At 67.1% G+C, this 54,391-nt stretch carries 39 protein-coding genes (1 of these 39 running past the window's edge); 16 read left to right on the top strand and 23 right to left on the bottom strand.

The features are described 5' to 3' along the window. Positions 1-84: 84 nt before the first annotated feature. From fusA to rpsL, 3 genes are all read right to left on the bottom strand, one after another. The gene (fusA, locus tag ACQ7JA_RS23240) at positions 85-2,190 is read right to left on the bottom strand and encodes an elongation factor G (RefSeq protein ID WP_430902076.1); all 2,106 of its coding nucleotides are present in this window, start codon (positions 2,188-2,190) and stop codon (positions 85-87) included. Positions 2,191-2,307: 117 nt separating this feature from the next. Then, a complete protein-coding gene (rpsG, locus tag ACQ7JA_RS23235; protein ID WP_231058255.1) occupies positions 2,308-2,778 on the bottom strand; it encodes a 30S ribosomal protein S7 in 471 nt (156 codons plus the stop codon). Between the two features lie 132 nt (positions 2,779-2,910). After that, positions 2,911-3,297, bottom strand: a complete 387-nt coding sequence (rpsL, locus tag ACQ7JA_RS23230) for a 30S ribosomal protein S12 (RefSeq protein WP_027867278.1) — start codon at positions 3,295-3,297, stop codon at positions 2,911-2,913. 384 nt (positions 3,298-3,681) lie between these two features. On the opposite strand from rpsL, the gene ACQ7JA_RS23225 reads away from it, so the two are divergent. Further along, positions 3,682-5,409, top strand: coding sequence for a phosphoethanolamine transferase (locus ACQ7JA_RS23225; RefSeq protein ID WP_430902075.1), 1,728 nt, complete (start codon positions 3,682-3,684; stop codon positions 5,407-5,409). On the opposite strand, the gene ACQ7JA_RS23220 is transcribed toward ACQ7JA_RS23225, so the two are convergent. Beyond that, a complete protein-coding gene (locus ACQ7JA_RS23220) occupies positions 5,406-6,326 on the bottom strand; it encodes a LysR family transcriptional regulator (RefSeq protein ID WP_430902074.1) in 921 nt (306 codons plus the stop codon). The two genes, ACQ7JA_RS23225 and ACQ7JA_RS23220, sit on opposite strands and share 4 nt — an antisense overlap. A gap of 100 nt (positions 6,327-6,426) precedes the next feature. On the opposite strand from ACQ7JA_RS23220, the gene wrbA reads away from it, so the two are divergent. Both wrbA and ACQ7JA_RS23210 read left to right on the top strand, forming a co-directional pair. Further along, positions 6,427-7,053 (top strand): NAD(P)H:quinone oxidoreductase, encoded by a 627-nt coding sequence (gene wrbA, locus ACQ7JA_RS23215; protein ID WP_430902073.1) that lies wholly within the window; start codon positions 6,427-6,429, stop codon positions 7,051-7,053. Further along, positions 7,050-8,252, top strand: coding sequence for a CynX/NimT family MFS transporter (locus ACQ7JA_RS23210; protein ID WP_430902072.1), 1,203 nt, complete (start codon positions 7,050-7,052; stop codon positions 8,250-8,252). Before wrbA ends, ACQ7JA_RS23210 begins: the two co-directional genes overlap by 4 nt. Here the strand turns inward: ACQ7JA_RS23210 and ACQ7JA_RS23205 are convergent. Next, the gene (locus ACQ7JA_RS23205) at positions 8,246-9,814 is read right to left on the bottom strand and encodes a MutS-related protein (protein ID WP_430902071.1); all 1,569 of its coding nucleotides are present in this window, start codon (positions 9,812-9,814) and stop codon (positions 8,246-8,248) included. The two genes, ACQ7JA_RS23210 and ACQ7JA_RS23205, sit on opposite strands and share 7 nt — an antisense overlap. Positions 9,815-9,849: 35 nt before the next feature. Beyond that, positions 9,850-10,743 carry a LysR family transcriptional regulator gene (locus tag ACQ7JA_RS23200; protein WP_430902077.1) on the bottom strand — a complete coding sequence of 298 codons (894 nt, stop codon included), beginning with the start codon at positions 10,741-10,743 and terminating at the stop codon, positions 9,850-9,852. A gap of 96 nt (positions 10,744-10,839) precedes the next feature. Between ACQ7JA_RS23200 and metE the strand changes: the two genes are divergently transcribed. Both metE and ACQ7JA_RS23190 read left to right on the top strand, forming a co-directional pair. Beyond that, positions 10,840-13,116, top strand: coding sequence for a 5-methyltetrahydropteroyltriglutamate--homocysteine S-methyltransferase (metE, locus tag ACQ7JA_RS23195; RefSeq protein ID WP_430902070.1), 2,277 nt, complete (start codon positions 10,840-10,842; stop codon positions 13,114-13,116). A 129-nt stretch (positions 13,117-13,245) separates the two neighbouring features. Beyond that, on the top strand, positions 13,246-15,021 hold the full coding sequence (locus ACQ7JA_RS23190) for a YbhB/YbcL family Raf kinase inhibitor-like protein (protein ID WP_430902069.1): 1,776 nt from the start codon (positions 13,246-13,248) through the stop codon (positions 15,019-15,021). Between the two features lie 18 nt (positions 15,022-15,039). On the opposite strand, the gene ACQ7JA_RS23185 is transcribed toward ACQ7JA_RS23190, so the two are convergent. Next, on the bottom strand, positions 15,040-16,149 hold the full coding sequence (locus ACQ7JA_RS23185; protein WP_430902068.1) for an alpha/beta fold hydrolase: 1,110 nt from the start codon (positions 16,147-16,149) through the stop codon (positions 15,040-15,042). Positions 16,150-16,371: 222 nt separating this feature from the next. On the opposite strand from ACQ7JA_RS23185, the gene ACQ7JA_RS23180 reads away from it, so the two are divergent. The 9 genes from ACQ7JA_RS23180 (at position 16,372) to ACQ7JA_RS23140 (ending at position 27,793) form a co-directional block, all read left to right on the top strand. Continuing rightward, complete coding sequence (locus ACQ7JA_RS23180) at positions 16,372-17,640, top strand: efflux RND transporter periplasmic adaptor subunit (RefSeq protein WP_430902067.1); 1,269 nt, start codon at positions 16,372-16,374, stop codon at positions 17,638-17,640. A 31-nt stretch (positions 17,641-17,671) separates the two neighbouring features. After that, complete coding sequence (locus ACQ7JA_RS23175) at positions 17,672-18,376, top strand: ABC transporter ATP-binding protein (RefSeq protein ID WP_258826471.1); 705 nt, start codon at positions 17,672-17,674, stop codon at positions 18,374-18,376. Between the two features lie 13 nt (positions 18,377-18,389). Next, on the top strand, positions 18,390-19,700 hold the full coding sequence (locus ACQ7JA_RS23170) for an ABC transporter permease (RefSeq protein ID WP_430902066.1): 1,311 nt from the start codon (positions 18,390-18,392) through the stop codon (positions 19,698-19,700). A 29-nt stretch (positions 19,701-19,729) separates the two neighbouring features. Next, complete coding sequence (locus tag ACQ7JA_RS23165; protein WP_430902065.1) at positions 19,730-20,965, top strand: ABC transporter permease; 1,236 nt, start codon at positions 19,730-19,732, stop codon at positions 20,963-20,965. 30 nt (positions 20,966-20,995) lie between these two features. Beyond that, positions 20,996-22,327: a sigma-54-dependent transcriptional regulator gene (locus ACQ7JA_RS23160; RefSeq protein WP_430902064.1), complete on the top strand. Its 1,332-nt coding sequence runs from the start codon at positions 20,996-20,998 to the stop codon at positions 22,325-22,327. Beyond that, positions 22,324-23,679 (top strand): sensor histidine kinase, encoded by a 1,356-nt coding sequence (locus ACQ7JA_RS23155; protein WP_430902063.1) that lies wholly within the window; start codon positions 22,324-22,326, stop codon positions 23,677-23,679. Before ACQ7JA_RS23160 ends, ACQ7JA_RS23155 begins: the two co-directional genes overlap by 4 nt. After that, positions 23,676-24,269: a glutathione S-transferase family protein gene (locus tag ACQ7JA_RS23150; protein ID WP_430902062.1), complete on the top strand. Its 594-nt coding sequence runs from the start codon at positions 23,676-23,678 to the stop codon at positions 24,267-24,269. The genes ACQ7JA_RS23155 and ACQ7JA_RS23150 overlap by 4 nt, the downstream gene beginning before the upstream one ends. Before the next feature lie 111 nt (positions 24,270-24,380). Beyond that, positions 24,381-25,157 carry a spermidine synthase gene (locus ACQ7JA_RS23145; RefSeq protein WP_430902061.1) on the top strand — a complete coding sequence of 259 codons (777 nt, stop codon included), beginning with the start codon at positions 24,381-24,383 and terminating at the stop codon, positions 25,155-25,157. A gap of 257 nt (positions 25,158-25,414) precedes the next feature. Beyond that, positions 25,415-27,793, top strand: a complete 2,379-nt coding sequence (locus ACQ7JA_RS23140) for a TonB-dependent receptor plug domain-containing protein (protein ID WP_430902060.1) — start codon at positions 25,415-25,417, stop codon at positions 27,791-27,793. Positions 27,794-27,823: 30 nt separating this feature from the next. Here ACQ7JA_RS23140 and ACQ7JA_RS23135 read toward each other — a convergent pair whose 3' ends face one another. The 11 genes from ACQ7JA_RS23135 to ACQ7JA_RS23085 form a co-directional block, all read right to left on the bottom strand. Continuing rightward, positions 27,824-28,171, bottom strand: a complete 348-nt coding sequence (locus tag ACQ7JA_RS23135) for a TfoX/Sxy family protein (RefSeq protein ID WP_430902059.1) — start codon at positions 28,169-28,171, stop codon at positions 27,824-27,826. Between the two features lie 11 nt (positions 28,172-28,182). Beyond that, positions 28,183-29,709, bottom strand: coding sequence for a hypothetical protein (locus tag ACQ7JA_RS23130; protein WP_430902058.1), 1,527 nt, complete (start codon positions 29,707-29,709; stop codon positions 28,183-28,185). Beyond that, a complete protein-coding gene (locus ACQ7JA_RS23125; RefSeq protein WP_430902057.1) occupies positions 29,706-31,697 on the bottom strand; it encodes a DUF4175 family protein in 1,992 nt (663 codons plus the stop codon). The genes ACQ7JA_RS23130 and ACQ7JA_RS23125 overlap by 4 nt, the downstream gene beginning before the upstream one ends. Beyond that, on the bottom strand, positions 31,681-32,652 hold the full coding sequence (locus ACQ7JA_RS23120) for a BatA domain-containing protein (protein WP_430902056.1): 972 nt from the start codon (positions 32,650-32,652) through the stop codon (positions 31,681-31,683). The genes ACQ7JA_RS23125 and ACQ7JA_RS23120 overlap by 17 nt, the downstream gene beginning before the upstream one ends. After that, positions 32,649-33,539 (bottom strand): DUF58 domain-containing protein, encoded by an 891-nt coding sequence (locus ACQ7JA_RS23115; RefSeq protein WP_430902055.1) that lies wholly within the window; start codon positions 33,537-33,539, stop codon positions 32,649-32,651. The genes ACQ7JA_RS23120 and ACQ7JA_RS23115 overlap by 4 nt, the downstream gene beginning before the upstream one ends. Before the next feature lie 2 nt (positions 33,540-33,541). Further along, positions 33,542-34,498, bottom strand: coding sequence for an AAA family ATPase (locus ACQ7JA_RS23110; protein WP_430902054.1), 957 nt, complete (start codon positions 34,496-34,498; stop codon positions 33,542-33,544). A gap of 40 nt (positions 34,499-34,538) precedes the next feature. Then, a complete protein-coding gene (locus tag ACQ7JA_RS23105) occupies positions 34,539-35,159 on the bottom strand; it encodes a DUF4159 domain-containing protein (protein WP_430902053.1) in 621 nt (206 codons plus the stop codon). A gap of 15 nt (positions 35,160-35,174) precedes the next feature. Beyond that, positions 35,175-36,512: a TldD/PmbA family protein gene (locus ACQ7JA_RS23100; RefSeq protein WP_430902052.1), complete on the bottom strand. Its 1,338-nt coding sequence runs from the start codon at positions 36,510-36,512 to the stop codon at positions 35,175-35,177. 12 nt (positions 36,513-36,524) lie between these two features. Next, the gene (locus ACQ7JA_RS23095) at positions 36,525-38,162 is read right to left on the bottom strand and encodes a TldD/PmbA family protein (RefSeq protein ID WP_430902051.1); all 1,638 of its coding nucleotides are present in this window, start codon (positions 38,160-38,162) and stop codon (positions 36,525-36,527) included. A 63-nt stretch (positions 38,163-38,225) separates the two neighbouring features. Continuing rightward, entirely contained in the window at positions 38,226-39,560 is a 1,335-nt protein-coding gene (locus tag ACQ7JA_RS23090) for a TldD/PmbA family protein (RefSeq protein WP_430902050.1), read from the bottom strand. Between the two features lie 13 nt (positions 39,561-39,573). Then, positions 39,574-41,208: a TldD/PmbA family protein gene (locus tag ACQ7JA_RS23085; protein WP_430902049.1), complete on the bottom strand. Its 1,635-nt coding sequence runs from the start codon at positions 41,206-41,208 to the stop codon at positions 39,574-39,576. 391 nt (positions 41,209-41,599) lie between these two features. On the opposite strand from ACQ7JA_RS23085, the gene ACQ7JA_RS23080 reads away from it, so the two are divergent. Beyond that, positions 41,600-42,394, top strand: a complete 795-nt coding sequence (locus tag ACQ7JA_RS23080; protein ID WP_430902048.1) for a class I SAM-dependent methyltransferase — start codon at positions 41,600-41,602, stop codon at positions 42,392-42,394. Positions 42,395-42,502: 108 nt separating this feature from the next. Next, positions 42,503-44,074, top strand: coding sequence for a trypsin-like peptidase domain-containing protein (locus ACQ7JA_RS23075; RefSeq protein ID WP_430902047.1), 1,572 nt, complete (start codon positions 42,503-42,505; stop codon positions 44,072-44,074). A 113-nt stretch (positions 44,075-44,187) separates the two neighbouring features. On the opposite strand, the gene ACQ7JA_RS23070 is transcribed toward ACQ7JA_RS23075, so the two are convergent. The 5 genes from ACQ7JA_RS23070 to ACQ7JA_RS23050 form a co-directional block, all read right to left on the bottom strand. Next, complete coding sequence (locus tag ACQ7JA_RS23070; protein WP_430902046.1) at positions 44,188-45,780, bottom strand: serine hydrolase; 1,593 nt, start codon at positions 45,778-45,780, stop codon at positions 44,188-44,190. 29 nt (positions 45,781-45,809) lie between these two features. Then, positions 45,810-47,666, bottom strand: coding sequence for a M1 family metallopeptidase (locus ACQ7JA_RS23065; RefSeq protein WP_430902045.1), 1,857 nt, complete (start codon positions 47,664-47,666; stop codon positions 45,810-45,812). 127 nt (positions 47,667-47,793) lie between these two features. Next, positions 47,794-49,419, bottom strand: coding sequence for a CehA/McbA family metallohydrolase (locus tag ACQ7JA_RS23060; RefSeq protein ID WP_430902044.1), 1,626 nt, complete (start codon positions 49,417-49,419; stop codon positions 47,794-47,796). A 107-nt stretch (positions 49,420-49,526) separates the two neighbouring features. After that, entirely contained in the window at positions 49,527-50,393 is an 867-nt protein-coding gene (locus tag ACQ7JA_RS23055; RefSeq protein WP_430902043.1) for an outer envelope protein, read from the bottom strand. Continuing rightward, a protein-coding gene (locus tag ACQ7JA_RS23050; protein WP_430902042.1) for a glucoamylase family protein crosses the window boundary here: on the bottom strand, positions 50,390-54,391 show its 3' portion. It continues 4,038 nt past the right edge of the window; the window shows 4,002 of its 8,040 coding nt (coding positions 4,039-8,040); the start codon falls outside the window, past its right edge; it ends in the stop codon at positions 50,390-50,392. Before ACQ7JA_RS23050 ends, ACQ7JA_RS23055 begins: the two co-directional genes overlap by 4 nt.

Raw genomic sequence — 54,391 nt, 5'->3', positions numbered from 1 at the left:
CTATCTTCCTTTAAAAGAAACGTTTATTTGTTTTTTAGCTTGCTTGGAGACGGGATCCACATGAACCCCGTCTCCGGTTTTGTATTACTTGGCTTTCGCGGTGACGATAGCGTCGATCACGTGCTTCGGAGCTTCCGAATAGTGCTTGAACTCCATCGTGTAGGTCGCACGGCCCTGGGTCGCCGAACGCAGCGAGGTCGAGTAACCGAACATTTCCGACAGCGGGACTTCGGCCTTGATGATCTTGCCGCCGCCGCCCGGGATTTCGTCCATGCCCTGCACCATACCGCGGCGGGACGACAGGTCGCCCATCACGGTACCGGCGTAGTCTTCCGGCGTTTCCACTTCCACGGCCATCATCGGCTCGAGGATGACCGGATTCGCTTTACGGCAGCCGTCCTTGAACGCCATCGAGCCCGCCATGCGGAACGCGTTTTCGTTCGAGTCGACGTCGTGGTACGAACCGAAGGTCAGGGTGACTTTGACGTCAACCACCGGGTAGCCAGCCAGCACGCCGCTGGTCAGGGTTTCGCGCACACCCTTCTCGACTGCCGGGATGTATTCGCGAGGAACCACACCGCCCTTGATGGCGTCGACGAATTCGAAGCCCTTGCCCGGCTCTTGCGGCTCGATCGACAGGACAGCGTGACCGTACTGGCCGCGACCGCCCGACTGCTTGACGAACTTGCCTTCGACGTCGGTGACTGCCTTGCGGATGGTTTCGCGGTATGCAACCTGCGGCTTGCCGACGGTCGCTTCCACGTTGAACTCACGCTTCATGCGGTCAACGATAATTTCCAGGTGCAGCTCGCCCATACCACCGATGATGGTCTGGCCCGACTCTTCGTCGGTACGCACGCGGAACGACGGGTCTTCCTGAGCCAGACGGTTCAGTGCCAGGCCCATCTTTTCCTGGTCAGCCTTGGTCTTCGGCTCGACTGCCTGCTGGATGACCGGCTCCGGGAACACCATCTTTTCGAGGATGATCGGTGCCGACGGATCGCACAGGGTTTCGCCGGTGGTTGCTTCTTTCAGGCCGACTGCTGCGGCGATGTCGCCTGCGCGGACTTCCTTGATTTCTTCGCGCTGGTTCGCGTGCATCTGCAGAATACGGCCGACGCGTTCCTTCTTGCCCTTGATCGGGTTGTAGACGGTATCGCCCGAGTTGATGACGCCCGAGTACACGCGGAAGAAGATCAGCTGGCCGACGAACGGGTCGGTCATGATCTTGAATGCCAGCGCAGCGAACTTCTCGCTGTCGTCGGCCTTGCGGCTGACCGGCTGGTCGTCTTCATCGGTACCCGAGACCGGCGGGATGTCCACTGGCGACGGCAGGTATTCGATGACCGCGTCCAGCATTGCCTGCACGCCCTTGTTCTTGAATGCGGTGCCGCACATCATCGGGACGATTTCGCCCGCGATGGTACGCTGGCGCAGCGCCTTCTTGATCTCGGCTTCCGACAGCTCGCCCTCTTCGAGGTACTTGTTCATCAGCTCTTCCGACGCTTCGGCGGCGGTTTCGACCAGCTTTTCGCGCCACTCGTTGCAGGTGTCGACCAGTTCGGCCGGCACGTCGACGTAGTCGAACTTCATGCCCTGCGATGCGTCATCCCACAGGATGGCCTTCATCTTGACCAGGTCGACCACGCCCTTGAAGTTGTCTTCGGCGCCGATAGGCACTTGCAGCGGGATCGGGTTGGCCTTCAGGCGGGCGCGCATCTGCTCGTACACCTTGAAGAAGTTCGCACCGGTACGGTCCATCTTGTTGACGAATGCCAGACGCGGGACTTTGTACTTGTTAGCCTGACGCCACACGGTTTCCGACTGCGGCTGCACGCCGCCGACTGCGCAGTAGACCATGCAGGCGCCGTCCAGCACGCGCATCGAACGTTCCACCTCGATGGTGAAGTCGACGTGGCCCGGGGTATCGATGATGTTGAAGCGGTGCGGCTCGAAGTTGTTGGCCATACCCTTCCAGAAGCAGGTCGTCGCTGCCGAGGTAATGGTAATGCCGCGCTCTTGCTCCTGCTCCATCCAGTCCATGGTGGCGGCGCCGTCGTGCACTTCACCGATCTTGTGGTTCACACCCGTGTAGAACAGGATGCGCTCGGTGGTGGTCGTTTTACCGGCGTCGATGTGAGCGGAAATACCGATGTTGCGGTAGCGCTCAATGGGGGTAGTGCGTGCCATAATTTTTCCTAAATCTTTGAATGGACAAAACCGGGCAACATTTTGAGGATCAAAACGCGCCCGGCCTGAACAACGGATACTGCAGGCCGCACCACCCGAAGGGGTTTGGCCATGTGCTTAGAAGCGGAAGTGCGAGAACGCCTTGTTCGCTTCTGCCATGCGGTGGACTTCGTCACGACGCTTCATCGCGCCGCCGCGCATTTCTGCGGCTTCCATCAGTTCACCACCCAGGCGTTGCGGCATGGATTTTTCGCTGCGCTTGTTTGCGGCTTCGCGCAACCAACGCATGGACAGCGCCATACGACGAACCGGACGAACTTCCACTGGCACCTGGTAGTTGGCGCCACCGACACGGCGGGACTTGACTTCCACCAGCGGCTTGGCGTTGTTGATCGCGGTCGTGAACACTTCCAGCGGGTCTTTGCCCGATTTGGACTGGATGTATTCGAACGCACCGTAGATGATGTTTTCAGCGACCGATTTTTTACCGGACAGCATCAGAACGTTGACGAACTTGGCGACATCGGTGTTGCCGAATTTTGGATCCGGCAGGATTTCGCGCTTGGGTACTTCACGACGACGTGGCATTTCAATTCCTTCCTATCTTCAGTTGAGTGCGGGATCCACACTCGCGAAAGACCCTCATGATCTTTCACTTACTCGGCCTTCCGGCCGGCTCAACTTAACTTTTTAATGTGACCTGTCTGTGACAGGGCAGAATTACTTCTTGGCGCCAGCTTTAGCGCGCTTCGCACCGTACTTCGAGCGAGCCTGCTTACGGTCTTTCACGCCCTGGGTATCCAGCGCGCCGCGGACCATGTGGTAACGCACACCCGGCAAGTCTTTCACACGGCCGCCGCGGATCAGGACGACGCTGTGCTCTTGCAGGTTGTGGCCTTCACCGCCGATGTACGAAATGACTTCGAAACCGTTGGTCAGGCGAACCTTGGCGACCTTACGCAGTGCCGAGTTCGGCTTCTTCGGGGTCGTGGTGTAGACACGGGTGCAAACACCGCGCTTTTGCGGGCAGTTTTCCAGTGCCGGCGACTTGCTCTTCACAACCGCGGCTTCACGCGGCTTGCGAATCAGTTGATTGATGGTTGGCATCGTTCAAAAATCCAACAAAGTTACTACGTTGATGACCCGGGACGGTGATGGCATGGCCCGGGGACTGAAACCTTGTCTCTATTCACCACTCACAGCGGAGGCGACGAAAGCCACTCAACAATGGAGCGGCTGCGAATGCGTATACCATGTGCAGAATAAATCGAGAACTCGCGAGTATAGACTTGATACGGCAGTGGGTCAACCGCTTTGCCGCCTCGTCAAGCCCTTATTCGGGGTCGGCGGCGGTAAACCGGCGGTTTACCGTGGTGGATGTGGCAAGCTTGCTACAAACCCGGGGCGGGGAAGTCTTGGTAAGCTCTGCAAAACTTCGCATTTCCGGCGATAAAGACGGGATAATAGCCGATTTCCCGCTTACACCGCTCCATGCCCCGACTGCCGCATCCGCTGCTGCGCCCCGCGAACCTGTACCTGCTGCTGAGCTATGCCCTGCTCTCCTGCATGCCGCTGGCCGCGCCGCTGATGGGCGTACAGGGAGGCGACCCGTGGCAGCTGCTGGGCGCCGGCGTGTTCGCCTGGATCGCCGTCTGGGCCCTGTTCAAGCGTCCGGCCTGGTTCCACTGGGCCCTGCTGCCGGCCTTCCTCGCCCTGCCGACCGAACTCTATCTCCTGACGTATTACGGGCAGGGCATCTCGACCCACCACCTGGGCATCATCGCCGAGACCAGCCCCAGCGAGGCGCTGGAATTCCTCGGTGCGAAAGCCTGGCTGCTGGGCGTCGTGCTCATCGGCGTGCTGCTGTGGTTCGGCTCGACCTGGGCGGTGGCCTGGCGCACCCGCGCGCTGGACTGGAACGACCGCTCGCGCTGGCTCGTGCTGGCCGTGCTCGGACTGGCGCTGGCGGTGCTGGGCGCCCAGCGCTTCATGCCCTCCCTGCCCGCCTGGGCCAGGCTGCCGGTCGAGACCGGCGTGTTCGCGCGCTCCTGGCCCTTCGGCCTCACGGCGCGCGGCATCGACTTCTATAAAGAGCGCGTGTATCTCGCGGAACTGAACCGGCGCAGCGCCGCCTTCCGCTTCGGCGCTACCCAGGCGGGCCCGGAGCACGGCCCGCAGCTCGTGGTGGTGGTCATCGGCGAATCCTCGCGCTACGACCGCTGGAGCCTGAACGGCTATGCGCGCGAGACCAATCCCCTGCTGGCGAAGGAGGAGAACCTGGTCATGCTGAAGGACGTGATCACGCCGGTGTCGGCCACCCGCCTGTCGGTGCCGGTCATCATTTCGAGGAAGCCCGCGATGCAAAGCCTGAAGGACGGCTTCTCCGAAAAATCCTTCCTGTCGGCCTTCAAGGAAGCCGGCTTCAAGACCTTCTGGATCTCGAACCAGGTCTCCTTCGGCAAGTTCGACACGCCGGTGTCGGTGTTCGCCAAGGAGGCGGACGACGTGCAGTTCCTGAACCTGGGCGGCTTTTCGGACGCCTCCAACCATGACAGCGTGCTGCTCGCGCCCCTGCGGCGCGCGATCGCCGACCCGGCGCAGAAGGTGCTGGTGGTGCTGCATACATTAGGGAGCCACTGGAACTACGGCCACCGCTATCCGAAGGAGTTCGACCGCTGGCAGCCTTCCCTGCAGTCGATCGCGAAACCGGATTACACCGACACCCGGATCGAGCCGCAGATGAACAACAGCTACGACAGCGCCATTTTGTACACGGACTGGTTCCTGTCGAACGTGATCGGCCTCTTGAAGGAGAGCAGCCTGCCGTCCTCGCTGTTATATGTCGCCGACCACGGCCAGACCCTGTACGACAAGTCCTGCAGGATCGCCTTCCACGGCCATAACACGCAGTACGAATTCCACGTGCCGGCCTTCGTCTGGTATTCGGACGCCTATCGCGAACGTTTTCCGGCCAAGGTCGAGCAGCTGCGCAAGCACCGCAAGGCCAGGCTCTCGACCGAGAACATGTTCCACACCGTGCTGGACATGGCCGACATCCGCTATCCCGGCGAGCGCCTTGAATGGAGCTTCGTGAACCCGGCCCTCAAGCGCCACAAGCGCTACGTGGACAGCTGGGGCTGGACGGATTATGACGATGCGACCATGAAGGGCGATTGCCGCGAGGTGATCGCGAAAGGCAAGCCGCTGCCGCGCCGCTAGGTCGTCCCTTCCACGCTGGACGCCTGGCGCAGCAGGGCCGCGCGCAGCGCCCGTCCCGCCGGTCCGAGCGGCGCGTCGAGCCGGTGCGCGATGTAGGCCTCCGAACGCAGTCCACCGGCGCGGCCGAGTCCCTGCGCCTTGATGCGCACCAGGCGCCCGGCAAGCAGGTCCTGCTCGACCAGCCAGGCCGGCAGCCTTCCCCATCCCAGGCCGGCGACGATCATGGCGTGCTTGGCGTCCTGGGTATTCACACGGCAGGTCTGGGGCGAGAGCACACCGAAACTGCGACCTTCCGACAACGGCGTCGGATCGGCCAGCACGATTTGTAGATGGTCGGCCAGCTCCGGCGGGCCGATGGCTGCCTGCGCACGCGCGGCCAGCGGATGATGCGGCGCGACCACGGCCAGCTGTTCGACGGTGCGGATGCCCTCCAGCGCGATGCGCGGGTCGCGGAAGTCTTCGCCGACCAGGATCGCCAGCGTGCTGCGCTCCTCCAGCAGGGCGCGCAGCGGCCCGCCCAGTGCTTCGATGGCCAGCCCGATGCCGACTGTCGGAAAAGCGGCGCGCACCTCGGCCAGGGCGGCGCCCACCTGGGCGATGGGAAAAAGGGTATCGACGGTGAGCGACAGCGCGAGTTCGACACCCTCGCCCATGCCGCGCGCGCGTGCCCGCATGGCATCCACCCTGAGCAGGATATCGCGCGCGTTCGCGAGCAGCGCCTCGCCCTCGGACGTCAGCACCGGCCGGTGCCCGGAGCGATCGAACAGGCTGACACCGAGTTCGCCCTCCAGGTTGGCGATCGCATGGCTGATGGCGGATTGCACGCGCAGCAGGCGCGCGGCGCCGGCGCGGAAGCTTCCGCTGTCGGCGACCGTCACGAAAGTACGCAGCTGGTCAAGGGTCAGGACATCCAACATGATCAATCCAATCGATCAAACTCATCGACTTTATATCACTCCCGCTGAATGAATGCTTGCCTTAGCCTTGCCTCACAAGCAAGCAAGGAAAGGAGCAGCGATGACGAAGCTATTGGTTCTGTATTACTCCTCATACGGCCACATTGAAGCCATGGCCAATGCGGTCGCCGCGGGCGCGCGTGAAGGCGGCGCCAGTGTCCATATCAAACGGGTGCCGGAACTGGTCCCGGAACGGGTCGCGCAGAAGGCGGGCTACAAGCGCGCGCAGGAGGCACCGGTCGCGACGGTAGCCGAACTGGCCGACTATGACGCGATCGTGATCGGCACGCCCACCCGCTTCGGCAATATGGCGGCGCAGATGAAGAACTTCCTCGACCAGTGCGGCGGCCTGTGGGCCAGGGATGCCCTGGTCGGCAGGGTCGGCAGCGTGTTCGCATCGACAGGCAGCCAGCACGGCGGCCAGGAAAGCACGATCCTGTCGGTCCATACCGTGATGCTGCACCTCGGCATGGTCATCGTCGGCCTGCCCTACACCTTCAAGGGCCAGAACCGGATGGACGAGATCACGGGCTGCTCGCCCTATGGCGCCTCGACCCTGGCGGAAGACGGCGAGGGCGGCGACCGCCAGCCGAGCGCCAACGAGCTCGCAGGCGCGCGCTTCCAGGGCCGCCACGTGGCCGGCATCGCGCGCGCCCTGGCGGCATCGCGCCATCGGGACCCGGCATGAGGGCGGATATGGCGCGCACGGATGCGCAGTCCGGCGTGGGATGGGGGGCCGTGGCGCTGGTGGTCGCCGCCGGCATCGTCACGGCCTTCCAGGCCGGCAAGGCGGCGATCGCGACCCCCTGGCTGCTGGCGGACATGGGCCTGGACCTGTCGGCCGCGGGTTGGCTGACGGGCATCTTCGCGCTGCTCGGCATCCTCGGCGGCATCCCCGCCGGGGCGCTCGTGGCGCGCGTCGGCGACCGCCCGGTCCTGCTGGCCGGCCTGGCGACAGCGCTGCTGGGCGCGGTGCTCGGCGCGCTCGCGCCCGACTATACGGTGCTGCTCGCCGCGCGCATCCTGGAAGGCCTCGGTTTTCTCTTCATCACGGTCGCCGGCCCCGCCATCCTTGAGCGGGCCGTGCTGCCGGCACGGCGCGAATTCGCCTTCGGCCTATGGAGCTGCTTCATGCCGGCCGGACTGGCCCTGGCCATGGGCGTGGGCCCGCAGTACGGCGACTGGCGCGATCTGTGGTGGGCCAGCGCCGGGCTCGCGGCGGCAGTGCTGGCCGCTGCCGCCCTGCTGCCGCCGGCGCCGGCGCGCGCATCGCCCCCCATGCGCAGCATCGCCGGCGACGCCCTTTCCGTGCTGGGGAGCCGGCCGGCAGTGCTGCTGGCGCTCTGCTTTGCCCTGTACAGCCTGATGTTTTTCGCGCTGTTCGGTTTCCTGCCGGTCCTGCTGGTCGAGCGCATGGGTGTCGACGGGAACGCGGCCGGCCTGATGGCAAGCCTGGCCGCCGCCGCCAACATCATCGGCAACCTGGCGGCGGGCCGGCTCCTGGCGCGCGGCGCGCGGCGCTTCGTCCTGCTGGCCGCGGCCTGCCTGGCCATGGGGCTGACCGCGCCCGGCATCTACCTGCAATGGTTCGGCGCACTGCCCACGCTCCTGCTGTGCATCCTGTTCTCGGCCGTGGGCGGCCTGGTCCCGGCCACCCTGATCTCGTCGGCGCCCCTGCTGGCGCGCGAGGCCGGCCTGGTGCCTGTCATGCTGGGACTGCTCATGCAGGGGAGTGCTCTGGGCCAGGTGCTCGGCCCGGTATTCGTGGGCGGCGCCATCCAGGCCCATGGCTGGCAGGCGGCCGCCTGGATCGTCCTGGTGTCGGCCCTGGCGGCAGCCGGCGCCGCATCGGCCGTGCGTGCCGGCGGCGCGCGCGCTGGTCAATGAACTTCCGGTGCAGGCTCGGCGAGGTGACCATGCAGCCAGCGCGCCACCTCCGCCGCCCTGCCCTCGATTTCCGGACCGAAGCCCTGGGTGGCCAGCAGCGCGATGCCGTTCGGCTCGCGCAGCACGCCCGGTTGCAAGGCTGGCGCGCCGCCGCTCGTATCGATGCGGAAGGGTTCGAGCTTGCCGGCCAGGATGCGCGCCAGCACCAGGTTGTGCGAGGACACCAGCACCAGGTCGCGTGACGCCAGGCTTTCCAGCACCGCCGCGGCGCTGGACACCGATTCCAGGTGATTGGTGCCGCGGAAGACTTCATCGATCAGGCAGATGCCGCCTGGTGCGCCGCTGGCGTCCAGCAGTTCGCGCGCGCGGCGCAGTTCGGACATGTACAGGCTCTCGCCGCCCAGCAGCGAATCCTCGTTCTGCATGCTGGCGCGTACCGGCACCGCCGGCAGCACCGCGCGCTTCGCGTAGCAGAAGCCGAAGGCGCGCGCCGCCACCAGGTTCAGGCCCACCATGCGCAGGAAGGTGCTTTTTCCCGAGGCGTTCTGGCCCGAGATGAAGGCGCCGCGTCCGTCCAGCGCCACCGACAGCGCGGCCGGCCTGTCCATCAGCGGATGCACGCCCTCTTCCAGCTCCAGTACGCGCGGTGCGCTGCGCCCGGCCCAGCACCAGTGATCCAGGCCACGCAGGTGGCGCGCCAGGGTGACGTCGGCTTCCAGCGTGGCGGCCTCCAGGTAGCGCTCGCGCAGGAAGTCGCGCGCCGCGTGCACCGCCTCCATCGTGCGCCAGAAACGGCGCACATTGCAGGCGGCGAACCAGTTGAAATAGGACTCGGCGGGCGGGAAGGCGCGAAACAGCAGCGGCCGCGCGAGGCGCTGGTGCAGGCGCGCGTTCTGCGCGCGCGCCGCAACGAAGGGCTCGAGGAGCGGCCCGCCGAGCGCCGCCAGCCTGGTGCTCGCCGCCAGCAGGGCCTGCAGGCTGTTCAGGACCTGGTTCCAGGCTTCGACGCGGCGGTGCCAGGCGATCTGCAGTCCCATCAGGGGCGCCACGGCGGCCAGGGTCGCCATCCAGCCCAGCGGCTGCGTGAGGAGCAAACCCAGGGACAGGAGCAGGAGCAGCGGCAGCACCCAGGTGAAGCGCGCCCAGGCCGGCGGGCTTGGCGCCTCGCCTTCGAACAGCAGGCCGGCGACTTCGGTCTCGGCGTGGCGCAGGGGACGCAGGGCCTTCATGAGCGCGTCGACACGGGGCGCATCGTCGAGCAGGCCGCGCAGGCGTTCGCCGAGGGCGGCGGTTTCACGGTCGTCCAGGCCCGCGCGCAGGCGGCGGTGCAGGAGCTGGCGGCCGAAGATGCTGGTCTGCCGCGTCAGCGTTTCCTCATAGGGTTCGAGCAGCAGGTCCTGCCAGGTCTGGGCATCGAGCGCGGCGCGGCTGTCCGGCGTGACGCAATGCAGGCGGCTGATCTCTTCCGGCGTGAAGAATGGCGTGGGTGGCTCGCGTTCGGCCTCGGGCTTGAAGAAATCGGTGACAGGGCGAAGCAGGTCGGACAGGAGAGATCGGATCATGCCGCGATCCTAGCAGCGCGGCCGCTCTCCAAATCTCAAGCATTGTCACCGATGCCGGCCGCCAGGCGGATGAAGGCGTCCTGGTACTCGACCGCGGCGTCGTCCGCGCGCCTGCCGAGGAAGATGCTCTTCGGGATGCCGTTCTGGCCCAGGCGCACCGGCACCACCGGCATCTTCACCGCGTACTCCTCGACCAGCCAGCGCGGCAGTGCCGCCACGCCGCGTCCGCTGGCGACCATCTGCAGCAGGATGTCGGTGGTCTCGATGGTCTTGCGCTGGCGCGGCGCGCAGCCGGCAGGCAGGAAGAAGGCGTTGTAGATGTCGAGGCGGTCGATGTCGACCGGGTAGGTGATCAGGACTTCCTCCACCAGGTCGCAGGGCTCGACGTACTCCCGCCCCGCGAGCGGATGGCGCTTCGCGACCACCAGCACCTGTTCGTAGTCGAACACCGGCACCCAGGCCAGGCCCGCCTTGTGCACCGGGTCGGGCGTCACCAGCACGTCGATCTCCCACTCCTCCAGCGCCTTGATGCCGCCGAACTGGAAGCGCTGCTTGACGTCCACGTCGACGTCCGGCCAGGCGGCGAGATAGGGCGCCACCACCTTCAGCAGCCACTGGTAGCAGGGCGCACACTCCATCCCGATGCGCAGGGTGCCGCGCTGCCCCTGCGCATACTGCGCCATCAGGCGTTCGGCGTGCTCGAGCTGGGGCAGCAGGCGCCCGCCCAAAGCCAGCAGATAGAGGCCGGCCGGGGTCGGACGCAAGCTGCGGCCGTCGCGGATCCAGACGTCGACGCCAAGCTGCCCTTCCAGCTTGCGGATCGCGTGGCTCAGTGCGGACTGGGTCAGGTGCAGCGCCTCGGCGGCAGCCGTCAGCGAGCCGCGCTGCGCGACCTCGCGCAGGATCAGGAGATGGAAACGCTCGATCATATGCATGAAGAAAATCGATGGATATATGAAATCATATCAATTTTATTCATGAGTTGTCCGTCCTATCATGGCTTCGACATCAACAGGACCACTGCCATGACCACCACACACAACCTCGGCTTTCCCCGCATCGGCGCCCGGCGCGAACTGAAATTCGCCCTGGAACGCTATTGGCAAGGCGCCGCCACCGCCGGCGAACTGGAAGCGCAGGCCGCCGAGCTGCGCACCCGCCACTGGGCGCAGCAATCCGCGCTCGACTACGCTCCCGTGGGCGACTTCTCCCTCTACGACCAGGTGCTCGACATGAGCTTCACCCTGGGACACATCCCGGCCCGCGCCCACGGCCATGGCGGCACGCTGCTCGACCAGTACTTCCGCGTCGCACGCGGCCGTGCGCCGGGCGACGCCGATTGCGGCTGCGTGCATGCCGGCGAGATGACCAAGTGGTTCGACACCAACTACCACTACATCGTCCCCGAGTTCGACGCCACCACCACCTTCGCCCTCGACACCAGCCGCCTGCAGGCGCAGCTGCGCGAGGCGCAGGACGCCGGTGTGCACGCCAAGCCGGTGATCCTCGGGCCCCTCACCTATCTCTGGCTCGGCAAGTCGAAGGACGGCAGCGAGCGCCTGGCGTTGCTGCCTGCCCTCTTGAAGGTGTATGCCCGGCTGCTCGACTGGCTCGCCAGCGAAGGCGTCGAGTGGGTGCAGGTCGACGAACCGGCCCTCGCGACAAGCCTCGATCCGCGCTGGCGCCAGGCCTACGAGGAGGCCTATGCCGCCCTGCAGGGCCACGGCCCGAAGCTGCTGCTGGCCACCTATTTCGGTCCCCTCGGCGAGAACCTGCCGCTGGCCTGCAAGCTGCCGGTCGCCGGCCTGCACCTGGACGCCATCAACGCCGAGCACGAAGTAGCAAGCGCCATCGCGCTGCTGGCGCCGCAGCAGATCCTGTCGCTCGGCGTCGTCGACGGCCGCAACATCTGGAAGACCGACCTGCACGCGACGCTGTCCTGGCTGGAGCCGGTGCAGCGGCAGCTGCAGGAACGCCTGTGGATCGCGCCATCGTGCTCGCTGCTGCATGTCCCCGTCGACCTGGAGCTCGAGACCGATCTGGACCCGGAAATCCGCTCATGGCTCGCCTTCGCCGTGCAGAAGCTGGAAGAGCTGCGCCTGCTGGCATGCGCCCTCGACCACGGCCGCGTCAAGGTGCAGGAAGCGCTGCTGGCCAATGCCGCCGCCGTCGACCGCCGCCGCGCGTCGAAACGCGTGCACCGTCCGGAAGTCGCCCAGGCCGTCGCCGCCATCACCCCGGAGATGGGCCAGCGCGCCAGCCCGCACGCCCAGCGCCTCACCGAGCAGGCGGCGGTGCTGAACCTGCCCAGCTATCCCACCACCACGATCGGCTCCTTCCCGCAGACGCCGGAGATCCGCCAGGCACGCCAGCGCCACAAGCGCGGCGAACTCGACGCCGACGGCTACCGCGCCGCCATGCAAGCCGAGATTCGGCGCTGCGTGCGCGAGCAGGAAGCGCTGGACCTGGACGTCCTCGTGCACGGCGAGGCCGAACGCAACGACATGGTCGAATACTTCGGCGAGCAGCTCGACGGCTATGCCTTCAGCGCCAACGGCTGGGTGCAGTCCTATGGCTCGCGCTGCGTCAAGCCGCCCATCCTCTACGGCGACGTGCGCCGCCCGCGCCCGATGACGGTCGAATGGACCCGCTACGCCCAGTCGCTCACAAGCAAACCGATGAAGGGCATGCTCACCGGCCCGGTCACGATGCTCAACTGGTCCTTCGTGCGCGACGACCAGCCGCGCGCCGCCACCTGCCGCCAGTTGGCCCTCGCCATTCGGGAAGAGGTGCAGGACCTGGAACGCGCGGGCGTACGCATCATCCAGATCGACGAAGCGGCGCTGCGCGAAGGCCTGCCGCTACGCCGCGACAAATGGGACGACTATCTCGGCTGGGCGGTCGAGGCCTTCCGCATCGCCGCCAATGGCGTGCGCGATGCGACGCAGATCCACACCCATATGTGCTACTCGGAGTTCAACGACATCATCCAGGCCATCGCCGCCATGGATGCCGACGTGATCACCATCGAGACCTCGCGCTCGGGCCTCGAGCTGCTGGACGCCTTCGACGGCTTCCGCTACCCGAACGGCATCGGCCCCGGCGTCTACGACATCCACTCGCCCAACACGCCGAGTCGCGAGCAGATCGTGAAGCTGATGCGCGAAGCGGCGGCGCGCATTCCGCCCGCGCAGCTGTGGGTCAATCCGGACTGCGGCCTCAAGACGCGCCGCTGGGAAGAGGTGCTGCCGGCGCTGGAGAACATGGTGGCGGCGGCGCGCACGCTGCGCGAAGCGGCCTGACCGGCGATTGTCCCGCGCCGCGCCGCCTTGCTGCGACCGGCTGCGTACGTTCTCCCACATACCGCCGGTTGAGGTTCTGGCACGCTCCCTTTTCACATCCATATAACGTGAAGAGGGAGAGTTGCCAAAATGAAACGCGTGACGACAGCAGCGGTACTCGGCATGGCGGTCGGCGCGGCATTCGCCCAGCAGGGCGACGGCACGCGCGCGTCGGCCACGGCCAATATCTTCAAGCCGAACAAGGTCGAGGCGACACCGGAGCGCATGCGCGCCATCAAGGCCCCGAACGGCTTCACGGTCACGCCCTTCGCGACCGGTTTGAAGAACGCCCGCATCATCGCGGTGGCGCCGAACGGCGACATCTACGTGAGCCGGCGCGACCAGGGCGATGTGCTGCTGCTGAAGGATGCCAACGGCGACGGCCGCGCGGACGGCGCGCCGATCGAGGTCGCCAACCGCGCCGGCGCCCACGGCATGGCGATCAAGGACAACAAGTTCTACCTCGTCACCGTCAAGGAACTGTTCGTCGCCGACGTCAAGCCGGACGGCCGCCTGGGCGAACTGAAACTCCTGATCGGCGACCTGCCGGATTCCGGCCAGCACCCGAACCGCACCATCGCGGTCGGACCGGACAATATGCTCTACCTCACCGTGGGCAGCACCTGCAACACCTGCAACGAAAGCAATCCGGAAAACGCCACCATCCTGCGCGTCTCCCCCGACGGCAAGCAGCGCAGCATCTTCGCCTCCGGCCTGCGCAACACCATCGGCTTCGACTGGCATCCGCAGACCGGCGAACTGTGGTCTTTTGACCATGGCATCGACTTCCTCGGCGACGAACAGCAGCCGGAAGAGGTCAACAAGATCGAGATGGGCAAGATGTACGGCTGGCCCCACGTCTACGGCGGCGGCGAGATCTACCCGCAGAGCACCCCGGTGGGAGAAATCAAGAAGGAAGAGTGGAAGGCCAGGAGCACACCGATGGTGCTCGGCTACACCGCCCACGCGGCCCCGATGCAGATGGTGTTCGGCCACCGCGGCGGCTTCCCGGCCGAATATGCGAACGACGCCTTCGTCACCATGCGCGGCTCCTGGAACCGCGCCCAGCCTTCCGGCTACGAGATCGTGCGGGTGCGCTTCGCGAACGGCCAGGCGCAGTCGGTCGAACCCTTCGTCACCGGCTTCCTCACGGACGGCGGCAAGACCCACATCGCCCGCCCGGTCGGCCTGGCCTGGGCCAAGGACGGTTCGCTGCTGATGGCGGACGACGCCAACGGCGTGATCTACCGCATCGCCCACAGTACCGGCAAACCCGGCAATCTGACCGCCATGGCGCCTGCCGGCCCGATGCAGCAGCAGGCCAACAAGGGCAACGGCGTGCCGCTGGCGAACAAGCGCGCGGAGACCCAGTCGCAAGGCACGCTCACGGTGAGCTCCCCGAGCTTCAAGGCCGGCAGCGCGATGGACCAGAAGTACAGTGAGTATGCCGACGGCGTCTCCCCAGCCCTCACCTGGAAAGCGGTGCCGAACGCGAAGTCCTACGCCATCATCATGGAAGACCCGGATGCGACACCTAGCACGCCCTTCGTGCACTGGCTGGCCTGGAATATCCCGGCCGAGGTCACCAGCCTGCCCGAGGGCCTGCAGGAGCAGCCGCGCCTGACCGATCCGGAGGGCGTGCTCCAGGGCCGCAACACGCGCGGCTCGACGGGCTACTTCGGACCCAAGCCGCCGGTGGGCGACAAGCCGCACCACTACCACTTCCAGGTCTACGCCCTCGACAAGATGCTCGAGGTTCCCTTCGGCGCCGACCGCGACCAGCTGCTGCAAGCGATGCAGGGCCACGTGATCGGCAAGGGAGAAATCATGGGCACCTACGCGCAGAAGCAGAAGCCGCCGAAGTAAGCCCCGGGGCGGCGCGGATCATGGCGCCGCGTCGCCCGCCTTCTCCGCGATCGGCCGTGCGTGGCGCACCAGCGCCACCAGCATCTTGCCCGGTTCTTCGTTGAACATCTCGTGCGCCGAATGCTCGAACCAGACCAGCGCTTTCGACGGCGCTTGCACCTTCTCGAACCATTCGGCCGCCAGGCTGGCCGACACGTTGTAGTCGTGGCGGCCGTTGAGCAGGATGAGCGGGCACCTGAAACGCGTGATCCTGCTGAAGTCCGTCGACACGACCTCCGTCAGCAGGCGTTCGGTCGAGATGTCGTTGGCCTTCCACATGGTGGCCAGGTCGGCGTCCGAATACTCGGGCGCCAGGCGGGCCGCGGCGCCTTCGTGGTCGAAGTTGCGGCGTCCATGCACGGCGCCGCCATAATGGCCCAGCCATTTACGCTGCAGGAAGACGTCGGCCAGCCTGATCGGCCGTCCCGGCGCGGCATAGTCGCCGAGACCTTCCAGCTCGCGCACGGCCTGGGCATTGCCGTCGCGGCGGGCGGCATCGAGGGCAAAGCGCAGGCCGCGCCGCTCGCCTTCCGGCCCATTGGTGGCCTGGCCGGCGCCGATGTAGGCGTGCAGCCACTCCGGATGGCGCTGCGCCACCTCGAGCCCGAGCGTGCTGCCCCAGGAATGGCCGAGCACGAAGATGCGCTCCTTGCCGAACTCGCGGCGCAGCCAGGCGACCATCTCCACCGCATCCTCGACCATGCGCGCGCGCGTGATGGTGGGCGTCACCACGGCCGGATCGTTGGCCGCATAAGTCTTGCCGGCGCCGCGCTGGTCCCACTGCACCACCGTGAAGTAATCCTCCCAGCCGCGCTGGAAGTACCAGCTGGTCGGCATGCTCACATAGCCCGGACCGCCATGGATCATCAGGAGGACGGGATTGCGGCGGTCGACGCCGCGCACCGAGATCCACTGGTCGATGCCGCCGATGCGCACGGCCTGGGTCCGTTCGATGCCCTCCGGCGTGACGATGCGCCGCATGTCGGCGACGATCTTGACCGCTTCGGCGCGGCTCGCGGGTTTCTGTGCGTGGGCCGGAAGGAACACGGCGCACAGGGCCAAGAGGCAGGCAAGACGGGGAAACCGCATGGGGATCCTGAAGAAATGTTGAACGCCATACGATACCGCAAGGCGTACATATCGTCGACTGCCGGGTCCGCTGTCCGCCCTGTCCGCCCATCTGTCCGGGCAGGTATTGACGGACACCGCGGACACAGGGTCCGGCCGCACGATTCCTGTTAAATCAAGTACTTGCAACACTGGCACGGATCATGCATTGACAGCGGCATCCTACGTTGTCATCGAGAAGCCATGATCCGCGATACCTCACAACAAGACGCCGTCCTGACCGCGGCGCCCGTCCACAAGATCAAGCGCCGCGCCCTGTGGGTGGGCGGCCTGGTGGCCGTCGCCGCCGTCACCGCCGCCGTGCTCGGCGCCTGGAGCAGCAGCGAACACTCGGTCAACGAAGCGCGCCTGCGCATCGCCGAAGTCAGCCGCGGCACCCTGGTGCGCGACGCCTCGGTCAACGGCCGCATCGTGGCCGCCGTCAGCCCCACCCTGTACTCGACAGCTCCGGCCACCGTCAACCTGAAGGTGGCGGCCGGCGACACCGTGAAAAAGGGCGACGTGCTGGCCGTGCTGGAGTCGCCCGACCTCACCGATGAACTCAAGCGCGAAGTCTCGAGCTACGAGCAGCTGAAAGCGGAAGTGGCGCGCCAGCAGATCCTGTCGCGCAAGCAGAAGCTGCTGGCCCAGCGCGAAGCCGACACCGCCGAGATCGAACGCCTGTCGGCCCAGCGCACCCTGGAACGCTACGAAGGCGTGGCCCAGGTCGGCATCATCGCCAAGATCGACTACCAGAAGGCGAAGGACGCCCTGAACTCGGCCGAGATCCGCGCCCGCCACGCCACCCAGGCGGCCAACCTGGAGGGCGACGACGTGCAGCTGGCCCTGAAGACCAAGATCAATGAGCTGGAACGCCAGCGCCTGTCGCTGGCCAACGCCCAGCGCCGCGTCGACGAACTCACCGTGCGCGCGCCCGTCGACGGTTTCATCGGCACCCTGAACGTCCAGAACCGCATGGTGGTCGCCGCCAATGCGCCCCTGATGACCCTGGTCGACCTGTCCAAGCTCGAAGTCGAGGTCGAGGTGCCGGAATCCTATGTGGCCGACATCGGCCTCGGGATGAACGCCGAGATCACCCTGCCTTCGGGTAAGGCCACCGGCAAGCTGTCGGCGCTCTCGCCCGAAGTCGTGCGCAACCAGGTGCTGGCGCGCGTGCGCTTCGACGGCGAACAGCCCAAGGGCCTGCGCCAGAGCCAGCGCGTGACCGCGCGCCTGCTGATCGAGGAGCGCCCGAACGTCGTGATGCTGCCGCGCGGCCCCTTCGTCGAAAGCGAAGGCGGACGCTTCGCCTACAAGGTGGACAACGGCATCGCCGTGCGTACCCCGGTCCAGCTGGGCGCCACCAGCATTTCCGCCGTCGAGATCCTGTCGGGCCTCAAGCCCGGCGACAAGGTGGTCATCGCCGGCACGGATACCTTCAACAACGCATCACGCGTCTCGATCAATCGCTGAACAACCTGACAAGACAAACAAGGAGAAACCCATGCTGCGCATGACCAACCTGAGCAAGGTGTACCGCACCCACATGATCGAGACCCACGCGCTGCGCGGCTTCGAGATCGAAGTCAAGCAGGGCGAGTTCGTCACGGTCACCGGTCCTTCCGGTTCCGGCAAGACCAGCTTCCTGAACATCGCCGGCCTGCTGGAGGAATTCACCTCGGGCGAGTACGTCCTCGACGGCGTCAACGTGAAGGGCCTGGACGACGCGGCCAGATCTCGCCTGCGCAACGAGAAGCTCGGTTTCATCTTCCAGGGTTTCAACCTGATCCCCGACCTGAACCTGTTCGACAACGTCGACGTCCCCCTGCGCTACCGCGGCTTCAACGCCAAGGAGCGCAAGGAGCGGATCGAGGACGCGCTGTCGAAAGTCGGCCTGGCTTCGCGCATGAAGCACTTCCCGGCCGAGCTGTCCGGCGGCCAGCAGCAGCGCGTGGCGATCGCGCGCGCCCTGGCCGGCAGTCCAAAACTGCTGCTGGCCGACGAACCGACCGGTAACCTGGATACCCAGATGGCGCGCGGCGTGATGGAGCTGCTGGAAGAGATCAACGCGGCCGGCACCACCATCCTGATGGTGACCCACGACCCGGAACTGGCCGTGCGCACCCACCGCAACGTGCACATCATCGACGGCCAGGTCTCGGACCTGGTGCGCAAGGGCCCGACCCTGGTCGACAAGGCCACGGCATAAGGAGCACGGCGCCATGTTCTCCTACTACTTCAAGCTCGGCGTGCGCAGCCTGCGCCGCAACCCGGCGCTGACCGCGCTGATGGTGCTGACCCTGGCCATCGGCGTGGCCGCCAGCGTCTCCACGCTCACCATCCTGCACGTGATGTCGGGCGACCCGATTCCCGAGAAGAGCGACCGCCTGTTCGTGCCGCTCGTCGACAACGGCCAGATAGAAGGCTGGGTGCCGAGCGACGGCCGCAACGACGACCAGCTGGGCTATATCGACGCCGCCAACTTCCTCAAGAGCGGCCAGGGCGAACGCCGCACCGCCATGTACGGCGTCATGCGTCCGGTCGAGCCGCCGCGTACCGACATCCCGGCCTTCAACGCGTCCGGCATGGCGCCGACCCGGGACTTCTTTGCGATGTTCAACGTGCCCTTCCTGCACGGCCAGGCCTGGACCGAGGGTGACGACACCCGCGGCGCCGACGTGGTCGTGCTCGGCCGCGAGACCGCCGAGAAGCTGTTCGGCGATGCGAACCCGGTCGGCAAGCAGCTGCGCATCGGCGGCTTCCCCTATACCGTGGTCGGCGTGACCGATACCTGGGCGCCGGTGCCGCGCTACTACAAGCTGATCGGCGGCAGCCGCTTCGGACAGGGCGAGGAATTCTTCATTCCCTTCTCGAATGCGCTGCGCCACGAGATGGGCCACAACGGCAGCATGAGCTGCAACGCCAACCGCGACCCCGGCTTCGCCAACCTGCTGCTGTCGGAATGCACCTGGATCCAGTTCTGGTTCGAGACCAAGTCAAGCGCCGACCGCGCCGAGCTGCAGTCCTGGCTCGACAACTACGCCAACGACCAGCGCACGCTCGGCCGCCTGAAGCGCAATGCGCCGAACGATCTGTACAACGTGATGGAGTGGATGGAACAGATGAAGGTCGTCGGCAACGACAGCAAGCTGCAGGCCTGGCTGGCGTTCGGCTTCCTGATCCTCTGCCTGGTGAACACCGTCGGCCTGCTGCTGGCGAAATTCTCGGTGCGCGCCGCCGAGATCGGCGTGCGGCGCGCGCTGGGCGCCTCGCGCGCCGACGTGTTCAAGCAGTTCCTGATCGAGACCGGCGTGGTCGGCCTGGTGGGCGGCCTGCTGGGCCTGGTGCTGGCCTTCGGCGCCCTGGCCTTGATCGGCATGCAGAGCCGCGGCATGGCGATCGTCGCACGCATGGACTGGCAGATGCTGCTGCTGACCTTCGTCATGTCGGTGCTGGCGGCCCTCCTCGCCGGCCTGCTGCCGACCTGGCGCGCCTGCCAGGTGACGCCGGCCATCCAGCTCAAGTCGCAATGACGCACCCTTGACAAGAACGAGAGACCATCATGGAAATCCGTCCCATCCTGTCCGCCCTGTTGCGGAACAAAACCGGTCCGATCCTGGTTGCGCTGCAGGTCGCGCTGAGCCTGGGTATCCTGGCCAACGCCCTGCACATCGTCGAAGAGCGGCGCGCCGTGGCGGCGCGTCCTTCCGGCCTGCTCGATGAAGCCTCCACCTTCTACTTCCAGGTGCGCAACCTGAACACCGACGGCCCCGAACAGATGCTGGCCACGATCCGGCGCGAGACCGAGGTCCTGCGCGCGGTGCCGGGCGTGGCCTCGGTGGCCCAGGTGTCGCAGATGCCGCTGTCGCGCAGCGGCAGCAACAACAGCGTGGCCGTCGACCAGGGCCAGGAACGCGAAACCGCGGTCGCTTCGCAGTACGTGTCCGGCGACTCCCTGATCAAGACCTTCGGCCTGAAGCTGGTCGAGGGCCGCGACTTCCTCCCGGGCGAGATCGTCGAGGTCAACGAGAACGAGCAGCGCGAGCTGCCCAAGCAGGTCATCGTCACCAAGGCCCTGGCCGAGAAGATGTGGCCCGGCGCCTCCACCGCGATCGGCAAGCAGGTCTGGTTCGGCACCGGCGACGGCGCCCTGTCCTCGCAGGTCGTGGGCGTGGTCGAGCGTCTACAGTCGGCCCACGGCGAAATGGGCGAACGGGCCGAATTCGCCACTATCGTCCCGGCGCGCGTGTATGGCCGCCCCGGCAATATGTATGCGATCCGCACCGAGCCCGGCCAGCGCGACCGCGTCATCAAGGAAGCCGAGGAGGCGCTGCGCAAGTCCTCCGCCACGCCGGTCATCATGCAGGCCAAAACGGTCGAGGAAGACCGCAAGAACCGCTATCGCGCCGACCTGGCCCTGTCGTGGATGCTGATCACGGTGAGCGTCCTGCTGCTGCTCGTCACCAGCAGCGGCATCGTCGGCATGGCCAGCCTTTGGGTCACCCAGCGCCGCAAGCAGATCGGCGTGCGCCGCGCCCTGGGCGCCCGCAAGCTCGACATCCTGCGCTACTTCATCCTTGAAAACTTCATGATCACCAGCGCCGGCGTGTTCGGCGGCGTGCTGTTCGGGCTGAGCCTGAACCACCTCTTGGTGACGAAGCTCGAGATGGCGCGCCTGCCCGTGCATTACCTGGTGGGCGGTGCGGTGGTGTTCTGGGCGCTCGGCATCCTGGCCGCCTACGGCCCGGCATGGCGCGCGGCCAGCATTTCGCCGGCGACCGCGACCCGCAGTGCCTGATGTGTTTGCAGCAATGATATGCTTGTCGCCATGCCCACTGTACTGATCATCGACGACAACGCCGCGGTCGCCATCGCGCTCGAGGTCCTGTTCTCCCTCCACGACATCGCCTCGCTGCGCGCGGCGTCCCCGAGCGAGGGGCTGGCCATCCTCGAGCGCGAGTCGGTGGACCTGGTCATCCAGGACATGAACTTCACGGCCGACACGACGTCGGGCGAGGAAGGCGTGACCCTGTTCCGCGAGATCCGCAAGCGCCACCCGGACCTGCCGGTCATCCTGCTCACGGCCTGGACCCACCTGGACGCGGCCGTGGAGCTGATCAAGGCCGGCGCCGCCGACTACCTGTCGAAACCCTGGAACGACGAGCGCCTGCTCACCACGGTCACGAACCTGATCGAGCTGGGCCAGGCCAACCGCGCCCTCAACCAGCGCCTGCAGCGCGAACGCAAGGCCAAGCGCGAGCTGGAGCAGAACTTCGACCTGCGCGGCCTGGTGTGGCAGGACCCGGCCACCGAACGCGTGCTCACCCTGGCCTGCCAGGTGGCGCGCGCCGACGTGCCGGTCCTGATCACGGGCCCGAACGGCACCGGCAAGGAACGCATCGCCGAGATCATCCAGGCCAACTCGCAGGTGGCGAACGGGCCCTTCGTGGTGCTCAACTGCGGCGCCCTGCCCTCCGAGCTGATCGAGGCCGAGCTGTTCGGGGCCGATGCCGGCGCCTATACCGGCGCCTCGAAAGCGCGCGAAGGCAAGTTCGAGGCGGCCGACGGCGGCACCCTCTTCCTCGACGAGATCGGCAACCTGCCGCTGGCCGGGCAGATGAAGCTCCTGCGCGTGCTGGAGACCGGCCGCTTCGAACGCCTGGGCTCGAACCGCGAGCGCCAGGTCAAGGTGCGCGTGATCAGCGCCACCAATGCCGACCTGTCCGCCATGATCCGCGCCGGGACCTTCCGCGAAGACCTGTTCTACCGCCTCAACGTGATCGAGCTGCGCCTGCCGCCACTCGCCGCCCGTCCGGGCGACATCCTGCCCCTGGCCCTGTCCTTCCTGCGCGGGAAGACCCTGCACCCGCTTGCCGAGAGCGCCCTGCTGGCCCACAACTGGCCCGGCAATGTGCGCGAGCTGAAGAACGTGATGGCGCGCGCCAGCCTGCTGGCGCAGGGCGCGGTGATCAAGGCGGCCGACCTCGGCCTGCCGCTGGCCGTCGGCAACAGCCACGATGCGGAACCCGACCGCGAGGCCATCGTGCAGGCCCTGGCCCGCGCCAATGGCGTGGTGGCCCAGGCGTCCGCCGAACTCGGACTGTCGCGCCAGGCCCTGTACCGGCGCATGGAGCGGCTCGGCATCGCACGCACGGCATGAGCGCGGAGCGCAGGGGCTTTCGGCTCTCGCTGGTCACGCGCTGGTCGGCGCTGGTCGGCACCCTGCTCGCGCTCGGCATCCTGATCGCCCTCGGCCTGGACCACCTCTTCCCCGGCCAGCCCGTGCTGGTGTTCTGCGCCTGCCTGCTGGCCATCGTCCCGATCGCCATCATCACCATCCGCTCGCAGATCCAGCCCATCCTGTCGCTGTTCCGGGCGCTGGAGGGCACGGTGACGAGCTACCGCGACGGCGACTTCTCCTTCAGCCTGCACTGGCCGCAGAACGACGAGCTGGCCGACCTGATCGCCGCCCACAACGAACTCGGCAAGGTGCTGCGCGAGCAGCGCCTCGGCCTGGTGCAGCGCGAGCTGCTGCTCGACACCATGGTCCAGAACACGCCGGTGGCCATGCTGCTGGTAACGAACTCCGGCGCGGGCAGCGGCGCCATCGTGTACGCCAACCTGGCCGCGCGCCAGCTGCTCTCCGAAGGCCGCAAGCTGGAGGGCCACCATCTGGGCGAGGTGCTCGAACATGCGGCGCCGGCCCTGAGGGAAGCGCTGGCGCGCGGCGGCGACGGCCTGTTCACGGCCGGCGAGGCCGAGGACGAAGAGGTCTACCACCTGGCGCGCAGCAGCTTCACCCTGAACGGCCGCCGCCACGAACTGCTGCTGCTGCGCCACCTCACCACCGAGCTGCGGCGCCAGGAAGTGCAGACCTGGAAGAAGGTGATCCGCGTGATCAGCCATGAACTCAACAACTCGCTGGCGCCGCTCGCCTCGCTGGCGCATTCCGGCGCGGAGCTGGTGCGGCGCGGCCAGACCGAGCGCCTGCCGCAGATCCTGCAGACCATCGGCGAGCGCACCCGCCACCTCGAGACCTTCATCCTCGGCTACGCACGCTTCGCCAAGCTGCCCACGCCGCGCCTGGAACCGACGCCCTGGGACGCGTTTGTCGGCCGGCTGGCCGACCAGGTGGCCTTCCGCCTCGCCGGCGAGCTGCCCTCGGCGCCGGCCTGGATCGATGCGGCACAGATGGAACAGGCCCTGCTCAACCTGCTCAAGAATGCCCACGAATCGGGCTCCGCGCCTGAGGACGTCGAGCTGGACGTCCGGCGCGTGCAGGACGCCCTGCGCATCGACGTGCTGGATCGCGGCGCCGGCATGAGCGACGCCGTCCTCGCCAACGCCCTCGTACCCTTCTACTCGACCAAGCGCAGCGGCACCGGCCTGGGGCTGGCGCTGGCGCGCGAGATCGCCGAAGCCCACGGCGGGCGCATCCTGCTGTCCAATCGCGAGGGCGGCGGCCTGGCCGTGACCCTCATCCTTCCCCTGATGCCAGGAAGCCCCGCATGAAGATCATCGGCAAGACCACCTCGGTCAACGTCCGCAAGGTCTTGTGGACCTGCGCCGAACTCGGCCTTTCTTACGAACGCGAGGACTGGAACGCCTCGCATGCTGGCTTGAATCCGAATGCGATGGTGCCGGTGCTGGTCGATGGCGACTTCGTGCTGTGGGAGTCGAACACGATCTGCCGCTACCTCTGCGCCAAATTCGGTTCCGCTCTGCTGCCGGCGGATGCCCGGGGCCGCGCGCGCGTGGAGCAGTGGATGGACTGGCAGGCGACCGAACTGAACACGGCCTGGCGCTATGCCTTCATGGCGCTGGTGCGCAACTCGCCGCTCCACCAGGAGCCGGCCCAGATCGAGGCCGGCATCGCTGCGTGGAACCGCCACATCGGCATCCTCGACGCGCAGCTCGGCAAGACCGGCGCCCATGTCACGGGCGAAGAATTCACCCTGGCCGACGTCGTGCTCGGACTGTCGGTCAACCGCTGGATGATGACGCCGATGGCGCGGCCGGACTACCGCCATGTGGCCGCCTATTACGACCGTTTGAACGAACGCCCCGGCTTTCGCGAGTTCGGGCGCAACGGTATCGCGTAGGGTGGGAGGTCCCCCGCCCACGCGTTCAAATACTTCATGAGCCGCTACCACGCATCCGGGAGTTGAACGCGCGGTCGGCGAAGCCGACCACCCTACGGTATCATCCCCCCCATGCCTCCCTCGTACTCCCGCATCGATTCCCGCTTCGCCCAACCCGGCCACCCGCCCGCCACCATCGACGAATTCGACGGCGTGCGCTTCCTGCACCTCGGCACCTCCTGGGTGCAGGGCGCCATGCGCCTGTCCAAGCCGGACGCGATCGAACTCGAATACGTGCAGATGATGATGATGTGGACGCTGTTCCAGGATGCGCCGCGCCGCATCGTCCAGCTGGGCCTGGGCAGCGCCGCGCTGACCAAGTTCTGCTACCGGCGCTTTCCCGAAGCGCGGGTGACGGCGGCAGAGCTGAACCCCAATGTGATCGCGATCTGCCGCGCCCTGTTCGGCCTGCCCGAGAACGACGCGCGCCTGGAGGTACGCGAGATGAACGCCCTCGACTTCGTGCTCGACGCCGACAACCACGGCAAGGCCGACGTGCTGCAGGTCGACCTCTACGACCACGACGCGCGCGGCCCGGTGCTCGACTCGCTCGACTTCTACCAGGGCTGCTACGACTGCCTGGCGAAAGACGGCATCATGACGGCCAACGTCTTCGGGGACTTCAACAGCTACGACAAGAACCTGCTCACCATGCAGCAGGTCTTCGACGCCGTGGTCTGGCTGCCCGAGGTGCACGATGCGAACATCGTGGTCCTCGCCTTCAAGAACGCTCCGCAGATCGACTTCGCCCTGCTATACGAACGTGCCGGCGAAATCCGGCGCCACCTCAACCTGCCGGCCAGGAAATGGGTCGACGGCCTGAAGGAATGGATGCGCGACCACGCCTGATCGACAAGCGCGATTGCCACATTCTCCCCCGCTTGTAAAGCGTCTCCCCTGCCATTTTCGTCAATACGCATAATTTCCAAAAAGTGTTGCGTCCTGCACAGTTGACACTTGTACTTACGGAAATGTTTGCGCAGAATCAATTCGCAGCAGTTATGGGCGGCTTAGTTTTCGTGATGGCGATCTAACTCAATGAAGGGGACAAGATGGTGAATCAAGGGAAGAAACAGGCACTTCTGGTAACGGCACTGGTATCGGCAATGGCTTCGGCCTTCGCGCAGGAAGCAGCGACCAATGCGGCGCAATCCGATACCGCGACGGTGGTGGTGCTGGGCTCACGGACCCAGGCCAAGACGGCGCTGGATACCGCGGTGCCGGTGGGCCTGATCAGCGCGAAAGACCTGCAGACCGCCGGCTCGCTCGAACTGGGCAAGGTGCTGCAGGACCTCGACCCCTCCTTCAATTTCACGACCACCTTCATCAGCGACGGCACCGACATCATCCGTCCGGCCACCCTGCGCGGCCTCGGCCCCGACCAACTGCTGGTGCTGGTAAACGGCAAGCGCCGCCACCAGCAGGCCCTGGTCAACGTGCAGCAGACCGTCGGCCGCGGCTCGGCAGGCACCGACATCAACGCGATTCCCCTCTCTGCCATCCAGTCGATCGAGGTGCTGCGCGACGGTGCGGCCGCGCAGTACGGCTCGGACGCGATCGCCGGCGTGATCAACATCGTGCTCAAGAAAGGCGCCACCGACACCCAGCTCAGCGCCAGCGCCGGCACCACCAAGGAAGGCGACGGCGACACCTACTCGGCCAGCGCGCACAAGGGCCTCGCGCTCGGCGCCGACGGCGGCTACCTGAACCTGTCGGCCGAGTGGCGCGACCGCGACGAGACCAACCGCGCCGGCGTGGACACGGCGCGCGTGAATCCGCCGCGCGTGACCCAGCGCATCGGCGACAGCAAGGCCAAGGACGCCTATGTCTGGATGAACGCCTCGCTGCCGGTCGGCGGGGGCGAGCTGTACACCTTCGGCGGCGCATCGAAGCGCAAGGGCGACTCCTCGGGCTTCTTCCGCTCGGCCGGCGACGACCGCAACGTCCCCAGCATCTACCCGAACGGCTTCCTGCCCAACATCATCACCACCGTCAAGGACGCCTCGCTGGCCCTCGGCTACCGCCACGACCTGACGGGCGACTGGAGCATGGACCTGAGCGTCAACCACGGCCGCAGCGAGCTCGGTTTCCACGAGCGGAACTCGCTCAACGTCAGCTATTTCTACGAGAACGGCAGCTCGCCGCTGGAGGCCGATACCGGCAAGCTGAAGTTCGACCAGACCACCCTGAACCTCGACTTCAAGGGCTCGATGCAGGTGGCCGGCAGCCCGCTCTACATCGGCGCCGGCTTCGAGTGGCGCGAAGATAACTACCAGATCGTCGCGGGCGATCCGGTCTCCTACCAGTACGGCCGTACCAACGATCCGCGCAAGGTGATCCGCAACCAGAACGGCGGCATCGCGGCCTCCGGCATCCAGGGCTTCCCGGGCTATACCCCGGGCACCGAAGTGGACGACGGCCGCCACAATACCGCCTACTACCTCGACGTCGAACGCAAGATCGATGCGCTGTCGCTGGGCGCGGCGGTGCGCCACGAGCGCTACTCGGACTTCGGCAACACCACCATCGGCAAACTCAGCCTGCGCTACGACCCATCGCGCACCGTCGGCCTGCGCGCCAGCGGCTCCACCGGCTTCCGCGCCCCGGGCGTGCAGCAGAAGTTCTACAGCTCGGTGTCGACCAATCTGAACGCCGCCGGCGTGCTGACCGAGACCCTGACCGCGCGCGAGGACAGCCCGGTCACGCGCGCCTTCGGCATCGCGCCGCTGCAGGAAGAAACGTCCAAGAGCGCCAGCATCGGCATGATCCTGCGCCCGACCAGCAACTTCTCGGTGACGGCCGACCTGTACCGCACCAACATCGACGACCGCATCGTGTTCTCGAGCACGATCAGCCCCGAATCGGGCGCCTGCGCGACGGCTGCCGCCTGCCCGATCAAGGCCATCCTCGATCCGCTGCGCGTGGGCCAGGCCCAGTTCTTCACCAATGCGATCGACACCTCGACCACCGGCTTCGACCTGGTGGCGCAGCACACCACGCGCGGACAAGGCTCGACCCTGGTGCTGTCCGGCCAGCTCGGCTTCAACCGCACCAAGGTGAAGGATCGCCACTCGCAGTCCGCGGTGCTCACTGGCGCCCAGCTGTTCGACGACAGCCAGGTGACCCTGATCGAGAAAGGCCAGCCGCGTCAGCACCACGTGGTGGCGGCCGACTACACCACGGGTCCGTGGAATGCGACGGCGCGCGCCAACTACTTCGGCGAAGTCGAAGGCCAGGGCTTTACTCCTGGCTTCATCCAGAAATGGGACGCGAAGTGGATCGTCGACCTGACCGCGCGCTACAGCTTCACGCCGAAACTGAACCTCTCGGTCGGCGTGAACAACCTGTTCGACACCTACCCTACCCGCTGGGATCCGGTCAAGGCCGCCCCGTTCCCGCAACTGGGCTTCACCCACTGCTGGGAGACCTGCCCGTTCGGCATCAATGGCCGCTCGATGTACGCGAAGGTGGATTACGCCTTCTAAGGAAGCGCAGGGCGGGATCGGTTAAGCCGGTCACGCTTTCTTCTTCGGCCCGGCCTTGCCGGGCTTTTTCGCTTTTGGCGGCGGCATCAGGGCCGCCGTCTCGACGATCAGGCGGCGCAAGGCGTCCGGATCGTCGAGCAGCTCGTCGGCAATCGGATAGTCCTTGGCGCCCGGATAGGGCGGCCCTTGCGGCAGGTCCGGCGCCAGCAGGACGGCCGCCTGCGAGGGCTTGATGAACAGACTGTTGTCGCAGGCGAAAGCGACCACGATGCCGTCCAGGTAGAGCGCATACTCGCCAAACATCTTCCTGCTGGTGAGCCGCGCACCCAGGCCGCTCTGTTCGATGATGTAGTCGACGAAATGGCTGTCGGTTGCCATGATTGTCCTCCCTAGCGGCGCTCGCGCCACCACAGCAACAGCATCGCCAGCGCGAACGCGGCGGCAAAGGGCCAGGCGGGGAATGCGCGCGCAGCACCCTCCATGGCCTTGACCGGGGTACGCGCCATGTAGCGCGCCGTCGCGTCGCGGCGCTGCGCGGCTTGCCACTGCGGCCAGTCCTCGGGGGCGTAGATGTAGACCGCATGCTCGCCCGCCTTCGCATCCTTCACATGCAGCCAGCCCGACCGGGCGGGCCAGACGGCCACGCAGGCGGAATCGACCCGCGCCGTCCACGTGCGCGCCAGCTTCAGCTCGGGGAAGTTCACGTCGCCGCTCACGCCGCGCGCGCACAGTTCCATGCGCTGGCCGGGCAGCGGCAGTTCTTCCGGTTCCAGCCATTCGACTTCCCTGGAGAGTTCCACGCCCACGCGGTCCAGCACACCCTGCCACCACAGGGCCAGCGCCCGGGGCTCGGCGATCGCGTGGCGGTGCCATTCCGCGGCGCCCAGCCAGGCAATGCGGCCGTTTTGCCAGGAGCGCGTCCACACCAGATTGTCCGTACCCGTCCATTCGCCGGCGGCGCGTGCGGCCGGGTTGAGCGGCGCCACCGCCAGCTCGAGCGGCCCTTCGGCTTTTGCCTCGGAAGGCTGCGCCTTCAAGGACAGTTGCAGGGAGCGCGACCAGAAAGCCGGATCGTTGGCGTTCCCGCCCAGTACCAGCAGCGGCACGCCGCCGGCGACACGGCCCAGCAGGGCGGAACGTTCCGCAGCGCCCGCGCGCTCGAACCAGGCGGCGTCGGCGAGCAGCAGGTTCGGTTCCTGCATGTTCTCGCGCGGCAGCTCGCTGCGCCTGATATCCCGTCCCAGCACCACCTGCCAGTCGAGCAGTGCGCCGCTGCCGACCAGCAGTTCGTTCAGGGTGCGCAGGTCGAAGGACGGCGCGCCGAAGCGGCCCTCTACGCGCAGGATCGCAGGTGCATGCACCGTCAGCGGCACCGGGCCCTCGGCGATCTTCCTGCCGTCCTTGTCCAGCAGCCGTGCGCGCAGCACCATGCGTTCGGCCAGCGGCGGCATCCAGTCGACCGCCAGGTCGCCCTTGCCGCGCGCTTCGCCGATCGGCTGGCCGTTCTCGGCCAACAACTGCAAATGCGCTTCGGTTTTATCTTCGCGCTGCAGGCGCAGCGTGAAGGTGCGGCCGAGCGCGAGCCGGCGCGGGAAGTCCAGGCGCATGGCGCCGCCCTTGGGCTGTTCCCACTGCAAGGGCAAGGCCGGCAAATCGTTCCATTGCGCGGCGCGCAGGCCGTCTCCCTTTACCGAAAAGCCGCGTACGCCGTCCAGTACCGGCGCCGGCGTTCCCGGCTCCAGCGCGAGCACGCGGCCGCTGTCGCCCGGCACACGCAGGCCGGCGGCGAACAGGCCGAGTGCGATGGCGGCGACCAGTACCAGCAGGGCGTCGATCCATTGACGGCGGCGCGCATACAGGGCAGCGCTCGCGACGCCCGTGGCGCCGATCAGCGCCAGCATCCACATCTCGTTCATTTCGGCGCTCCTTCGCGCCAGGCGCGCAGGAATGGTGTCTCTACCTTGTCGCGCGCCTGCAGCAGCACCTTGCCCTGCCCTGCGCCGGCGCGCAGCCAGGCGCGCAGCACGGGACGGCTGGCTGCGCGGCCGTCAAGCACGTCCTGGATCGCACCCTGGGCTGCCAGGCGCTGCTCGTCGTCCTTGATGTGGGTACGCACCCAGTCGTGGGCGCTGCGCGTCCACAGCGCCGGCAGCGGGCCGTCGTTCGAGAGGGCCTGCACCAGCTGGCGCACGTCTTCCGGCACGCGCTCCTCGCCGCCCTCCTGCGCGCGGCGGTAACTCGCGGTGCCATCCATGTCGCCGCTCATGCGCTTTTCTTCCTTGATCGGCGGCGGCACGAAGGCGGTCTTGTGCAGGTAGACGCGCTCGGCCTGCTGCAGCTCCTTGATCGCTTCCAGTGCCTTGTGCTCGGGCGGCAAGGCCACTTTCGGCGTGATGGCGCGCAGCGCCTTTTCGGCATCCCACATGGCGGCCAGCGCGCGGCGCAGCACCTTCTTGGTCGCCTCGTCATAGAGGGTCGCATTCTCGGCCTCGTCGTGGGCATGGCCGTAGGTGTGCAGGATGTCCTGAGTGCTTCCCTCGCCGGGACCATGGTCTTCGTGGTCGTCGTGGTCGTCCTCGCCATCGGCAAAGAGCGAGGACTCCTCGCCCAGGAACTGGCCATAGCGGCGGCGCAGCGCGCCCTGGTCGGCGGCGATCTTCTGGCTGCGCTCGCGCACCGCGTCCTCGCCCATCTTCGTGCTGCGCATGTCGGCGACCAGCTGCTCGGTATCGATGATGATCTGGCGCTGGCTGCGCAGGCTCTGCGGCTTGACCAGCATCGGCATCGCGGCGCTTTCCTCTTCCGCCTCTTCAGGCGGGGCCGGCAAGCGCAGCGTGTAGGTGGGCGACTGCACCGTGTGCGGCTTCGCCGCATTGTCGACGGCGCGCACGAAGAAGTAGAGTTCGTCCCCCGGCTCCATGCCCAGCTCCGAAAGCGGCCACTGCTTCGACCAGTTGCGCTGTTTCGGATCGGGGCCGGCAGGCAGCGGCATCTCGCGGTCGGTGAAGCGGATGTTCTCGCCGCTGCCGCGCGCCAGCGTCATGTGCAGGGTGGCGCGCCTGATGGCGTAGTCGTCGCGGATCTGCACGCCCATCGCGGCGCTGGTCGCCGTCTCGGAGAGTTCCTGCACCATCTGCGTGGGGGCGGTGATGGCGATCTCGGGCGGCTGGTCGGGAATGACCTTGATCGTGTAGCGGTTGCCGCGCCAGCGCCAGAACACCGATTCGGCAGCAGTCCAGCGCGCGCACTCGCGTCCCGGCTTGAAGACCTGGCCGTTGCTGGCTTCGATGGTCTCTTCCATGGCGCTCGGGTCCATCACGCACCACATGACGAGGGTCTGTTCCGGCACCTGCAGGTCGCGCGGCGTGGTCTCGACGGGCAGCACGCCGGTATAAGCCGGGGGCGCGGTGCGCACGATGACCTGGTTGGTGGCGAGGGTAGCCATCGCAGGCCGCGGGCGGGTCTGCGCCACGGCGCTGCCCTGCGGCGCGCCGCTGCCTGCGAACCAGATGCCGGCGGCCGCGACCGCGCTGCCGAGCAGCCAGGGCGCGCCCGCCTTGATGCGGCCGCGCGCGATGGCGCGCAGCTGCGGCGCCCCCACGCTGGCGTCGATGCGCTCCAGCAGGCGCTTCCTTTGCAGCTGGGCGACCGGCGTCGGCGCGTGCTCGAGCAGCGCGCTGCTGTCTTCCATTTCCGGCACGGCGCCGTCGATCCAGGAGGTCCATTCGATGGCGACGCGGCGCCGCAGCACGGCCCAGTCCCAGGCGCAGAAGGCGCTCCAGGCGATCAGGCCCGGCGCCGAGCGGATGAGCAGCCAGGGCAGCGCGCCCACGATCCACAGGGGCAGGCGGCGCAACTGGGCGGCGCGCCAGACGCGCCGGACGATCTCAGCGCCTTCTTGCATGGCTCAGGATCCTTTCAAGTACGAACAGGGCCACGAGCAGGGCCATCAGGATGCCGCGCAACGCGCCGCTCGGCTCGGGGGCGCGGACGCCGGCGCTGGCTTCGAATACCCGCGCAGGCATGGTGTAGGCCGGTGGCCCGGCATGCAGGCGCTGCCAGTTTTCCAGCAGGGTGCGCGCCGCGTCCGCCGTCTGCGGCGGCCAGCTCGCGGCATGCCAGAGGCGGCCGCGCGGGCTGTCCGCATAATGCAGGCCCGCTGCCTGCGGCGCCTTCTTCAGTTCCGGGAAGGCGCTTGTGTCAGCAACCAGCCACAGGGGCGCGCGCAGAGATGCAGGCGGCGCATCCGGGCGGTCCCAGACGATCAGCGAAGTCGTGGCCCCGGGCGCCTCGTCGAAGACCACGCCCTGGCCGGCGAAGACGCGACGCCAATGGTTGGCTCGTTCGCTGGCGATGTGCACGTGGCGCTCAACTTTCTCGGGCGGGCGCGCCCGCGTGCGCACCTCGATGCGGCGGCCGAACTCCGGCGCCATGGCCGGCATCGGGATGTCGCCCAGCACCAGCAGGCGGGCATCCGGACGCCATTCGCGCTGGTGCGCACGCAGGAAGACAAAGGCCTGCCCCGCCGGCAGCGACAGGCGCTCGGCCTTATCAAGGCCGGCCTGCGCTATTTCGCGTTCTGCCCATGCCGCATCGGTCCCTTGCGCCACCACCACCGTGTCGCCGCGCGAGGGCATGACCGGATCGGCCAGCCAGGCGATCGCGCAGGCCAGCAGCAGGCAGCGCACCAGGAGAAGCAGAAGATCGTTCCAGCGCCATGCGCGCGTCTGGCGCGGTTCCGTGCGCGGCAGGAAGCGGCTGGTCGCCAGCGGCTCGGCCTTGAGCTGCTCGCGCTTCTTGCGGTGCCACCAGACCGGCAGCAGCAGGATGGGCAGCGCCAGCCACCAGAGCCCGTTCATGGACGGCCTCCGGGTTTGCGCAACCACAGGCGCAGCACTTCAGCGGGCGGTTTCTCGATGGTTGCCGCTACCAGCGGAATGTCGGCCTTGCGGCAGCTGGACGTCACCTGGGCGAAGTGTTCCTCACGCGCGCGGCGGTAGCCCTCCTTCAGGTCGGCGCCGAAGCGGAATACGCCGGACGCCTGTTCGGGATCGCGGTAGGCCGCCGCAGGGGAAAAGCTGGCGTCGACCTCGGCCTGGGTCTGCAGGCAGAGCACGCGCACGTCATGGCGCATGCCGCGCAGGCGAATCAATGCCTGCGACAGCGGCGAGGGCCAGTCGAGCAGGTCGCTGGCGGCAAAGATCACGCTGGGAGACTGGGCGAAGTGCAGGCTGGCGCGCAGGGTGTCGGCATCGGGCAGCTCGCCTTCCGGCTGCACGCGGCTCAGCTGCAGCAACACGCGCTGCAACTGGCGCGGGCCGCGCATGACTGGGGTGAACTGGACCTTGGCTCCGTTCAGGACGACGAGACCGAAGGCATCGCCCTGGCGCTGCGCGATGGCCGCCACGCAGCCGAGCACCGTGCGGGCATAGGCCAGCTTGTCCACGCCACCGATCTCGCGGCTGGGTTCCTGCATCGAGGCGCTGGCGTCCAGCAGCAGCCAGACGGCCACATGGCTGTCGCGCTCGGCCTCGCGCACGAAATAGCGGTCGGCGCGCGCCAGCAGCTTCCAGTCGACGCGGCGCCATTCGTCGCCGGGCGCATAGGCCCGGTATTCCGAAAATTCGACGCCCGCCCCGCGCTCGCGCCCGGCGTGGATGCCGTGGCCCAGGCCCGCCAGCACGTGGCGGATCACGAGGTCGAGCTTTTGCGTGTGCGCGATCAGCGCGGTCTTCGCCAGCGACAAGATTAATCGACCCGGATCTCGTTACGCAGGGAGTGCAGGATGTCGGCGATGGCGATGCCGTCGGCCTCGGCCTCGAAGTTGCGCAGCACGCGGTGCGCCAGCACCGGCAGCAGCATGGCCTGGATGTCGTCGCGCGTCACCGCCAGGCGTCCCTGCATCAGGGCGCGCGCCTTCGAGGCCAGCACCAGTGCCTGGCCGGCGCGCGGACCGGCGCCCCAGCCGATGTGCTGCTTCACCGCCGCCACCGTCGTCTCCGATGGGCGCGTCGCGCGCACCAGGCGGGTGGCGTAGCGCAGCAGGTGTTCGCCGATCTCGATGTCGCGCACCAGCTGCTGCAGGCGCAGCAGGTCTTCGACCGACATTGCCGGCTCCGCATCGTCCAGCCCGGCGTGGGTGGTGCGCGAGACCATCAGGACTTCTTCATCTTCCGTCGGGTAAACCACGTCGATGCGCAACAGGAAGCGGTCGAGCTGCGCTTCCGGCAGCGGATAGGTGCCGGCCTGTTCGATCGGATTCTGCGTGGCCAGCACGAAGAAGGGACGCGGCAGCTTATGGGTCGTGCCTGCGAAGGTGACGGCGCGCTCCTGCATGGCCTCGAGCAGGGCCGACTGGGTCTTGGGCGGCGCGCGGTTGATCTCGTCCGCCAGCAGCACCTGGGTGAACACGGGACCCTGCTGGAAGCGGAACACGCGCTGGCGCGTGGTGGTGTCTTCTTCGAGGATCTCGGTGCCGACGATGTCCGAGGGCATCAGGTCCGGCGTGAACTGCACGCGGCGGAACTGCATGTCGGTGGCCTGGGCCAGCGACTTCACGAGCAGGGTTTTGCCGAGCCCCGGCACGCCCTCGACCAGGGCGTGGCCGCCGGCCAGCAGGCAGGTCACCAGCAGGTCGACCACTTCTTCCTGGCCGATGATGACGCGCGCCATGCTCGCCTTGAGGGCGCCAATCTTCGCCGTCAAGCTGGCGATCTGTTCTTCATTCCACGCTTCCGACACTCTTTTAGGCTCCCAACGCATATTGAATGATGTTGACCGCGAAGCGGGTGTTGTCGACCGCGAGGAACCGCTTGTTGCGGAAGTCGTAGTCCCACTCGCATCCGTAGTCCTTGTTCGAGTACAGCAGGCGGATGCGCCCGCCAAACTCGATGGCTTTCAGGTATTCGTGCACCAGGTCGTCGCCCCAGCCATTGAGCTCGCCCCCGGTGGTCGGCGGCCCGTCGAACTTGAAGAAGCAGGAATACAGCGGGTGCGTATTCGGGATCTTCTTCAGGGCGGACGCGCCGAAAATCTTGACCATCTCGGCCTCGAACGATTTCGCGAACAGGCCGTCGATGTCGTGGTTGCAGTCGTCCACGAACACGAAGCCGCCGCCGCGCACGTACTTCTCAAGGTTGCGCCGCTCCGCCGGGGTGAACTGCACCAGCTTGTGTCCCGCGAAATAGCAGAACGGCGCTTCCAGCATCTTCGGATCCGACAGGGCCACGATGCGCTCGGTCGGATCCACCCGCAAGGTGGTGTACTCGACGAGCGAGTTCAGCACGTTGCTGGGCATACGGATATCCACGTCCCAGTCGCCCGATTCGTAGCTCAGGCGCGTGAAGTAGAAATCGTACTTTGCCATCGTGCGAAACCCGCTTTACACCGCGTCGGACAGCGAGGTGAAGTTGAAGTCACGAACCTTCATCGGCGGCAGCACCATCTGGAAAGGCACCTCGTCGCCACCGATGATCTCGGGCTTGCCGAGTTCTTCGATGTTGTTGAGGATGGTGACCGGGCTCTCGTTGAAGCGGAAGTTCTTCACCGCGTGCTTGATCTTGCCGTTCTCGACGTAGAAGGTGCCGTCGCGCGTCAGCCCGGTGAGCAGCAGCGACTGCGGGTCCACCATGCGGATGTACCAGGTACGGGTCACCACGATGCCTTTCTTGGTGCCCGCGATCAGCTCATCGAGCGACTTGGTGCCGCCCGCCATGATCATGTTGCCGTGGCTGGCAGTCGGAGCATTGCCGGTCTTCTGCGCCCAGTAGGGGCTGTAGCCGAGCGAGGCAACGCGGCCGTTCTTGACCAGGTCGGTGCGCTTGCGGGCCAGCATGGTGTTGTCGTCCCATGGGGCGACCGGCACGTCCGGATTCCACGGGTCGGCCCAGATATTGACCTGTTCGTCGAACAGCTTGTCGCCCAGGCGGTTGCCGCCGCCCTTCTTGGCCAGGAAGCTGCGGCCTTCGTCGGCGCTGCGCGCACTGAAGGAACTGAACATATTGCCGAGGATTTCGGACGTCGCGGCCGGCTCGAGGATCACGGTGTAGCGGCCCGGCTCCAGCGCCTTCGCATCGACGGAGCGCAGCGCCTTGTCGATCGCGACCGCCGCGGCTTCGCCCGCGTTGAAGCGGCGTGCATCGTTGGCCGATCGGGTCACCCAGCCCGAACCGCGGCCGTCTTCGGTACGCGCGGTGCAGGTGAAGGAGAGATCGGTGAATTCCTGGAAGCCGAACACGCCCTTCGAGTTGGCGATCGCCGAGAAGCGGGTGCTGTCGGTGAAGAAGCCGGCAGTGACCAGCTTCTTCGCGCGCGCCTGGCCGATCGAGGCGGCCGCCACCTCGGCGCGGTAGTCCGGGTCGATCGCGGCCGTGGCGGGCACGAAGGTCTGGGTGCCGCGGAATTCCTGCGGACCGAAGGCCGGCACGAATTCCGGGTTTTCCGGCGCCAGGCGCGCCAGTTCCTCGGCGCGCCGCACGGCCTTTTCCAGCGACTTGTCATCGAACTCGTTGATCACGGCGGTCCCGGTGCGCTTGCCGAAAGCGACGCGCACGGCCAGTTGGGTATCCTCGGTCAGGCCGGCGGTCGACACGCTGTTGCGCGCGAAACGGATGTTGCCGGTGCGGTTGCCGTCGATCGAGACGCTGCATTCATCGGCTTTCGAAAAACCGATCACGCGGTCGGTGATGCGCTTGGCTTGTTCCTGGTTCAGCTGTTTCATGGTGTCTTCTCCTCAACCGATCTTGCGTGCGGTGTTGATGACGTTGATGCCGTTGAAGCGCGTGGTGCTCGAACCGTGCGAGACCGCGCTGACCTGGCTCGGCTGGCCCTTCCCGTCGAAGAAGGAGCCGCCCATGCGCCAGTCGCGCTCGTCGCAGATCGCGCTGCAGGCATTCCAGAATTCCTGGGTGTTGGCCTGGTAGGCCACGTCTTCGAGGGGGCCGACGATCTTGCCGTTCTTGATCTCGTAGAACAGCGTGCCGCCGAACTGGAAGTTGTAGCGCTGCTGGTCGATCGAGTAGGAGCCGCGGCCCAGGATGTAGATGCCCTTCTTGACGTCCGCGACCATCTCATCTGGTGTAAGCCTTCCTTTGCCCGGCTCCAGCGACACGTTCGGCATGCGCTGGAACTGGATGGTGCTCCAGCTGTCGGCGTAGGAGCAGCCGTGCGATTCCTTCTCGCCGATGATGTGGGCCTGGTCGCGCGTGGCCTGGTAGTTCACCAGCACGCCGTTGCGGATGATGTCCCACTTCCTGGCGCGCACGCCCTCGTCGTCGTAGCCGATCAGACCCAGCGAACCCGGGGTGGTGCGGTCGGCGACGAAGTTCACGCGCTCGGCGCCGTACTTGAATTTCTTCGTTTCCCACTTGTCGAGCGAGGCGAAGCTGGTGCCTGCGTAGTTGGCTTCGTAGCCGAGCACGCGGTCCAGTTCCGTCGGGTGGCCGACGTTCTCGTGGATGGTCAGGAACAGGTGCTCGGGCGAGAGCACCAGGTCGTATTTGCCCGGTTCCACCGATTTCGCGCTGAGCTTCTCGCGCGCCTGCTTGCCGGCCAGGCGAGCATCCTCGATCAGGTCATAGGAATTGGTGTAGAGCGTGGTTACGCCGCCTGCCGCGCGCACCTTGTCGCCCGGCTTGGCGTCGAAATACTCGTAGCCCATCGAGACCGGCGAGCCGAGGCCGGCGCGCGAGCGGAACTTGCCGCTGGCCTTGTCGACGGCGGTCGCGTTGATCGGCGCCCACAGGCGATGGATGTCCTGGTCGATGTAGGAGCCGTCGGTGGAGGCGAAGTACTTCTGCTGGTTGATCTGGAACAGCGAGCCGGTCATGAAGGTCGCGCCGGCGTCCAGGCCCGCCTTGTTGGCGGCGATCAGCATGTCGGCCTTTTCCTTGACCGGAATGCCGCGCCAGTCCTTCTTCATCGGCGTGGCCCAGGCCACTTCGCCCACGCCCTTCACGGGCGCCAGGCGGACCGGTTCGGTCTGCAGCTTGGCATTGGCCTTGGCGATGGCGACGGCCTGGCGCGCGGCTTCGGCGACGCCATCCGCGCTCATGTTGTTGGTCGATGCGAAACCGTAGGCGCCATTGGCGATCACGCGCACGCCGACGCCGCTCGACTCGGTATTGCTGATGTTCTCGACGTTCAGGTCGCGCGTGACGATGAACTGGTTCAGGTAGCGGCCGATGCGCACGTCGGCATAGCTGGCGCCGGCCTTGGTGGCGGCGTTCAGCGCGACGTCGGCGATGGCCTTTTTCGCGCTCGCAGCCATGGGGTTGAGCAGCTCTTCGGCGGCGATGGCGTTGCCGAAGACGGGGACCAGCATGGCGCCCGCGGTGCCGGCGCCGATTTGGAGGAATTTACGACGTTCCATGTGAGTTTCCGTATGAATGCGCGGGGCGGCCAGCCGTGCCGGCGGCCCCGCATGGGCGGCGGCTTAAACCGCGTCCGACAGCGAAGTGAAGTTGAAATCGCGGATCTTCATCGACGGAATCAGCATCGAGTAGTTCGCCTCGTCGCCGCCGATCACGATCGGCTTGCCGATCTCCTCGATGTTGTTCAGCATCGACACCGGGCTCTCGTTGAAACGGAAGTTCTTGATCGGGTGCTTGACCTTGCCGTTCTCGATGTAGAAAGTGCCGTCGCGGGTCAAGCCCGTCACCAGCACCGACTGCGGGTCGACCATGCGGATGTACCAGGTGCGGGTCACCAGCACGCCCTTTTTGGTGCTGGCGATCAGCTCGGAGGTAGCCTTGTCGGTGCCGGCCATGATGATGTTGCCGGCGCTGCCGATGGCGCGCTGGCCCTTCTGCTTGGCCCAGTACTGCGAGTAGTTCAGCGCATTGATGCGGCCATCTTTCACTAAGTGGGTCCGTTCGCGCGGCAGCATATTGCCGTCCCACGGCAGCACCGGCACATCCTTGTCCCAGGGGTCGGACCAGATGTTGACCTGCTGGTCGAACAGCTTGTCGCCCAGGCGGTTGGCGCCGCCTTTCTTCGACAGGAAGCTGCGGCCCTCGTCGGCCATGCGGGCATTGAAGCCGCCGATCATGAAGGTCAGCAGGTCGCTGGTGGCGGAAGGCTCCATCACCACGGTGTAGCGGCCCGGCTCGAGGGCCTTGGCGTCCACCGAGCGCAGCGCCTTCTCGATGGCGATGTCGGCCGCTTCGCGCGGGTCGAATTTGGCCACGTCGCGCGCCGAGCGCTTGACCCAGCCCGAACCGCGGCCGTCTTCGGTACGCACGGTGCAGGTGAAGTCGAGCGAGGTGGCGACCTGGTGGCCGAACACGCCATTCGAGTTGGCCACGGTTTCGAAGGTCGAGCGGTCGGTGAAAAAGCCGGCCGAAACCAGGCCCTTCTTGCGGCAGGCTTCCATCGCGTAGGCGGCGGCCTGGGCGCGGAATTCCGGGTCGATGTCGGCGGTGCGCTGGACAAAGGTCTCGGACGGCTTGTAGGCGGTCTTGGCGATCGCCGGCATGAATTCCGGATTCTCCGGCGCCAGGCGCGCCAGGTCCTCGGCGCGGCGCACGGCCTTCTCCAGCGACTTGTCGTCGAACTCATTGATGGTGGCGGTGCCCTGGCGCTTGCCGAAGGCGACCTGCACCTGGATCTGCGTGTCGTCCGACAGGCCGGCGGTCGACACGGCATTGCGCGCGAAGCGGATGTTGCCGATGCGCGAGCCTTCGATGCTGACGGTGCACTCGTCGGCTTTCGACAGCGACATGACGCGGTCGGTGATGCGCTTGGTTTGGTCTTGGGTCAGGATGCTCATGGTTGCCTATACCTCAGCCGATCTTGCGGGCGGTGTTGATCACGTTGATGCCGTTGAAGCGCGTCGTCGACGAGCCATGCGAGACGATGCTGATCTGCGGCGGCTGGCCTTTGCCGTCGAAGAAGGAGCCGCCCATGCGCCAGTCGCGTTCGTCGCAGATCGCGCTGCAGGCATTCCAGAATTCCTGGGTATTGGCCTGGTAGGCCACGTCTTCCAGCATCGGTCCGATCTTGCCGTCCTTGATCTCGTAGAACAGCTGGCCGCCGAACTGGAAGTTGTAGCGCTGCTGGTCGATCGAGAAGGAGCCGTCGCCGACGATATAGATGCCCTTCTTGATGTCCTTGACCATCTCGTCCGGGGTCAGCTTCTTCTTGCCCGCGGCGAGCGAGACGTTCGGCATGCGCTGGAACTGCACCGAGTTCCACGAGTCGGCGTAGGAACAGCCGTGCGACTCCTTCTCGCCGATGATGTGGGCCTGGTCACGCGTGGCCTGGTAGTTGACCAGGATGCCGTCCTTGATGATGTCCCACTTCTTGGTCTTCACGCCCTCGTCGTCGTAGCCCACGCAGCCGAGCGAACCCGGGGTGACCTTGTCGGCGTACAGGTTGACCATCGGGTTGCCGTACTTGAACTTCTTCGTCTCCCACTTATCCAGGGTGGCGAAGCTGGTGCCGGCGTAGTTGGCTTCGTAGCCGAGCACGCGGTCCAGTTCCGTCGGGTGGCCGACGTTCTCGTGAATGGTCAGCCACAGGTGTTCGGGCGAGAGCATCAGGTCGTACTTGCCCGGCACGACCGACTTGGCGGTCAGTTTGGTCTTGGCATCGCGGCCCGCGGCGCGCGCGTCCTCGATGATGTCGTAGGAACCGGTATAGAGCGTCGCGACGCCGCCGGCCGCCTTGAGCTTGTGCTCCGGGCGCGCGTCCAGGTATTCGTAGCCCATGCCGACTGGAGCTCCCAGGCCGGAGCGCGAGCGGAACTTGCCGGTGCTTTTATCGACGGCGGTGGCCTGGAACGGAGCCCACAGGCGATGCACGTCCTGTTCGATGTAGGAGCCGTCGGTGGAGGCGAAATACTTCTGCTGGTTCACCTGGAACAGCATGGCGTTCATGAAGGTTGCGCCGCCGTCCATGCCGGCCTTGTTCGCGGCGATCAGGAGGTCCGCCTTTTCCTTGATCGGCACGGTGCGCCAGTCCTTCTTGATCGGCGTGGACCACGACACCTCGCCCACGCCCTTGACTGGTGCAAGACGCACCGGTTCGGACTGCAGCTTGGCATTGGCCTTGGCGATCGCCACCGCCTGGCGCGCCGCGTTGGCGATGCCGTCGTTGCTCATGTCCGAGGTCGCGGCGAAGCCGTAGGCGCCGTTCGCGATCACGCGCACGCCCACGCCGGCCGACTCGGTATTCGCCACGTTCTCGACGTTCAGGTCGCGCGTGGTGATGAACTGGTTCAGGTAGCGGCCGATGCGTACGTCGGCATAGCTGGCGCCTGCCTTGGTGGCGGCGTTCAGCGCGACGTCGGCGAGGGCCTTCTTGGCGGCGGTGGGCATGCTGCTCAGCAGCTCTTCAGCCGCGATCGCGCGGGTGAAGGGGAGCATCGTGGAGGCGAGCGCCAGGCTGCTGAAATTTAGAAAGGTACGGCGTTCCATAAAATCTCCTGAAATCAACCTACTTCTGGGCAGCGGTCCCGCTGACGACGCGGTCCGCTCTTGTATTTACGGCGCAGGGAAAGCGGTTTTGCCGGTCCCGATCGAGGCCGGCAAACTTGTCAACCTTAGCAGCAACTTGAGGTTTTGAATAGGCAATTGTTGTGCCAGATCAAAGCGTCTTTTGGATGCATGAATGCGTGGGCGTCCGCTGTCCGCAGAAAGTGTCCGCTACCCTGTCCGCAGGGCCAATCCGGACACTCCTCCGGACATGCTCGGGGGACAAATATGTATATGCGAACACTGCTTGACTGTCCGGCCCGCGTGCCTGATCATCGGCGCGGCGGCGGCGTCCCGCCCGGCCGCGCACAATCACCACGGAGACCTCGAACCGATGAAACGACTGATCCTTGCCGCAGGTATCGTTGCCAGCCTGGCAGCCGGCGCCGCGCAGGCCGACGACGCCCTGAAAGCCGCTATCGCGGGCGAACACCGCAGCGCCGCGAACAAGGCGCGCGATGCGGCGCGCCATCCCTACGAGACCTTGACCTTCTTCGGCATCAAGCCGAACATGACGGTGGTGGAGCTGGTGCCCTCGGGTGGCTGGTACACCGAGATCCTGGCGCCCTACCTGCGCCAGAACGGCAAGCTGATCGGGGCGGGCCAGGCGATCGCACCGGGCAATCGCTACGGCATGGCCTTCAAGCAGAAGCTCGACTCGAACCCGGCGATCTACGACAAGGTGGTCCCCAGCGTGTTCGAACCGCCGAAAACCTACCAGATCGCGGCCCCGAACAGCGTCGACATGGTGCTCACCTTCCGCAACCTGCACAACTGGGTCGGCAACGGCGAAGACGCCCTCAAGACCACCTTCAAGGAAATCCACAAGGTCCTGAAACCGGGCGGCGTGCTGGGCATCGTCGACCACCGCCTGCCAGCCTCGATGACCCAGGATGCGAAAGCCTCGAGCGGCTACCTGCACGAGGCCTGGGTGATCAAGACGGTCGAAAGCGCCGGCTTCAAGCTGGCCGCCAAGTCCGAGGTCAATGCCAATCCGAAGGACAAGGCGGACCACGAGAAGGGCGTGTGGACGCTGCCGCCGGTCCTGGCCAACAAGGACAAGGACCGCGAGAAGTACATGGCGATCGGCGAGAGCGACCGCATGACGCTCAAGTTCGTCAAGCAGTAAGCCATCCCGGAGGGGCCGCCCCCTCCGTGGAATTTTGTGTATTTCCTTCGGCGGCGAGCGTGTATATTCTTGCGGTTCGAATCAATCGCAACGCCACCGAAGGAAACCATGAAAACCGCACGTCTTGCCGCCGCCGTGGCATTCGCCCTGGCAGGCCTTGTCCACGCACAGGACACCACTCCTCCCCCGGCGCCCGTTCCCGGCACCCCGCCTTCGCCGGCGGTCGCGACGCCATCGGCCACCACGGCTCCGGCCCTGCCGGCGGTCGAGAACTCGGTGGTCAAGATCTTCTCCACCGTGCGCGCCCCTGACCCGTACAAACCCTGGGCCAAGCAGTCGCCGCGCGACATCACCGGCTCCGGCGTCATCATCGAGGGCAAGCGCATCCTGACCAATGCCCACGTGGTGGGATACGCCAGCCAGGTGGAGGTGCAGGCCAGCCAGTCGGGCGACAAGGTGCCGGCCAAGGTGATCGCGCTGGCGCGCGGCCTGGACCTGGCGGTGCTGGAGCTGGACGATCCTTCCTTTTTTGAGAAGCGTCCGCCGGTGCAGCGCGCCGCCGTGCTGCCGGACGTGCGCGAAGCCGTCTACGCCTACGGCTATCCGGTCGGCGGCAACTCGCTCTCGACCACCCGCGGCATCGTCTCGCGCGTGGAGTTCGTCGGCTACGGCTCGTTCAGCTCGGGCCTGCGCATCCAGATCGACGCGCCGATCAACCCGGGCAACAGCGGCGGCCCCGTGATCGCCGGCGACAAGATGATCGGCCTGGCCTTCTCGATGGCGGCCGGGGCCCAGAACATTGGTTACGTGATCCCGAACGAGGAGATCGAGCTGTTCCTGAAGGACGTGGCCGATGGCCGCTACGACGGCAAGCCGCTGCTGCACGACAGCGTCCAGACCCTGGAGAACCCGGCCCTGCGCGCCTACCTGAAGCTGGACAAATCGGTGGAGGGCGCGGTGGTGCACCGTCCGTACAAGCCTGATGCTTCCTGGCCGCTGAAGGAGTGGGACGTGATCACCCACATCGGCGAGTACCCGGTCGACAACCAGGGCATGGTGAAGCTGGGCTCGAACTTGCGCGTGCGCTTCCAGTACCGCATCCAGCAGGTGGCGAAGAACGGCAAGGTGCCGATGACCATCGTCCGCAGCGGCAAGACCATGAAGGTCGAGGTGCCGACCAGCGGCCCGCGTCCGCTCCTGATCCCCGACCTGAACGGCGGCTATCCCTCCTACTTCGTCTACGGACCGGTGTCCTTCACCCGCGCGTCGGCCGAATTCGCGAGCTTCCTGATGACGAATGCGGCGGCGATGACGGCCTACGCCTTCAACGACAATCCGCTGGTGAACCAGCGCGGCGATTCGCCGGACGCGGCGCGCGAGGAACTGGTCGTGATCAGCGGCCCCTTCTTCCCGCACCGGCTGGTGACGGGCTACGGCAACCGCTTCGGCTCGGTGGTCGACACGGTCAACGGCGTCAAGATCCGCAGCCTGGCGCACCTGGTGAGCACCCTGCGCGACCTGAAGGACGAGCACGTGGTCTTCAAGTTCGACCAGCGCTATGGCGAGACCCTGATCCTGCCGCGCAAGGCGGCGCTGGATGCGACCGAATCGATCCTGTCGGACAACGGCATTCGCAGCCAGGGGTCGGACGATATGATGAAGGTGTGGAACGGGAAATGACGTTCCGAAGTTTCAACGTGTAGTTGAACGCGTGGGCGGGGGACCGCCCACCCTACAGAAATCGAGACGTAGGGTGGGCAAGTTTCTTGCCCACGCGTTCAGCCAGCAGGCGATCAGCCCTTCTTTTCTTTCTTGACCGGCACCAGCAGCAGGTCCTGGAAGTCGTAGCTGAAGTCGGTCTCGGTCGACACCGGCTTCATGCGCACCCGTTCGATGCTGCCGTCGTGGTCCAGCGAGAAGGTCACATAGGCGTCGGCGTTGAAGTTGCGTTCCTTCCAGCGCACGATGAAGGTGTCGTGCTGGAAGTGCTCCATCTCCCCCGTCAGGTCGGGCGTGCGGGTGAAGGACATCACCAGCCTGTTATTCACACGTTTAATCGAAACCTTGCCGTACCAGGCATCCTCGTAGTCACCCTCGTAGGAGGCCAGCGCCAGCGAAGGCTTGGACTGCGCCGCGCGCGACGCCGCCTCGCCCTTCACACGGGCCGCTTCCTTGGCCTGGTTTTCCCTGTCGATGTCGGCGATGCGGCCGATCCAGTCGGTCGGCGCCACGCCCAGGTGCTGGTCCAGCAGGCGGTATTGCAGGGCGTTCAGGGAAGGCCCGCTTTCGGCGTTGGTGAAGATCGCGATGCCGAGCTTCGCTTCCGGCACCAGCAGCACGCGGGTATAGAAGCCCTGCAGCGCGCCGCCGTGCATGGCGACCAGCTTGCCCTGGTAGTCGCGCAGCTGGAAGCCCAGGCCGTAGGCGTAGAAGTTCGGCTTGGTGGCGGCCAGCGGCGGACGCGGCTGGCTGATCGTCATCGGGGTCTGGGCGGTCCACATCTCGCGCGCCTGCTTGTCCGACCACAGGCGCTTGTCCGCGCCGACCTTGCCGTTATCGAGCAGCACGTTCATCCAGCGCGCGATGTCTTCGGCGCTGGTGTTGATGCCGACCGCGCCGACCGCGTTCGCCACCGGCATCGGCTTGACCGGCACGGCCTTGCCGGCGATCTTGCTGTGCGGCGCCGAGACGTTGGCGAACTTCGTGTTCTCTTCCAGGCTCGTGGTGGTGCCCGTCATGCCCACTGGCTTGAGGATCCACTCGTGCATGGTCTCGCCCCAGGTCTTGCCGGACTTGGCGGCGATGATCTTGCCGGCCACGATGTAGAGCAGGTTGTCGTAGGCGTAGGCGCTGCGGAAGCTCGTCGCCGGCTTCACGAAACGCAGATTGTGGATGATCTCGTCGGTGCTGAACGTGGTGGTCGGCCACCACAGCAGGTCGCCCGCTCCCAGGCCCAGGCCGCTGCGGTGGGTCAGCAGGTCGCGCACGGTCATCTCGGCGGTGACGTAGGCGTCGTACATGCGGAAGTCCGGCAGGTGCTTGATCACGGGATCGTCCCAGGACAGCTTGCCCTGGTCGACCAGCATGCCCAGCGCCGCGGCGGTGAAGGCCTTGGAGTTCGAGGCGATCTCGAAGATGGTCTTGCCGTCGACCCTGGCCGCTTCGCCGCGCTTGCGCACGCCGAAGCCCTCGGCGGCGACGACCTTGCCGTCCTTGACGACGGCGATGGCGATGCCGGGCACGTCGAACTCTTTCATCACGCGCTCGACGTCGGCGCGCAGGTCATATGCCGGCGCGACGGCGGCGGCGGCCGGCGCCGCATCCTGTGCGAAGACCGCACCGGTGGTGGACACCGCGATCAGGACCGCGGCTGCTACTCGATTCATTGAAAACACGCTGTCTGTCCCCTTCTGGTTTATTTACCTGCCATGGCCTTGTCGACGCTGCCCTGCGTCTCCGGGTGGTAGCGCTCGCGCGCCGACTTGTAGATGCGCTCGGCCCAGGCGCGGTCTTCCGGCTTGGCGCGCAGCGCGGTGTACAGCGGCACCACGAACTTCTGGCGGCCCACGCTCATCAGGAAGGCTTCCATCTGCGGACGCACGCCTTGGTAGCCCGCGTGCACCGAGGCGCGGTAGAAGCGGAAGGCCACTTCATTGTTGCCGGTCTTGGCCAGGCCGAAGGCCTTGTCGAGTTCTTCCAGCTTGGCGGCATTGGCCTTGTTGTCGATGTCGTTCAGGAACTTCATCCACTCTTCCGCCTTCCAGCCCTTGGTGTCGAGCTGCGCGGTCTTGATGTCACCCTTGAGCCAGCGCGCGGTGGTGTCGTTCAGCTTTGTCAGGCGGCTCGAGACGGCGTGCTTGGCGCTGGCAGGAATGCCCGGGCCGTACAGCCATTCCTCTAACTCCTTGTCGCTCATGATCTTCGGATTCTTGGCGAGCAGGTTCGTGCGCAGGAAAGCCACGAACTGGTCGGTGGTCACGCTCTGGAAGGCGTGCTGGTCGAACCAGCTGCGCAGGAAGGGATCGAAGGCGGCGCGGCCGGCGCGCTGTTCCAGCGTGCGCAGGAACCAGGCGCCCTTCGGGTAGGCCAGGCCTTCGTCGGTGTAGTGTTTCGAGGAGTCGTCCGGCTTGCGGGTGACCAGCGCCTGCTTCTCCTTCGGGATGCCCTTGAGCGACTCGATCGCCTCTTCCTGCTCGAGCTGCAGGTTCATGGTCGCCACTTCCTCGCCGTAGAGCTTTTCGATGATGCGGGTGGTGACGTAGGTGGTGAAGCCCTCGTTGAGCCACCAGTGCTTCCAGGAGGCGTTGGTCACCAGGTTGCCCGACCAGCTGTGCGCCAGTTCGTGGGCGATCAGGTCGACCAGGCTGCGGTCGCCCGCGATCATGGTCGGGGTCAGGAAGGTCAGGCGCGGGTTTTCCATGCCGCCGATCGGGAAGGACGGCGGCAGCACCAGCATGTCGTAGCGCCCCCAGCGATAGGGGCCGTACAGCGATTCGGCGGCGGCCACCATCTTCTCGGTGTCGGCCAGCTCGTACTCGGCGGCCTTGATGCGCTGCGGCTCGGCGTAGACGCCGGTGCGGCCGCCCAGGGTGCGCGCTTCCAGCTCGCCGATGCCGATCGCCACCAGGTAGGACGGCACGGGCTGCGGCATCTTGAAGTTCCAGCCGTCCTTGCCGGTCGCCTTCGGGTCGTTATCGGCGCTCATCACGACGCGCATGCCTTCCGGCGCCTGGATGCGCGCGGTGTAGGTGAAGCGCACCGCCGGGGTGTCCTGCACCGGCATGAAGGAGCGCGCGTTGATCGGCTGCGACTGGCTGAACATGAAGGGGAACTTGCCCGACATGGTCTGCTTCGGGGTCAGCCACTGCAGGGCCGCCGCGGTGGGCGCGGTCTTGTAGTGGATGCGGACCTTGGCCGGCTGGCCCGGCAGCGCCACGTGCAGGGCCTGGCCCTTTTCAGGATCGAGCTTGTCGAGGGTGTACTTGACTGGCGCCCAGGCGCCTTTCGCGTCCTGCGCCTCGATCTTCGAGATCGCCAGGTCGCGGGTGTCGAGGTCCAGGGTGGCGGCCTTCCTGTCGATCCAGTTCAGCGTCAGTTCGGCATGGCCGCCCAGGGTCTTCTGGGTGAAGTCGGCCTTCAGGTCCAGGTGCAGGGCGGTGGTCTTGACCTGGTCGTACTTGGCGTAGCTGAGGGGATCGAGTGCGAACGCGTAGGCGCTCCACTGGCTGAGGATGGCGCAGGCAGTGGCGCGCAGCACGGTAGAAGTCTTCATGGTCTCTCGGGAAGGATGAGGGCGCGAGCAGAATAGCATCCTTGACCCTGGCGGAAAAGCACAAAGCCGCTGGCCGGCGCGCGCCGTATTGACGGCGCCAGCAAGCGGCCCTGGCGTGCGCGCTGCCCTATTCCTGGGTCACCCAGACCGGCGCCGACCACAGGACGTTGCCGTCTTCCTGCGTCACCTTCGCATAGTAGAAGTGCGCCCCCGGCGAAGGCGTGAAGCTGGCCATGGCCAGGTTCGACACCTCGGTCACGGTGCCCTTGCGTCCCGGTACCCCTTCCATGATCGACACCGCCGCCACCTTCCTGCCCGTGCTGGATGCGAAATTCGCCTGCAGGTTCAAGGGCCCGCGGTTCACGAAGCGCTCGCCCATCATCCGCCCGTTCGCGGTGAACACCAGCTGCGCCGTCTTGTCCATGGTCGCGAACACGCGGCGCGCCTTGAGCGCCGCCACGAAGCTCGCGCGCGTGAGCGGAGTCCCGTTGGGAAGCAGGACGCCGGTGCGGTTCGTGTAGGACGCGCCCCAGTTGGCGCAATGGTTGTCCTGGTTGGTGCTGAAGGCCAGGTGGTAGCCCGCCTCCAGCAGCCGGTTGCAGGCCTGTTCGAAGTTGCTGCGCCGGGTCTCGGTCTCGCTGTCGTTGGTCGAGAAGGCGGTACTGTTCATCACCTCGCACAGCACCATGGTCTCGTCGCCGTCGGCGGTGTAGCCGAGCGGGACGCCGTTCACCACGAACTGCCCGCTGTGCGCCGGATGGTTGAACTGGCCGACCCAGCCGCGCTGGCGCATCAGGGTGTAGAGCGCCGCATAGTCGCTGCGCGGCGTCGCCGTATCGGCCATCAGCTCGCCCTTGCCGTTGCTCTCCCAGCCGAGCAGCTCGTCGCTGTTGAAGATGTTGACGTGGCCGCCCCTGTTGATGACGCCCCACTCCATGCCGTACAGGGCGAGGAAGTTGGGCTTGGTGGCGTTGAAGGCGGCGGCGCTGGCCAGGCCCGCCTGGTACAGGGCGCGCGCCTGGGCGGCGTCGGCGTCGAGCTTGGTCCCGTCCGAACCGTCGTACATGTGGTTGTGCTCGGAGACGGCCAGCACGTCGAGGCCGCGCCCGCGCGCATAGGCGAAGGCGGCTTCCGGCCCGTACTCCGCCTTGAGCGGATCCTGGGCGCCCTTGCATTCGCCGAGCGCGGCGCCGCCGTCGCTATGGTTGCTCTGGCTGTGCAGGTTGGCGAGGAAGACGGTGTAGGGCAGCGCGCCAGGTACGGGCGCCGCGCCGGCCTGCCCCGCCGTCTCGCGTACGCCGGGCAGCGGCGTGAAGCGCGGCGTGCGCTGGGCGGGCAAGGCGCCGACGGCGATCTGCCAGTCCTGCGCCACGGCTTCCTCATGGTCGCCATCGAGCTGGGCGCGCAGCCGGACCCGGTACAGGCCGGCCGGCGCCGCGACGCCGCCGATCCTGCCGTCCCATGCGACCGGGACAGCGACAGCGTTGGAACCGATGACGCGCTTGCCGCGCCAGCGCCGGGCGACGCGGCCGCGCGGGTCGACCAGTTCCAGCGACCAGTCCACCGTGCCGCGGCCTTCGAGGCCGGGGTAATGGAAGCCCATGCTGAAGGTCCGGCGCGCGTCCGCCGCCCTGAAAGGCGCGTGCAGCGTGGCTTCGAGTTCCTTGTGCTCGGCAGGCGCCGCGACCGCGCCGCCGTGGCACAGGGCCAGCAGCAACGCACCGAAGAGTGGGGAAATGATTGTGATTTTCATAATGCAATTTTTGCAATTGCATCGAAATCCACCTTGCGCCCACCCGGCGCTGTTGTTGCAAAATTATCTAGAGCTCTTGAGCGATTTCAACAGCTCGACAGCCAGCACTAGAAATGGAAATCGGCGCGTACCATCGGCGTGCTGGCGCGCTGCCCGGCGCCGCCCGTGGTGCGGCGCGTATTGCCGAACTTGTTGTTCCAGAACTGGTAGCCGACGCCGATCCGGACCTTCTTCTTCGCATAGCCCAGGCGCGGGCCGATGTCGTACATGAATGCGAGGTCGAGATTGGTCTCGGCGCCGGTCGGGTCGCCGGTCTCGCTGAGCCCCTTCTCGGCGATGAAGTTCAGGAAGCCTTCGAAGGACCAGCCTTCGGCTACCGGGATGCCCCAGCTGGCGCCGAACATCGGGTGGGTCTCGTAGGTATAGCGGCCGCGCACATTGGCGATCGGCGGGAAGGGGCCGCTCGGCGCATTCGATTCGCGCAGCCACAGGATGCTGGTGTTGAGAAAACCCGGCACGTCCCACATCAGGGTGGGCCCGGCCACCAGCATGCGCTTGCGCGAGTTGTAGCCGACGTCGTCCTTGTCGTTGACGTCGAAGCCGACCGTCAGGCCCACGCCTTTCACCTTCCCGAAGCGGATCTCGGAGCCGCGCAGCGCGCCGATGTCGAGCGTGTGGCGGTACAGCAGGTAGGCTTCCTGCGCGCCGCTGCTGCTCCCCAGGTTGCGTGGGTCCGTGCTGTCGGACTTGAGCACGTCGAGATTGAGGTAGTTGCTGCCGTACTTGTAGCCGCTCGCGTGCGTGAAGGCCACGATGTGCTTCTTGATGTGCTCGGGGTTGAACGGTTCCGCGAAGCGCGTGCCGTAGCGGTAGCTGATCGCGTTGTCGCTCCAGTCCATCGCTCCGGCGGGACTGGTGCAGCACAGCAGTGCGGCGCAGGCCGCGGTTCTCATCTTTCGGGCTTGGGTGCTCATGTTTTCAATCCTGGCAGTTTGTCCTGCGGGCCGGGAAGCACGTCTCCCGGCCTGCGTTCCACATAGAGTTCGACCTTGTGTTCGCGGCCATCGTCGAGCGGCTCGATGATGTTGTCCGCCTGCGGCTGGCCGTCGAGCAGCAGCGCTTCGCCCTGGCCGGCATGGCGCACCTGGACGTCGTAGTCCGCCCTGCCCGCCCGGTAGCGCAGGCCTAGTTGCGCCCAGGCCGCCGGCAGCAGGGGCGCCAGCGCCAGGCGGTCGGCCGCGCGCCCGATGCCGAGCAGCGCATCATACAGCAGCAGGCAGGTCCAGCCGCTCGCCGCGCCGTCCATCATGAAGTAAGGCGCAGCAAGAGAGCGCACGGGTGCGTCCATGGCCAGGCGCCAGGCGCGCGTCGCCGCGCCCTGGCCGGCCAGGGCCAGGCCCAGCCAGGCGGCCGACCGCGCGTCCGGTGCACTGTCCTGCCTGGCCAGCACGGCGGCGACCCGGCCCGGGTCCGCGCCCGCGAGAGCGGCCCAGGCCTGGGTCGCGGCATCGCCTTCGCCATAGGCTTCGCCGTTCCAGCCGTGCTCCTCGGCCTGCGCCAGCAAGGCCAGCGCCGCGCCGCGGCAGGTGGTGGCGAAGCCGAAGTCGGCGCGGCGGTCGGCCACGTCGGCGAAATGCCGGAGCACGGCGGCCAGCAGGAAGGCCAGGCGCAGGTCTTCCGGGCGCTCGGGAAGATCCGGCCCGTCCTCGTGCATGCGCGCGTCCTTCAAGGGCAGGCCGTGCTCGCCGAGACGCAGGCAGCCGCGCAGGCCGTGCACACAGTACTGGTAGAGGTCGTCGTGCGCGAGTCGCGTGCCGCTCGTCGGATCGCCCCCGGCCGGCTCGCGCAGGATGCCGTCGTCGCCGGTCACCCCGATATAGCGCTGCAGCGCCCAGGGCAGCCAGAGGAAGTCCTCGACCGCTGCCCCCGCGCTGCCGATGTCCGCGCGCGCCGCACGCAGCAGCGTCTCGCGCAGCGTGGTCGGGCTGCCGTGCAAGGCCGCCAGCGCGCCCTGCAGCTGCCGGGCCGGCGCCTCGCCGAACGTGAGGGCAAGGGCGCCGTAGGGCAGCCAGCCATTGGCGAACAGGTCGAAGGCCGGGCTTGGCGTCGCCACGCGCACGCCGCCGAGCAGCACGTCCCAATGGGCGTGCAGCGCGCGCAATGCCCGCGCCGCGCCCTTGGTCCCGCCGTGCTGCTGCACCGCCTGGCTGGCGGCGAGCACATTCGGCTCGGCCACGCCCAGCAGGAACACCAGCTCCCTTTCCTCGCCCGGCTGCAGCTCGACCCGCAGCTGCAGGGCGGCGCAAGGATCGAGCGCGGCGCCGTGGCTGCCCGAGAGACTGGCGCGGGTCAAAGCGGCCGGCCGCGCCAGGCTGCGGTGGCGCCCGACGAACTCGCGCCGGTCGGCAGTATGCGTCACCTGCGCCGCGTCCACGTGGAAGAAGGCGACCTTGTCGGCAAAGCCGGCGCCGAACGCATTGCGGGCCGTCAGTGCGCCGCTGGCCAGGTCGACGCCGGTGACGACCTGCAGGCCGGCAGGCGCCCCTGCCTCGTCCAGCCACCACTGCACGTAGCCCGTCACCGTGAGTCGGCGCGGCGCGCTGGAGGCATTGCGCAGCGTGAGCACCGAGTATTTGAGGGAGGCGTCCTGGGCGACGAAGCAGCGCAGCGTCGAATCGATGCCGTGGGCCCTGTGTTCGAACAGCGTATAGCCGAAGCCGTGGCGCGTGAGATAGGGCTCGCCGGAGGGCATGGGCCAGGGCGTGGGCGACCAGGCCGCGCCCGTGTCCTCGTCGCGCAGGTAGAAGGCTTCGCCCTCCTCCGGCGTGAGCCGCAAGCCGCGGCTGCCGCACCAGCTGCCGCCCGGCCCGGTGGCCTGGACCATGGCGCCGAAGCTGCCGTTCGCCAGCGGATTGGGCCAGGGGGCCGGCAGGGCCTCGCTGCTGCGGATCAGGTAATCGCGGCCGTTCGCGGCGAAACCGCCGGGGCCATCGTCGTGTTCGAGCGCTTCCGGCGCCGCCGGCGGCGCGTCCAGCGTCCACTGCGGCGGCTCGGCGACGGGAACGAACGGGATGGGCCAGGACGGCATCGGCGGCGCGGCGCGGCCCAGCTGCTCGGCGAGCGGCCCGCGCCCGGCCAGCAGCAGCACGCGGGCGGCAGCGCGCAGCAGGATGCGGTCTTCCTGCGGCACCTCGTCGAGCACATGGAGGTGCAGGTGCGCCACGTCGTCCGGCGCCATGTCGCTGATCTGCTCGCGGAACGCGCGGTTCTGGCACAGCACCAGCAGGTCGACGGCCAGGCCGCGCGCGCGCCAGTAGGCGTGGGCCTGCAGCACCTCGCGCGCCAGGCCGAGGTCGGCGTCCGGCTGCAGCACCAGCAAGGGACGGCTGCCGTCCACGCCATAGGCGCGCAGGGCGGCGCGGCCGCGCACATTGCGTTCGATGACGCCTGGCTCGGCGCGCAGGCCGGGCACGGGCTCGAACAGGCAGCCGGCCAGGCGGTTGAAACGCTGTGCCTCGGCCTCGCCCAGGCCTTCGCGGTCGAGCGCCGCCTGGCCGTGGGTCCATGCCGCCTCCAGGGCCTGCGCCACCGCGGCCGCATCGAGATGCCGGGCCGCCAGGGCACGCGCCGCGGCGGGCGTGGCGGCCGCGGCCAGCAGCAGGTCGACCGTGATTTCCTGTCCGGGGCCGAGGCTCAGGCTGCGGCGGATGGCCAGCACCGGAGCCCCGTTTGTCCTGCCTTCGAGCGGCGGCAAGGGCCTGGCGGGGTCGGGGCAGGCGCCGCTGTACTGCGGCGCGCCGGACCTGCCGCGCACCGCCAGCGCGTGCAGCACGGTGGGCTGGGCCGGGCCGGCGTAGCACAGCAGCGCGCCCGATGCCGCATCGACCTGGAGCTGGACGTCCTGCCCGCGCGGCGCCAGTGCGGCCAGGGCGACGTCGCTCGTCACCTCCAGGGCGAGCGCGGTGTCGCGCGTGTTGCGGATGCGCAGGCGCCGCAGCTCGACGTCGTCGTCCGGCGCCACCGCCACGTCGACCACGATGGCCAGGCCACGCTCTTCGCGCCGGAAGGTCGCACGGCCTTCGGCGAATACGGCTTCGATGCGCTCCGTCGCACCATGACCGGGCGTGGACGACCACAACTCGCCGCCGGCGGCGTCGCGCAGCACCCACGCCATGCCGCCCAGGGCCCCAAGCGGGTCCGGCTGCCAGCGCGTCAGCGCCACGTCATCGAGGCGGCTGTAGCCGGAACCGTCGCTGGCCACCATCAGGTGGTAGCGGCCGTTCGACAGCAGCTGCACGTCAAGCATGGCGGCGTCGGCGCGCTCGATGATGCGGCCCTGGCCCGGTGCGGCGGGCGCTGCGCCGGCATAGGGCGCGGGCATCGAAGCGCCGCGGTCCGGCACGGCTTCCTGCAGCAGCGACTGGGCCGCGCGCAGTTCGGGATCGCGCGCGAAACGGCGCTGCATCGGCGCCTCGTGCAGCGCCTGCAGCAGCGCCAGCATGCTCATCCCCTGGTGGCGCGCGGCGAACGTACGCACCACGTGGTGGCCTTCCCCGTGCGGCAGGTGGCCGGGCGTGTAGTCGACCGCATCCACGAAGCCGTAGTCGCCTCCCATGCCGAGCGAGGCCATGCGTTCCAGGTTGGCGAGCGCCGCGCCGGGCGCGAGCGGCAAAGCCAGCAGGGCCGCGTAGGGCGCGGCCACCAGGGCGTCCCCGCTGCCCCGGCGCAGGGCGGCGCCCGGCGCGCCGAAGCGGCGGAACTGGTACAGCAGGCTGGCGTCGACCGCGTTGCAGGCCGATTCAGAAAAGCCCCAGGGCATGCCATGGCGGCGTCCGTGCGCCACCTGGGCGCGCACGGCGGCGCGGCCGGCATGGTCGAGCAGCGTGTCGCGCCAGGCCGGCAGCAGGAGCTGGGGCGCGAGGTAGTCCGACAGGGCGCCGTCGACCGACAGCAGCAACTGGTCGAAGCCGGC

This window comes from Massilia sp. BKSP1R2A-1 (genome assembly GCF_050586525.1).
In the GTDB taxonomy this organism is placed as follows: domain Bacteria; phylum Pseudomonadota; class Gammaproteobacteria; order Burkholderiales; family Burkholderiaceae_D; genus Telluria.
Note: the sequence above shows the minus strand (reverse complement) of the source record. Positions and strands in the feature narration are given on the sequence as shown.

Coding starts and splice junctions, on each gene's coding strand:
- fusA (WP_430902076.1), bottom strand. CDS start 2,190: ATGGCACGCACTACCCCCATTGAGCGCTACCGCAACATCGGTATTTCC.
- rpsG (WP_231058255.1), bottom strand. CDS start 2,778: ATGCCACGTCGTCGTGAAGTACCCAAGCGCGAAATCCTGCCGGATCCA.
- rpsL (WP_027867278.1), bottom strand. CDS start 3,297: ATGCCAACCATCAATCAACTGATTCGCAAGCCGCGTGAAGCCGCGGTT.
- ACQ7JA_RS23225 (WP_430902075.1), top strand. CDS start 3,682: ATGCCCCGACTGCCGCATCCGCTGCTGCGCCCCGCGAACCTGTACCTG.
- ACQ7JA_RS23220 (WP_430902074.1), bottom strand. CDS start 6,326: ATGTTGGATGTCCTGACCCTTGACCAGCTGCGTACTTTCGTGACGGTC.
- wrbA (WP_430902073.1), top strand. CDS start 6,427: ATGACGAAGCTATTGGTTCTGTATTACTCCTCATACGGCCACATTGAA.
- ACQ7JA_RS23210 (WP_430902072.1), top strand. CDS start 7,050: ATGAGGGCGGATATGGCGCGCACGGATGCGCAGTCCGGCGTGGGATGG.
- ACQ7JA_RS23205 (WP_430902071.1), bottom strand. CDS start 9,814: ATGATCCGATCTCTCCTGTCCGACCTGCTTCGCCCTGTCACCGATTTC.
- ACQ7JA_RS23200 (WP_430902077.1), bottom strand. CDS start 10,743: ATGATCGAGCGTTTCCATCTCCTGATCCTGCGCGAGGTCGCGCAGCGC.
- metE (WP_430902070.1), top strand. CDS start 10,840: ATGACCACCACACACAACCTCGGCTTTCCCCGCATCGGCGCCCGGCGC.
- ACQ7JA_RS23190 (WP_430902069.1), top strand. CDS start 13,246: ATGAAACGCGTGACGACAGCAGCGGTACTCGGCATGGCGGTCGGCGCG.
- ACQ7JA_RS23185 (WP_430902068.1), bottom strand. CDS start 16,149: ATGCGGTTTCCCCGTCTTGCCTGCCTCTTGGCCCTGTGCGCCGTGTTC.
- ACQ7JA_RS23180 (WP_430902067.1), top strand. CDS start 16,372: ATGATCCGCGATACCTCACAACAAGACGCCGTCCTGACCGCGGCGCCC.
- ACQ7JA_RS23175 (WP_258826471.1), top strand. CDS start 17,672: ATGCTGCGCATGACCAACCTGAGCAAGGTGTACCGCACCCACATGATC.
- ACQ7JA_RS23170 (WP_430902066.1), top strand. CDS start 18,390: ATGTTCTCCTACTACTTCAAGCTCGGCGTGCGCAGCCTGCGCCGCAAC.
- ACQ7JA_RS23165 (WP_430902065.1), top strand. CDS start 19,730: ATGGAAATCCGTCCCATCCTGTCCGCCCTGTTGCGGAACAAAACCGGT.
- ACQ7JA_RS23160 (WP_430902064.1), top strand. CDS start 20,996: ATGCCCACTGTACTGATCATCGACGACAACGCCGCGGTCGCCATCGCG.
- ACQ7JA_RS23155 (WP_430902063.1), top strand. CDS start 22,324: ATGAGCGCGGAGCGCAGGGGCTTTCGGCTCTCGCTGGTCACGCGCTGG.
- ACQ7JA_RS23150 (WP_430902062.1), top strand. CDS start 23,676: ATGAAGATCATCGGCAAGACCACCTCGGTCAACGTCCGCAAGGTCTTG.
- ACQ7JA_RS23145 (WP_430902061.1), top strand. CDS start 24,381: ATGCCTCCCTCGTACTCCCGCATCGATTCCCGCTTCGCCCAACCCGGC.
- ACQ7JA_RS23140 (WP_430902060.1), top strand. CDS start 25,415: ATGGCTTCGGCCTTCGCGCAGGAAGCAGCGACCAATGCGGCGCAATCC.
- ACQ7JA_RS23135 (WP_430902059.1), bottom strand. CDS start 28,171: ATGGCAACCGACAGCCATTTCGTCGACTACATCATCGAACAGAGCGGC.
- ACQ7JA_RS23130 (WP_430902058.1), bottom strand. CDS start 29,709: ATGAACGAGATGTGGATGCTGGCGCTGATCGGCGCCACGGGCGTCGCG.
- ACQ7JA_RS23125 (WP_430902057.1), bottom strand. CDS start 31,697: ATGCAAGAAGGCGCTGAGATCGTCCGGCGCGTCTGGCGCGCCGCCCAG.
- ACQ7JA_RS23120 (WP_430902056.1), bottom strand. CDS start 32,652: ATGAACGGGCTCTGGTGGCTGGCGCTGCCCATCCTGCTGCTGCCGGTC.
- ACQ7JA_RS23105 (WP_430902053.1), bottom strand. CDS start 35,159: ATGGCAAAGTACGATTTCTACTTCACGCGCCTGAGCTACGAATCGGGC.
- ACQ7JA_RS23100 (WP_430902052.1), bottom strand. CDS start 36,512: ATGAAACAGCTGAACCAGGAACAAGCCAAGCGCATCACCGACCGCGTG.
- ACQ7JA_RS23095 (WP_430902051.1), bottom strand. CDS start 38,162: ATGGAACGTCGTAAATTCCTCCAAATCGGCGCCGGCACCGCGGGCGCC.
- ACQ7JA_RS23090 (WP_430902050.1), bottom strand. CDS start 39,560: ATGAGCATCCTGACCCAAGACCAAACCAAGCGCATCACCGACCGCGTC.
- ACQ7JA_RS23085 (WP_430902049.1), bottom strand. CDS start 41,208: ATGGAACGCCGTACCTTTCTAAATTTCAGCAGCCTGGCGCTCGCCTCC.
- ACQ7JA_RS23080 (WP_430902048.1), top strand. CDS start 41,600: ATGAAACGACTGATCCTTGCCGCAGGTATCGTTGCCAGCCTGGCAGCC.
- ACQ7JA_RS23075 (WP_430902047.1), top strand. CDS start 42,503: ATGAAAACCGCACGTCTTGCCGCCGCCGTGGCATTCGCCCTGGCAGGC.
- ACQ7JA_RS23070 (WP_430902046.1), bottom strand. CDS start 45,780: ATGAATCGAGTAGCAGCCGCGGTCCTGATCGCGGTGTCCACCACCGGT.
- ACQ7JA_RS23065 (WP_430902045.1), bottom strand. CDS start 47,666: ATGAAGACTTCTACCGTGCTGCGCGCCACTGCCTGCGCCATCCTCAGC.
- ACQ7JA_RS23060 (WP_430902044.1), bottom strand. CDS start 49,419: ATGAAAATCACAATCATTTCCCCACTCTTCGGTGCGTTGCTGCTGGCC.
- ACQ7JA_RS23055 (WP_430902043.1), bottom strand. CDS start 50,393: ATGAGCACCCAAGCCCGAAAGATGAGAACCGCGGCCTGCGCCGCACTG.